This is a genomic window from Falsiroseomonas sp. HC035 (assembly GCF_050563525.1).
GTDB lineage: Bacteria > Pseudomonadota > Alphaproteobacteria > Acetobacterales > Acetobacteraceae > Falsiroseomonas.
Window position 1 is genome coordinate 389773 of record NZ_JBNXUN010000001.1, and the last position, 54294, is coordinate 444066.

Genomic DNA, 54294 nt, shown 5'->3' on the forward strand with positions numbered 1-54294 from the left:
GGTCACCGGCTCGACCTCCGGCATCGGTCTCGCCATCGCCCTCGGTTTCGCGGAGGCCGGCGCCCAGGTGATGCTGAACGGCTTCGGCAAGCCTGAGGAGATTGCCGCCGCGCGCCGGAAGGTCGGCGCCGCCATGGGCGTGGCGGAGGCGCCCTATTCGCCGGCCGACATGTCGAAGCCCGAGGACGTCCGCGGCATGGTGAAGGCCTGCGAGACCGAGCTCGGCGCCTGCGACATCCTGGTCAACAACGCCGGCATCCAGTTCGTCTCGCCGGTTGAGGACTTCCCCGAGGACAAGTTCGACCGGATCATCGCCATCAACTTCACCTCCAACTTCCACGCCATCAAGGCGGCGCTCCCGGGGATGAAGGCGCGGGGCTTCGGGCGCATCGTCAACGTCGCCTCGGCGCACGGCCTGGTCGCGAGCCCCTACAAGACCGCCTACGTCGCCGCGAAGCACGCCGTCGTCGGTCTGACCAAATCGGTGGCGCTGGAAGTCGCGCAGGGTCCCGTCACCTGCAACGCCATCTGCCCCGGCTTCGTCCGCACCCCTCTGGCCGAGGCCCAGGTGAAGCCCTTGGCCGAGAAGCACGGCGTCTCCGAAGACAAGGCGCTGACCGATTTCCTGCTGGAACGCCAGCCGACGAAGCGCTGGGTCGAGGTCGAGGAAGTGGCCGAGATGGCGCTGTTCCTCTGCGGCCCGAACAGCGGCAGCATCAACGGAACCGCCATGTCCATCGACGGCGGTTGGACGGCGCAGTGATTTGGTGCCCTCAAGCGCCGGGCGACCGCGTCCTTGGCTTCACGCCCCGCACCGTTCCGCAAGACGAATCTGATAGTTTGGGCGCGGGCCGCGTTCGCGGCCTCGGACCGCGGAAGTGCGCGGTCCGCCCGTGCACGGCCAACCTAGGTGCATCTTTCGCCCAATGATCGAGAACGAGTTCCGCTCGGAAGCCGCCGACACCCTGGGGGCCGCCGGCGCCGCGCCCGGCCCTCTCCCCCGCCCCGCCCGCACCACGCCGACCACGCGCCGCATCAACCTGGCACTTCAAGGCGGCGGCACGCATGGCGCCTTCACCTGGGGAGTCCTGGAACGACTGCTCGAAGACGAACGCCTGGAATTCGAAGCCGTCTCCGGCACCTCCGCCGGCGCCATGAACGCGGCCATCTTCGTCCAGGGCCTGTGCGAGGGCGGCCGCGAGGGCGCCCGGCGGGCGCTCGACCGCTTCTGGCGCAACGCCGCCGGCCGCATGGCGAACAGCCCGTTGCAGAACACGCCGCTGGAGAAGGCGATCTGGGGCCATGACCTGACCTGGTCCTTCGCCTACCAGGCGTTCGAGACGCTGACCCGGGTCATGTCCCCCTACCAGCTCAATCCCACGCCCTACGAGTTCAACCCGCTGCGCCAGGTGCTGGAGGAAGAGATCAAGCCTGACATCCTCCGCCACGGCCGCGGCCCGAAGCTGTTCATCTCCGCCACCTCCGTCCGCACCGGCAAGCCGCGGGTCTTCGCGCGGGAGGAAGTGACGGTGGACACGCTGCTCGCCTCCGCCTGCCTGCCGCAATTCTTCAAGGCCGTGGAGATCGACGGTGAGCCGTTCTGGGACGGCGGCTACCTCGGCAACCCGGCGCTGTGGCCGCTGTACGAGCAGGGCGGGCCACCCGACATCGTCCTGGTCCAGCTCAACCCGATCGTCCGCGACGAACTGCCGACGCGGCCGACCGAGATCGTCAACCGCCTGAACGAAATCAGCTTCAACGCCTCCCTGATGGCGGAAATGCGCGCCATCGACTTCGTGCAGCGGCTGCTCGAAGCCGGCCGCCTGGAACAGCCGCGTTACCGCCGCCTGTTCATCCACTGCATCGAGGATGAGGCGCGGATGCGCGACTTCAAGCTCAGCACCAAGCTGAACGGGGACTGGGACTTCCTGATGACGCTGAAGCGCTACGGGCGGGAGGCGGCGGATGGTTGGCTCGACGCGCATTTCGACAAGCTGGGCCGCGAAAGCAGCGTCGATATCCGGGAGCGCTTTCTCTAGGCTCAACACAACCTATTGGCGAGTTCCGCGCCGGTGTGGTAGTTGGCGTCCCGACCCGATACGCCTGAGGATCCGATGTCGACCTGGCCCGATGGCCCCGTTCTGGATGCGCGGGCGGGGTGGCTCATCGGCCTCCGCGCCGGCACGGCCCGGCCGGCCGGCAATGACAATGGCGGCGCGCCCTCCGGCACCTATCACTGGCGCCGTGGCGATGGCGACGACACCGTGGTCGGCGGCGGCGGCGGCGACCGGCTGCGGCTGTGGAACACCCTGCTGACGCTACCCGACCTGCTCGGCGCCATCCGCGTCGATCCCGGCCTGCCGCGCCCTGTGCTGACACCCTGCGGCGGCATCGACGTGCGCGGCGTGACCGGCCGCATCGTGCTGGGGCGGGAGACTGTCACCTTCCACGGCCTCGACGAACTCGTGCTCGGCAACGTCCTCCTGCCCGACTGAGGCGCGCCGCGCGCCCACATCGGCGGAGCCTATGGCCTCGACAGGGGCTTCGGATTGGAGGCGACACGCCCCGCCGCGCTTTCCTGGCGCCTGCAACGACAGGCGGGGCCGACGGCGATGAGCGACAAGGACAAGCGGTGCAACGGCTGGGACCTCGACATGGTTATGCCGGAACTGCCTGCGCAGGGCCGCTGGCGCGGCGGGCCGATGACACGGCGGCTGCGCGCCGGCCCGGAAACCCTGGTGTGGCACCCCGGCGACGGCGACCGCACCATTGTCCTGGGCGATGGCGTCGCGACACTGCGGCTGGAGGACACCGACCTGACCCTGGCGCAGATCCATGCCGCGATCGAGGGCGACCCCGCGGGCGCCAAGCCACGCCTCGGCATGGGCGAGATCGTCACCCAGGGTGTCATCGGCCGCCTGCGCCTCGGCGCCGAGACCCTCCGCTTCGAGGGTCTTGCCCGCATCGTCATCGGCGGCTTCAGCGCCTACCCCGGGCGCCGACCGGGCTGAGCCAGGCAGGCGACCAGGCAGGCGACCAGGCGGGCGGGACGGCCCGCCGCCACCACGACGATCGCCCATTGCCGGAAGCGTCGCCCCAGCACACGGAGCCGGCGCGGATCGCCGCGCAGCAGCAGATGGTGCTCCGCCCACCCGGCGCCGCGGCCGAAGCCCTCGGCCAGCACGCGCCCACGCGCGGCTTGCCGCAGCCGGTCCTGCATCCGCAGGTTCCAGCCCTCAGGCATCCGCCGGCTGCGCGGGTTCCAGGCGGTGACGAAGCCCGCCCTCCGCACGCCATGCCGCGCCAGCAGCGCATCCATGGCGGCACTGCGCCGGCCAATCCGTACCGCCACGCCCGGAACCTCGTAGCAGGTGACCAGGAAGGCGCGGATCGGCGGCGTCATGCCAGGTGCAGCAGCAGTCCCTTGAGATAGGCGCTCTCGGGCAGCGCCGGATGCACCGGATGGTCCGGCCCGGCGCCGACGCTGGCCAGGATGCGGCACTCGCGCCGGGCCTTGTGCACCCCCCAGGCCACCGCCGCCGCGAAGTCGCCTTGCGGCACGTGATGGGAGCAGGAGGCGATGAACAGGATGCCGTCCGGCGCCACCAGCCCCGCCGCCAGCCGCGCCAGCTTGGCATAGCCGCGCAGCGCCGCCGGCTGGTCCTTCCGCGACTTCGCGAAGGCCGGCGGGTCCGCCACCACCACCTCGAAGCGCCGCCCGCTGGCGGTCATGCGCTCCATCTGTTCGAGCGCCTCCGCCTTCAGCGGCACCACGCGCTCCGCGAAGCCGGCCAGCCGGGCGCCCTGCATGGCGAGATCGAGCGCGTGTTCGCTGCGGTCGAGCAGCGTCACCTCCCGTGCGCCGGCCGCCGCCGCGGCCAGGCCGAAGCCGCCGGTGTGGCAGAAGGCGTCCAGCATGGTGCGTCCCGGACACAGCCGCGCCACCATCGCCCGGTTGGCGCGCTGGTCGAAGAACCAGCCGGTCTTCTGCCCGCCGAGCAGGTCCACCGGAAAGCGCAGCCCGGCTTCCTCCACCGTCGCCGTGCCCTCGCCATGCAGGGCGGTGACCGATTCGGACAGCCCCTCCAGCTTGCGCACGGCGCTGTCGTTGCGGGCGATGACCAGGCGCGGCGCGAACAGCGCGTGCAGTGCTTCCAGAATCAGGGGCGTCGCGGCCTCCATCCCCGCGGTATTCGCCTGGATCGCCACCGCGTCGCCGTAGCGGTCGATGATCAGGCCCGGCAGGCCATCGGCCTCGGCATGCACCAGGCGGTAATGCGGCGAGTCGAACAGCCTCTCCCGCAGCGCCAGGCAGGCGCCCAGCCGGGCGCGGAACCAGCCGGCATCGATCGGCGCCTCCGGGTCAGCATCCAGACGCCGGGCCGCGATCAGGCTGTGCGGGTTGAAGTGCCAGGCGCCGTGCCGCACGCCATCATCGCCTTCCAGCCGCACCACCGTGCCGGGCGGCAGGGCGCGCAGCGCCGGGGTCATGGCGATCTCGTTGGAGAAGGCCCAGGGGTGGCCGGCCTTGATGCGACGGTCGGCCCCGGGGGCGAGGCGGATCTGGGTATGCATCGCGCGCCTATGCCCCGATCAGCCGCGCACCGCCAGCACGACACCCGAAACGGTCAACGACAGCGCCAGCACCTCCCGCACCCCCAGCGCCTCGCCAAGGAACACCGCCGCCGCCGCCACGCCCACCACCGGCGTCAGCAGCGTCCCGGCCGAGGCCGCCGCCGCCGGCAGCCGCCGTAGCGCCGCGAACCAGGCGAGGTAGCACAGCCCGAGCGGCCCGATGCCGGCATAGGCCATCAGCGCCCAGGCCTGCGGCGACAGCGCGGTGAAATCCGGCGCCTCGAACAGCAGCGCGCCCAGCAGCAGCGGCGCGCAGCCCAGGCCGAGCTGCCACGCGGCGCCGGCATTCGGCGGCAGCGCCAGCGGCCAGCGCTTGGTCACCACCGTCCCGAGCGAGAACAGCACCGCCGCGGCCAGTGCCACCGCGACGCCCGGCAGCTTCGCCACGCCGACCTCCACGCCCGAGCCCAGCACAAGCACCGACAGCCCGCCGAGCCCCAGAACCAGCGCCAGCACCCGCCGCAGCCCCGGCGGCTCGCCCAGGATGATCCAGGCGAAGATGGAGGCCCAGACCGGCATGGTATAGCAGACGATCGTCGCCTCCCCCGCCGCCAGCCACAGCAGCGAGAACGCCGCCAGCCCCATCCAGGCCGAGACGTTGAGGAAGGACACCACCACCAGCCGCGGCCACAGCGCGCGCGGCACCGCCAGCGATTCGCGCCGCGCCAGGGCGATGCCGAACAGCAGCGCGATACCGAGCGCGGCGCAGGCGGTGCGCATGCTGAGCACCGGGATCTCGGCCAGCAGCAGCTTCATCGCCGGCCAGTTCAAGCCCCAGCCGAATACCGTCACCAGCAGCAGCAGCAGGCCGCGCGGGTCCAGGCCTGCGGAGCTACTTCTACCTGACCCCATGCAGCACGCCCTGCGCCCGCCGCAGGCGGGTGAGCGCCCGGATGGGCGCCGCGACACCTGTCGCGAAGCCAAGGAAACCGGAGGTTTCCGCCTGGCGTCTGAAGGGCGGGCTATGGCTCACGTCAAGTAGTCCGGCTCCTCCTTCGCCAGGCGGCGTTTGATGCTCTCGAGGTGCAGCACGGCGCTTTCGCCGTCGCCCTCGCGCATCTGCTCGTAGGTCTTGCGGGCCAACTCCGGCGGCACCGGCTTCAGCGTGCGGCCGGTGGACAGCGCCAGGCGCTGCGCCTCCGCCGCGCGCTCCAGGTAGTAAAGGTCGTCCCAGGCGGCGGCGGCGCTCGGCCCCACCACCATCACGCCGTGGTTCTTCATGAAGACGATGTCGGCGTCACCGATGCTGGCGGCGATGCGGTCGCCCTCGCGTTCATCCAGCGCCAGCCCGTTGTACTCTTCGTCCACCACCGTGCGGCCGTAGAACTTCAGCGCGGACTGCCCAGCCCAGGCCAGCGGCGGGCCTTCCAGCATCGCCAGTGCCGTCGCATTCGGCATGTGGGTGTGGAAGGCGGCGCGGGCACGCGGGACGTTCTTGTGGACGCGGGCATGGATGTAGAAGGCCGTCGCCTCCGGCACCCCCTCCCCAGCCACGACATTGCCGGCGAAGTCGCAGACCAGCAGGCGGGAGGCCGTGATCTCGGCGAAGGCCCAGCCATAGGGATTCACCAGGAACAGGTCGTCCCGGCCCGGCACCACCAGGGAAAAATGGTTGCAGATGCCTTCATGCATCCCGAGCCGCGCCGCCATGCGGAAGCAGGCCGCGAGGTCCACCCGCGCCTGGCGCACCGCATCGGCGTCAAGCTCCGAGTTGCGCAGGATGGCGGGGGCGGCGTTCAGCGCATGGGCCATGGCGGGGCTCCTGGATGTTCCCGCGATGATTCGCAGGACACCCCGCCCGCCGCAAGCACCGCATCTGGCCAAACTGCCCGATCCGGCGCAGATCGAAGCGGCAAAAGAAGGGGTTCGGCGCATGAGCGGCACCAACCAGCGGATCGACGGCAAGCGCCTGTGGGACAGCCTGATGGCGATGGCCCGCCATGGCGCGACGCCCAAGGGTGGCGTCCGCCGGCTGACACTGACCGACATCGACCGCGCCGCCCGCGACGACTTTCGCGCCCAGTGCGAGGCGCTCGGCCTGACGGTGCGGGTCGATGCCATCGGCAACATGTTCGCCCGCCGCGCCGGCCGCGACCCCGCCCGCCTGCCCGTGCTGTTCGGCAGCCACCTGGACAGCCAGCCCTCGGGCGGCAAGTACGATGGCGCGCTCGGCGTCATGGCGGGGATGGAGGTGATGCGCACCCTGCACGACCTCAACATCACCACCGAGGCGCCGCTGGAGCTGGTGAACTGGACCGACGAGGAAGGCAGCCGCTTCGGCTATTCCCTGATGGGCAGCGGCACCTGGGCCGGCATCTACCCCCTGGCGCAATCCTACGCGCTGCGCGACATCGATGGCGTTTCGGTGGAACAGGCGCTGGATGCCATCGGTTATCGCGGCGCGGAAACCGCCGAGCCCTTTCCCGCGGATTCCTACTTCGAGCTGCATATCGAGCAGGGCCCGATCCTGGAGCGGGAGGGCCGGCAGATCGGCATCGTCACCGGCGCGCAGGCGCAGGTCTGGTGGGATGCCCGCATCACCGGCCAGGACAGCCACGCCGGCACCACCCCACCCTCCACCCGCCGCGACGCCCTGGTCGCCGCCGCCCGTGTGATCGATCTGGTGGACCGCCGCATGCGGGAAGCCGGCGAGGATGGCCGCGGCACCGTGGGCTTCCTGCACGTGCTGCCGAACAGCCGCAACGTGATCCCTGGCGAGGTCTCCTTCAGCATCGAGTTCCGCCACCCGGACAGCGCCCGCATCGCGTGGCTGGCCGACGATTTCCCGGCCGAGGCGACAGCCCTGGTCGCCGCCACCGGCTGCACCCTGGAGCTGGCCGAACTTCTTCGCTTCGCCGCCCAGCCCTTCGATGCGGAGTGCGTGGCCCTGGTCGAACAGGCCGCGACCCGCCTCGGCTACCCGGCCCGGAAAATGGTTTCAGGCGCCGGCCACGATGCTGTCTACGTCGCCCGCCGCATGCCGGCCGCGATGATCTTCACCCCCTGCAAGGACGGCCTCAGCCACAACGAGGCCGAGAGCATCGAGCCGGCGGAGGCCGAGGCCGGCTGCCAGGTGCTGTTCGAGGCCGTGGTCGCCCGCGCCAACCGCAGCACGTAGATCGCGTTGCAACTTTCGCGGCACCGGGGCGCTTCCGGGGGAGGTTCCTACCCGCCTCGCCATTGGAGCGCCCGCGCATCATGAATCCCTCCCTCTGGCCGCGCCCCGCGCAGGTCGCCTCCGCCCTGCTGCTGCTGCTGGCCCTCATCGGCTGGATCACCGTCATTACCCTGAACGGCGACGTGCGGGAGGCGCAGGAGCAGGCGACCCAGGTGGCAACCGAGCGTACGCAGTTGCAGAACACGCTGGATGCCGAGCGGGCCGCCAGCGGCGCCCTGCCCGCCATCGAGGCGCGCGCCCAGCAGGCCGAGCAGGCCCTGGCCCAGGCCGAGGCGCGCGCCCGCGACCTGACCACCCAGGCGAACGAGGCGGAACAGCGCCTGGCCGCCCTGCGCCAGCAGGCCGAGACCGGCGCGCAGGCGCAGCGGGAGGCCGAGCAGGCCGTACAGGCCGCGACGGAAGCGCGCGGCGCCGCCCAGGCCGAGACGGAGCGGCTGCAGGCGCGCAGCACCGAACTCACCGACCAAACTGCCCAGGCCGAGGCCCGCCTGGCCGAACTGACCCGGTCCGTGCAGGAAGCCGAGGCCGCGCAGGCCCGCGCCGCCGAAACCCGTGACTCCACCGCGGAGGCGGTGCGCAGCCTGCAGGCGCGCGCCTCCGAGCTGACTGCCGGGGTGCAGGCCGCCGAACAGCGCCTTGCCGCCTTATCGGCCGAGACCGGACAGGTCCAGGGCGCGTTGACCGCCCGCGCCGCCGAACTGGCCGGGACCGACCAGCGCCTGCGCGGTCTCCGGGACCAAGCCGCGCTGCTGGAGACCGATCTCTCCGCCCGCCGCGCCGCGCTGGCCGAGGTGCAGACGCAGCTCGAGCGTGCGACGCAGGGCGCCGAGCAGGCCGCCACCCGCCTGACCGGCACGCAGTCCGAGATCGCGGGCGCGACCCGCGAGGCCGGCGAGTTGCAGCAGCGCCTGGCCGCGCTGCGCAACGAGGCCGCCGCCGCCGAGACGCAGCGCGACGCGCGCCGGCAGGAAGCCGAACGCGCCCAGGCCGAGGCCGCCCGCCTGGCCCAGGCGCGCGATGCCGCCGCCCGTGACGCGCAGCAGGCCGAAACCCGCCTGGCCGACCTCACCGCCCGCGCCGAGGCGGCCGACCAGCGCCTGTCCGGCATGACCCGCAATCTGGAGAGCCAGGAGGCCCGCCTGACCGAGTTGCGCCAGTCCGTCGACCAGGCCGGCCAGCAGCTTCAGGAGCGTCAGCGCGCCGCCGCCGAGGCCGCCCGCCAGGTCCAGGCGCTCAGCGAGCAGTCGCGCCAGGCGGAGGCAACCCTGTCCCGCCTGCGGCAGAACGCGCAGGAGGCTGAGGCCCGCCTGCGCGCGGCGGAGCAGCCGCGGACAGGTGAAACCACGCCCGCGGCCCCGAATGCCGGGCAGCAGGGCGGCGGCAGCCCGGCGCCGAACTGAGGCCCGCGGGCGCCCTGGCCCGTCAGACCACCAGACGGGCCACCAGGGCGGCCACGACAGCAGCGGCGGCGCCGATGCCCAGCACGCGCAGCGCCTGCCCCGCCGGCGGCAGGCCATCGCCGCGGGCGCGGAGCCAGCCCAGCCCGACCAGTCCCAGTCCGGCCATCAGGCAGGACCAGCCGGTCGCGCCGCTGGGCGTGACCACATAGGGCAACAGCGGCAGGATCCCCGCGCCGGCCTGCGCCATGGCCCGAACCAGCGCCGCACGGCCGGTGCGGGCTGTGTCGGGTTCCGACAGGTCCAGCTCGAAGCGCATCATGAAGTCGACCCAGCGACGCCGGTCCGCCGCCACCGCCTCCACCGCCTGGCGCAGCACATCCCCGCGCACGCCGTAGCGGTGGAGGATCGCCGCCACCTCCCACTTCTCGCGCTCGGGGTAGAGGTGGCTTTCCTCCTCCTCCCGCAGCCGCTCCGCCGCATACAGCGCCGCCTCGGCCCGCACCGCGCGCACCCGTTCCAGCGCACCGGCTACGCTGATCGCCGCCAGGCTCGCCAGCCCGCCGGCCAGGACCGCCGGCGTCGCCATCCCGGCCAAGGAAAGGGCCGCGGCGACCGCGGTGCCCGGCACCAGCCCCTCCGCCGCGCCTCCGACCACATGCCGCATGGTCTCCCCGGCGGCGAAGTGGCGTTCCTCATGCGGCGGGCCGGGGGGCATGGGCGGCAGGCCGTCGCGGGTCGGCTCGGCGAGGGTGGCTGTTGGCATGGTCGGAGACTACCGCCGCGCGCGGCCCCGAGTCACGCCCCACGCGCGCCGCAAGGTGTTGTGATTGCTGCACAATCTGGAATGCGACGCATCCTCAACCGCAGTGGCCCCGGGCCCACGGCCGACGCCTGGGTTGTCGGGTGCCCGAGGCGCCTCTATAGGCTCGCGCTTGCGGAGAACTGCCTTGGCCACGACGGAACCCGATACCCAACCCCGCGCGGAGCCCACGCCCGCCCAGGCCGCGCAGGCCCTGCTGCTCGCGCGCCCGGCGAGCGAGGAACGGCGCATGGCGGACGCCATCCGGGCGCTGGCGATCGATGCGGTCGAACAGGCGAAATCCGGCCACCCCGGCATGCCGATGGGCATGGCCGATGTCGCCACGGTGCTGTTCACCCGCTTCCTGAAATACGACGCCGCCGACCCGCGCTGGCACGACCGCGACCGCTTCGTGCTGTCCGCCGGCCACGGCTCCATGCTGCTCTATGCCCTGCTGCACCTGACCGGCGCCGGCATGAGCATCGAGGACATCAGGAATTTCCGCCAGTTGCACTCCCCGGCCGCCGGCCATCCGGAATACGGCGAGCATCCCGGCATCGAGACCACCACCGGCCCGCTCGGCCAGGGCCTCGCCACCGCGGTCGGCATGGCGCTGGCGGAACGCATGCTGGCGGCGCGCTTCGGCAAGTCCCTGGTCGATCATCGCACCTGGGTGATCGCCTCCGACGGCGACCTGATGGAGGGCATCAGCCACGAGGCGGCCTCCTTCGCCGGCCATTTGCAGCTCGACCGGCTGTGTGTCCTGTACGACGACAACAACATCTCGATCGATGGCGACACCGCCATCTCGCTGTCGGACGATGCGCTGCGCCGCTTCCAGGCCTATGGCTGGGCGACGCGCCGCATCGATGGCCACGACCACGAGCAGGTCGCCGCCGCGCTCGCCTGGGCGACGCGCAACCGGAAGCCGACGCTGATCGCCTGCCGCACCATCATCGGCTTCGCCGCGCCGACCAAGGCCGGCACCGCCGCCAGCCACGGCGCTCCGCTAGGGGCCCAGGAAGCCGCCGCCGCCAAGGCCGCGATGGGCTGGAACCACGGGCCATTCGAGGTCCCGGACGGCTTGAAGGCGCGCTGGGAGGAAGCCGGACGCCGCGGTGCCGGCACCCGCCGCTCCTGGCTCAAGCGCCTGGCGAACCACGCCCAGAAGGACGAGTTCGACCGCGCCATGGCCGGCCGCCTGCCGGAAGCCTGGCACGAGCCGCTCGCCGCGCTGCGCGCCAGGCACGCCGAGGACCGCCCGAAGATCGCCACCCGCATCGCCAGCCAGCGCGCATTGGAAGCGCTGGTGCCGGCGGTGCCGGAGATGGTCGGCGGCTCCGCCGACCTGACCGGCTCCAACAACACCAACGTCAAGGGCATCCCGGCACTCTCGCCCGGCAACTACGCCGGCCGCTACATCCACTACGGCGTGCGCGAGCACGGCATGGCGGCGGCGATGAACGGCATGGCGCTGCATGGCGGCCTCATCCCCTATTCCGGCACCTTCCTGGTCTTTGCCGACTACCTGCGCCCGGCGCTGCGGCTGGCCGCCCTGATGCGCCAGCGCGTCATCCATGTGCTGACGCATGACAGCATCGGCCTGGGCGAGGACGGTCCGACACACCAGCCGGTGGAAACGCTCGCCTCGCTCCGCGTCATCCCGAACCTCGCGGTGTTCCGCCCGGCGGATGCGATGGAAACGGCGGAATGCTGGGAACTGGCGGTGAAGCGCGCCGATGGTCCCTCCGTGCTCGCCCTGTCGCGGCAAAACCTGCCCGCGCTGCGCGCCGACCATGGCGAGAACCGCTGCGCCCGCGGCGGCTACGTCCTCGCGGAACCCTCCGGCGCCCGCCGCGCTACGCTGATCGCCACTGGATCCGAGGTGCACCTGGCCATCGCGGCGCGCGCACTGCTGGAGGCCGAGGGCATCCCGACCGCGGTGGTGTCGCTGCCGAGTTGGGAACTGTTCGCGCTGCAGGACGAGAGCTACCGCGCCCAGGTGCTGGGCGACGTGCTGCGCGTCGGCATCGAGGCGGCGCTGCCCTTCGGCTGGGACCGCTGGCTCGGGCCGGAGGGCCTGTTCATCGGCATGCAGGGCTTCGGCGCCAGTGCGCCGGCGGATGAGCTGTACCGGCATTTCGGCATCACGGCGGAGGCGACGGTCGCCGCCGTGAAGAAGCGTTTGGGTTGAACATTCCAAAGGGGATTGGACGAAAATGGCTGTGAAGGTCGCCATCAACGGCTTCGGGCGCATCGGGCGCCTGGTGCTGCGGGCCATGATCGAAAGCAACCGCACCGACGTGGAATGCGTCGCGATCAACGACCTCGGCAGCGTCGAAGCGAACGCCCACCTGTTCCGCTACGACAGCGTCCATGGCCGCTTCCCCGGCGAAGTGGCGGTGGACGGCAACAAGCTGCTGATCACCGCCAATGGCCGCACCTACGCGCCGATCGTAGTCAGCAGCGAGCGTGACCCGACCAAGGTGCCGTTCCAGGGCGTCGACGTCGCCATGGAATGCACCGGTATCTTCACGGCGAAGGATAAGGCGAGCGCCTTGATCACCGCCGGCGCCCGCAAGGTGCTGATCTCGGCGCCCGGCGAGAATGCCGACGCCACCATCGTCTACGGCGTGAACCACCAGGTGCTGACGAAGGAGATGACGGTCGTCTCCAACGCCTCCTGCACCACCAACTGCCTGGCGCCGATCGCCAAGGTGCTGCACGACAATTTCGGCATCGTGCGCGGCTATATGGTGACCATCCACGCCTATACCGGCGACCAGAACACCGTCGACACGCTGCACAAGGACCTGCACCGCGCGCGCGCCGCGGCGGTCTCCGCCATCCCGACCAGCACCGGCGCGGCGAAGGCCGTGGGCCTGGTGATGCCGGAGTTGAAGGGCAAGCTGGACGGCACCGCGATCCGCATCCCGACGCCCAACGTCTCCCTCGTCTCGCTCGACTTCGTGCCGAAGAAGGAAGGCATCACGAAGGAGGAGATCAACGCGGTGATGAAGGCGGCCGCCGAATCCGGGCCGCTGAAGGGCATCCTCGGCTACAACACCGCGCCGCTGGTCAGCATCGACTTCAACCACGACCCGCACAGCTCCACCTTCGACGCGACGCAGACGCAGGTGGTGGACGGCGCGCTGGTGCGCGTGATGTCCTGGTACGACAACGAGTGGGGCTTCTCCAACCGCATGAGCGACACCGCCGCCCTGTTCGGCAGCCTCTGAGCCGTCGAGCCCTCTCCCCCTTGCTTCAGGGGGAGAGGGCTCGTCGCGCCGGTTCAGAACAACTGCAGCCGCGTCCGCGCGAACTCGAACCCCTGTCCCGCCGCATTGGCACATCGCAGCATCGCCTGCGTCGCCGTGCAGGTCAGCCCCGGCCCCTGCCACGCGGTGCCATAGCGCAGCCGGCGCGCGCCACGGTTCACCACAGTATCCCCGCCGCACAGCAGCCGCGCCGCGCCCACGGGCCCGACCGCCACCGAATGGCCCCAGTCAAATTCACAGTCCTGCGGCTTCGGCGGCGGCGTGTAGCTGTAGTTCACGATGTCGCAGCGGATGGCGCCTTCCTCCATCTCGCAGAAGATGTTCCCGGACGGCAACTGGAAGCCCTCCTGCGCCGATGCTACGATCGGCAGGCAGACCAGGGCCGCGACAAGCCACCGCATCGCTTCGTTCCTCCCGGCCGCCATCCCGAATCAGGAGTGCCTCTTCGATGCCGTTCCGCACCATCGACACGCTGGACGCCCATGGCAAGCGCGTGCTCCTGCGCGCCGACCTGAATGTCCCGGTCCGCGATGGCCGCATCACCGACCGCACGCGGATCGAACGCCTGGCGCCGACCATCCGCGAACTGGCGGAGAAGGGCGCGCGCGTCATCGTCTGCAGCCATTTCGACCGGCCGAAGGGCAAGGTGGTGCCGGAGATGTCGCTGGCGCCGATGGCGGAGGCGCTGTCCGCCGCCCTCGGCCGCCCCGTCGCCTTCGCCGCCGACTGTGTCGGCCCCGTCGCAGAACAGGCCGCCGCCGCGCTGGCGGATGGCGAGGTGCTGCTGCTGGAGAACACCCGCTTCCACGCCGGCGAGGAAAAGAACGATCCTGCCATGGCCGCAGCCCTCGCCAGGCTGGCGGATGTGTTCGTGAACGATGCGTTCTCCGCAGCCCACCGCGCCCATGCCAGCACGGAAGGCGTCGCCCACCTGCTGCCGGCCTACGCCGGCCGCCTGATGCAGGCGGAGCTCGAGGCGCTGGACGCGGCGCTGGGCAACCCCGCCCGCCCGGTCGTCGCCATCGTCGGCGGCGCCAAGATCTCCACCAAGCTGGAACTGCTCGGCAACCTGACCCGCAAGGTCAACGTGCTGGTCATCGGCGGTGCCATGGCCAACACCTTCCTCGCCGCCCAGGGCCACGCCATGGGCAAGTCGCTGCAGGAGGCCGAGATGCACGAGACGGCGCGGACCATCATGGCCGAGGCGCGCGCCGCCAATTGCGGGATCCTGCTGCCGGTGGACCTGGTGGTGGCTGGCGCCTTCGCCGCCAACGCGCCCCACCGTACCGTGGCGATCGACCGGGTGCCGGAGGACATGATGGCCCTCGATGTGGGGCCGGAGACGGTGGACATGGTGGAAAGCCGCCTGCGCCAGGCCTCGACCCTGGTCTGGAACGGACCCTTCGGCGCCTTCGAGATTCCGCCCTTCGACACCGCCACCGTCGCCGTCGCGCAATCCGTGGCGGCACTCACCGCCTCCTCCGGCCTGAAGTCCATCGCCGGTGGCGGCGACACCGTCTCCGCCCTGCGCCATGCCGGGGTGATGGACCGCCTCACCTATGTATCCTCCGCCGGCGGGGCCTTCCTGGAGTGGCTGGAGGGCAAGACGCTGCCGGGGGTCGCGGTCCTGACCGACTGATTCAGATTTTGGCAACCTTCGTCTCGATTCCACTAGAGGTTGCTGGAGTGTTAACGGCGCGGCGTCGCATCCTCCGGGCATGCGCACGCTCCGCCCGCTTCCGCCGAAATCCACCCAGCGGTTTACGCATCCTTCAGACCTGCGGTTCATGGTCGTGCGCATGATCGCCATGAACTCCCTGGCCGCCTTCACGGCGGAAGTCTCCCGGACGCAAGGGGCCGCGAAAACGCGCGGATCCAGCGCCTCCCCCCAGCCGTTGCAGCCGCTGCCGGCGCCGCAGCAACGCACGCTGGATACGATGCCGGCGATGCCCGGCGGGCCGGTGCCACGCGGGTCGCTGCTCGACCTGCGTGTCTGATCGGGCACATCGGGAAAGCCTCCTGACGGCGTGATAAGCTTTGCCTTGCGGTCCGCGCCCTCCGGTTGCACCTTCGGCCCATGGCCTCCGACACCACCGACAGCACCCGCTTCGTCCGGCGCATCCCCGAGGGCGAAGACCGGGAAAGGCTGACCTGCTCGGATTGCGGGTTCATCGCCTACGAGAACCCGAAGATCGTCGTCGGCTCCGTCGTCGACGTGGCGGGCCAGGTCCTGCTGTGCCGGCGCGCCATTGAACCCCGTCGCGGCTTCTGGACCATCCCCGCCGGCTACATGGAACTCGGCGAGACGGTGGAGGAAGGCGCGGTTCGGGAGGCGCGGGAGGAAGCCTGCGCCGACCTCGCGCTGGACGGCGTGTTGGCGATCTATTCCATCGCCCGCATCGGCCAGGTGCAGATCCTGTTCCGCGCCCGCCTCGCCAGCCCCGGCTTCGCCGCGGGGCCTGAGAGCCTGGAGGTCCGGCTGTTCGACTGGGCCGACATCCCCTGGGACGACCTCGCCTTCCCCTCCGTCCACTGGGTCCTGCGGGCCTGGCGAGAGGCTGGGCCAGGTCCGCTCGGCGCCCCGCGCGGCAACCCGCCGGTGGATCGGCGTGGAACCACTCGGCTGGAGGCTGCGCTGTGAGACGCGCGATCACGCTCGCCGCATCGCTGATGCTCATCGCCGGCGGCGCCCTCGCCGAACCGGCGCGGGCGGCGACCGCGGATGCGCCGGCCGCCGTGGTGCCGGAGCAACCGGTGGTGGAGCGCCCCGTCTCCGCCCGAAGGCGCGCCCGCGCCCAGCAACCACTCCCCGAGCCGCCTCCTCCCGCCCCGCCCCTGCCCAGTACGCGGGCCGCGGCGCCCAGCCTCTGGGGCGAACCCGCGCCGATCCCGAACCGTAGCATCGAGGCGCCGCGCGACATCTTCGCCGGCCCGCCGCGCGCGACGCTGGAGCCGGTCATCATCGATGAGCGCGAGCAGGACCGCGGCTTCACCTTCGGTCGCGAACACCTCTCCAGCCGTCAGGAGATCCTGGGCAAGGACCTCGCGCCCGGCGCCCGCATCCGGATTCCGCTGGAGTAGCCGCAGGTTCAAGGCACCGGTTCAGCGTATCGGCATCGGGTACATCAGTCCGCTGCGCTCCCACAGCGCGTTCAGCCCGCGCGGCACGCCGAGCGCGGACCCCTGCCCCAGGTCGCGTTCATACACCTCGGCATGGTTTCCGACCTGGCTGAGCACCCGGAACCCCGAATCAGCAGACAGGCCCAGCGGCGCGCCGAGCCCCGGCTCCGCGCCGTGGCCGTGGCCGCGCCAGTTCGGATTACCGTCCCGCACCAATGGGCCAAGCGGCCACCAGGCTCGAACGGTCGGCACTTACCGCGTCGCGGACGCTCAAACCAAGGCGTCCGAAACGCTGGGCCGGCAGCGCCACCCGGTACGTTGAACCCTCGCGGCAGCGCGTATCCCAGTAGGCGGTGCGGCGTTCGTCGAAGCCGGCGAAGTAGGTGACGAGGATCGTCTGGCAGGCTGCTCCGCTGCCGGTGATGCTGCGCCCCAGCTCGGCGCGCCGCGGTGCCTCCTGCAGGGCGGAAAGCTGGTCATGCAGCGGATTTCGGCTCTGTTAGCTCTGCGGCAGCCCGACCAGGCCACGGGCGAAGTCCCGCGCCGTGAAGGGCCGCAGGTCCGCAGCCTTTTCGCCGACGCCAACAAAGTGGACCGGAATCCCGACCTCCGCCGCCAGCGCCACCACCACGCCGCCCTTGGCGCTGCCATCCAGCTTGGTCACCGCCAGGCCGGAGACATCCACCATCTCCTTGAAGATCTTCACCTGCTGGATGGCATTCTGCCCCGTCGTCGCATCCAGCGTCAGCAGCACCGAATGCGGCGCCGTCGGGTCCAGCTTGCGGATCACGCGGATAATCTTCCGCAGTTCCTCCATCAGGGCCGACTTGTTATGCAGCCGCCCCGCCGTGTCGATCAGCAGCAGGTCCATCCCCTCGGACCGCGCCCGCGCCAGCGCGTCATGCGCGAGGCCGGCGGCATCGGCGCCCATCTTCGGCGAGGCAACGACGGCGCAGCCGGTCCGCTCGCCCCAGATCTGCAACTGCTCCACCGCCGCGGCGCGGAAGGTGTCGCCCGCCGCGAACATCACCTTGAGGCCCTGGCCGCGATACTGCTGGCCGAGCTTGGCGATGGTCGTGGTCTTGCCGGTGCCGTTCACGCCGACCACCAGCACGACATGCGGCGCATTCTCCCGCCGGATCTCGAGCGGCCGGGCGACCGGCGCCAGGATCTCCGCGATCGCCTCCGCCAGCGCGCCCTTCACCTCCTCGTCCGAGACCTCCTTGCCGAAGCGGGTCTTCCGGAATCCCTCGACGATGCGCCGCGCCGCGGCGACACCGAGGTCGGCGGCGATCAGCGTATCCTCCAGCTCCTCAAGTGCCGCGTCGTCCAGGCGGCGCTTGCGGAACACGGTCGTCAGCGCATCGGTCAGCCGCGCGGTGGAACGCGACAAGCCGGTCTTGAGGCGGGAGAACCAGCCGCCGGTGCCACCGGGCTCTGCCTCCGGCTCGCTGGTCGCCAGCGCTTCGGCCAGCGCGGCGGCGTCCCTGCTGGGCGGTGCTGGCTCCGGCTGCACCTCCTCTGGCACCGGCACCACCATGTCCGGCGGGCCGTTGAACGGCGGCGCCACCGGCGCGGTCGGTGGCAGGGGTGCCAGGGGCGCCGCCGGCGGCGCGGCCGGCGCCTCGCGCGGTGGAACGGACGGTGTCGCGGGCTGGGCCGGCGGCGCCGTTACCGGGGTCTGCGGTGGGGTCTCGGTCGCCGGCGTTTCCCGCCCACGCATCCGGTCCCAGAGTGCCTTGAGCGCCATGGCTATGCTGCCTCCCCGAGCAGGCCTTCGGTGTCGGCCGCCACGATGCGCAGCGCCCGCAGGCTGCCGGGCCGGATCGCCTCGGCATCCGGCCGCGCATTCGCCAGCCGGACCGGGGCAAATTGTTCTGTATGGCCGCGCCCACCGCGTTCCAGCAGCACCGATTCCACCCGCCCGACCCGGCTGGCGAACAGCCGCGCCGCCGCCGCCTGGCCGGCCTGGCGCAGACGTGCCGCGCGCTCACGCCGCAGCGGCACCGGCACCTGCGGCATCCGCGCCGCCGGCGTGGCCGGACGCGCGGAGTATGGAAACACGTGCAGGAAGCTCAGCCCCGCCTCCTCGACCAGCTCGAGCATTTCCGTGAACTGCGCCTCGGTTTCGGTCGGGAAGCCGGCGATCAGGTCGGCTCCAAGGGCGATGTCAGGCCGCAGCGCGCGTGCCCGGCGGGCCAGGCCCAATGCCTCGGCACGGCCGTGGCGGCGCTTCATGCGCTTCAGGATCAGGTCGCTGCCATGTTGCAGTGACAGGTGCAGATGCGGCATCAGGCGCGGCTCCTCCGCGATCAGGCGCCACAGATCGGCATCGCCCGCCTCGCCGCCAAGATGCGCCGGGTCGAGCGAGGACAGCCGCAGCCGCGGCAGTTCCGGCACCAGCGCCAGCAGCCGGCGCACCGTCTGGCCCAGGCTCGGCCGGCCGGGCAGGTCGGGGCCGTAGCTCGCGATATCGACCCCGGTGAGCACCACCTCCCGGAACCCCTCCGCCACCAGCGCCCGCACCTGGTCCACCAGCAGCCCGAGCGGGACGGAACGGGAGGGACCGCGACCGTAGGGGATGACGCAGAAGGTGCAGCGGTGGTCGCAGCCCTGCTGCACCTGCACCAGCGCCCGTGCCCGGTTCGCATTCTGCGTCACCGGCACCGCCGGTGCCGGCGCGGCCTGCATGATGTCGGCAACCGGCGCCGGCAGGGCATCCGGCGCCCAAGCCTCCGGCCGCAGCTTGTCGGCATTGCCGATCACCCGCACCACGCCGGGCAGCCCCGCCCAGGCTTCGGGCGCGATCTGCGCCGCGCAGCCGGTGACGAAGATGCGCGCGCCCGGGTCTTCCCGCGCCGCCCTGCGGATCGCCTGGCGCGCCTGCGCCTCGGCCTCCCCGGTCACGGCGCAGGTGTTGACGATGATGGTGTGCGCATCCTGGCCCGCCGCCTCTGCCAGCCCGCGCATCGCGTCGGATTCATGGGCGTTCAGCCGGCAGCCGAAGGTCAAGGTCCGCACGCTCATGCGTGGCGGCCCGAGGCGTCTCCGCGAAACTCCAGCATGCCGGTGAAGGCGGTTGCGACCGGCCCGGTCATCAGCACATGGCCGTCCTCGCGCCATTCCATCAGCAGGTCGCCGCCCGGCATGGTGACGGTGGCGCGTCGCCCCGTCAGGCCGCGACGATGCGCGTTGACGATGGCCGCGCAGGCGCCGGAGCCGCAGGCCAGCGTCAGCCCCGCGCCACGTTCCCAGATCACCAGCCGCATATGCTCCGGCGACAGGATCTGCGCGAAGCCGATATTCGCCCGGTCCGGGAAGATGGGGTCGTGCTCCAGCGAAGGCCCGATATCCGCCACCGGCACCAGGTCCAGGTCACGGACGAAGAAGGTGGCGTGCGGGTTGCCCATGGAACAGGCCGCCGGATCACCCACGGCGCCGTGCTGCAACGGCAGGTGCAGCGTATCCATCGCCCGCGCCAACGGCACATCCTGCCAGCCCAGCCGCGCCAGCCCCATATCCGCCCGCCACAGCCCACCCGGCAGGCGTTCCACCGGCAGGTCGCCCGCGATGGTCCGCACCACCACGCGGTCCCGCCCGGCTTCGTCCGCCACCAGGGAGGCAATGCAGCGCGTCGCATTGCCGCAGGCCCCGGCCTCGGAGCCATCCGGGTTGCGGATGCGCATGAAGACGTCGGCGCCGTCGACGCCCGGCTCCATGACGATGAACTGGTCGCAGCCGACGCCGAAATGCCGGTCCGCGATCGCTGCGGCCTCGGCGGGGGCGATGGCGAGTGGCGTGGGACGGCCATCCAGCACGACGAAGTCGTTGCCCAGGCCATGCATCTTGCGGAAGGGGATGATCACCCGAGGGATATAGAGTGCCGCCCGAGCCGGCGGAACCCGCCCCGCTCCGTGTAGATGGCCGTCGTGCGCCTCCGCTTGCGGGCAACATGGATTTTCCCACCGCGTGGACCGCATGGAAAGAAAATCTTTCTGCTACGCGTCTCCTTGCGGCCCCGTGGAAAAATCCTCTTTTCTGATGTGAGAGCCAGCGCCATACGGGAGCCGCCCATGACCAAGGTCCATGTCATCCACGAGAACGACGCCTGGGTGGAGCCGCTGCGCAGCGCCTTCGCTGCCCTCGGCACCCCGGTCGAGGAATGGTTCCTGGACCGCGGCGTGCTCGACCTGACCCGCCCACCGCCCGAAGGCGTCTTCTACAACCGCATGAGCGCCTCCTCCCACACCCGCGGCCACATCTACGCCCCGGAATACGCCGGCGCGGTGATCGAGGTGCTGGAACGCCACAACCGCCCCCTGGTGAATGGCCGCCGCGCCCTACAACTCGAACTGTCCAAGGTCGCGCAGTACCAGGCGCTGTCCACCCACGGCATCCCGGTGCCCGCGACCCTCGCCGTGGTCGGCCGCGAGAACATCCCCGAAGCCGCCGCGAAGCTTGGCTACCCCATCATCCTGAAGCACAACCGCGCCGGCAAAGGCCTCGGCGTGCGCCTGCTGCGCAGCGAAGCAGGGCTGCGCGAAGCCCTCGCCGCGCTCGACGTCACCACCGATTCCGAAGCCCACCCGCGCGACGGCATCTGGCTGGTCCAGCGCTACATCGAAGCCGCGGAACCCTGCATCACCCGCGCCGAATTCGTCGGCGGCCGGTTCCTGTATGCGGTGCGAGTCGACACATCCGAAGGCTTCGAACTCTGCCCGGCCGATGCTTGCGACATCGGCGCAGGCGCCGCCTGCCCCGCCGTTGCACCCAGCCCGAAATTCGTCATCCAGGAAGGCTTCACCCACCCCCTGATCCACCGCATGGAAGCCTTCCTGCTGGCGAATGCCATCGGCGTCGGCGCCATCGAATTCATCACCGACCACACCGGCCAGGCCTTCGCCTACGACGTCAACACCAACACCAACTACAACGCCGAAGCCGAAGCCCGGGCCGGACGCACCGGCAACCAGACCGGGATGGGCGCCATCGCCGCCCACCTGACAGCCCTGCTGCGGCGCGAGGCCCTGGCGGCGGCGGCGTAGTCGGCTGGCGCTGGGTGATTTGCAGGGAGTGCGGAGCCATCCCTGCAAATCACCCGCGCAACCCGCCCGCTTGCGTCGCCGGCGCCTCGCCGCTACAAGCCCGCCTCCGCGCGTCATGGCCTCTGGTGGGCATGCCTGGCCGCGGATACCGATCCCTGCCGCATGGTGCGGTCCGGCTGCTCGCGAGGGTGGTTGGTGCGAGGTGGGAGAGGCCTGACCGTCTGGAGGTCCAAATGCCCAAGATGAAGACGAAGTCGAGCGTGAAGAAGCGCTTCACGCTGACGGCAACCGGCAGGGTCAAGGCTGGCGCCGGCAACAAGCGCCACATGCTGACCGCCAAGACGAACAAGATGAAGCGGCAGAACCGCGGCGCCTTCGTGCTGGACAAGCAGGATGGCGACACGATCAAGCAGTGGATGCCTTACGGTTCGAGCCGGTAAGGAAGGATCTGAACCATGGCACATGTGAAGCGCGGCGTAACCAAGCACGCCCGGCACAAGAAGATCCTCAAGCTCGCCAAGGGCTATGTCGGTCGTTCCTCCACCGCCTATCGTCCGGCGCTCGAGCGCGTCGAGAAGGCGCTGCAGTACGCCTATCGTGACCGTCGCAACAAGAAGCGCGATTTCCGCGGTCTGTGGATCCAGCGCATCAACGCGGCGGTGCGTGAGCACGGCATCACCTATTCGCGGTTCATGGCCGGCATCAAGGCGGCGAACATCGAGATCGACCGCAAGATGCTCGCGGCGCTGGCCTTCGACGACGCGGCCGGTTTTGCGGCCATCGTCGAGAAGGCGAAGGGCGCCCTCCCCGCGCAGGCCTGAACCGTTCGCGGTTTGGCTGAAGACTGACACAGGAGGGCCGTCCCGCAGGGGGCGGCCTTTTCCGTATCCGGATGCTGGCCAGTATGAGCGATGATCTCGCGGCGCTGCGCGCCGATGCCGAAGCCGCCTTGTCGGGTGCCGCGGACCTGCGGGCGCTGGATGCCGTGCGCGTCGCGGTGCTGGGCAAGTCCGGCAGCCTGTCCGGCCTGCTCAAGGGCCTGGGCGCGGTGCCGGCCGACCAGCGGAAGGATCGTGGGGCCGCGCTGAACCGCCTGAAGAACGAGGTCGAGGCGCTGCTCGAGACCCGCAAGGCGGCGCTCGAGGGCCTGGCGCTGGACGCGCGGCTGAAGGCGGAACGCCTCGACGTCTCCCTGCCGCCTCGCCCCTTCGCGCCCGGCACCGCGGCCGATGGCGGCATCCACCCGATCAGCCGGACCATCGAGGAACTGACCGCCATCTTCGGCGCCATGGGCTTCCGCGTGGTGGAGGGCCCGGATATCGAATCCGACTGGCACAATTTCGGTGCCCTCAACATCCCGGACCACCACCCGGCGCGCCAGGACCACGACACCTTCTACCTGCCTGGCACCGACGAGGCCGGGCAGCGCCGCGTGCTGCGCACCCAGACTTCGCCCCTGCAGATCCGGACGATGCTGGCCGAGCCGCCGCCGATCCGCATCATCGCCCCGGGCCGCACCTACCGCGCCGACCACGACGCCACCCACTCCCCGATGTTCCACCAGGTGGAGGGGCTGGTGATCGACCGCGACATCACCCTCGGCCACCTGAAGGGCTGCCTGACCGACTTTCTACGAGCCTTCTTCGGCATCTCGGACCTGCCGGTGCGGTTCCGCTCCTCCTACTTCCCGTTCACCGAGCCTTCGATGGAAGTGGATATCGGCTGGAACCGGAAGACCGGAGAGTTGGGTGGCGGCGGTGATTGGCTGGAAATCTTGGGCTCCGGCATGGTCCATCCCAAGGTACTGGCGAATTGCGGCCTCGATCCGCGCGAATGGCAGGGCTTCGCCTTCGGCATGGGGATCGAGCGTATCACCATGCTGAAGCACGGCATGCCGGACCTGCGGCCCTTCTACGAAAGCGACCTGCGCTGGCTGCGCCACTGGGCGGCCGATCCGCTTGCCCCCGCCAGCCTGCACGAGGGGATCTGATCCGATGAAGTTCCCCCTGTCCTGGCTGCGCGAGCATCTGGAAACCGACGCCACCCTGGATGCCATCGCCACCACCCTCTCCGCTATCGGCATCGAGGTCGAGGGCATCGAGGACAAGGCGGCGTCCCTCGCGAGCTTCCGCATCGCCCGCGTCATCGAGGCTGTGCAGCACCCCAACGCCGACCGCCTGCGCGCACTGCGCGTCGATGCCGGCGATGGCCGCGAACTTTCGGTCGTCTGTGGCGCGCCGAATGCCCGTACCGGCATGAAGGGCGTCCTCGCCGTGCCGGGCGACTTCATCCCCGGCACCGGCATCACCCTGAAGCTGGGCGAAATCCGCGGCGTGAAGTCGGAGGCGATGATGCTCTCCTCCCGGGAGATGGGCCTCGGCGACGACCACTCCGGCATTGTCGACCTGCCGGAGGATGCGCCGGTCGGCGCCAGCTACGTCGCCTGGGCCGGCCTCGACGACCCGGTGATCGAGATCAAGGTCACGCCGAACCGCGGCGACGCGCTGTCGGTCCGCGGCATCGCCCGCGACCTGGCCGCCGCCGGCCTCGGCACGCTGAAGCCGTGGGATGTGGCACCCGTCGCCGCCGCCTACCCATCGCCGCTGCAATGGCGCATCGCGGACTCGCGCGCCTGCACCTGGGTGCTCGGCCGCGCGGTGCGCGGCGTCAGGAACGGCCCTTCGCCGCAATGGCTGAAGGACCGGCTGGTGGCCATCGGCCTGCGCCCGATCAGCGCGCTGGTCGACATCACCAACTACTTCACCTTCGCCTTCGGCCGCCCGCTTCACGTCTTCGACGTCTCCAAGGTCGCCGGCACCGACCTCACCATGCGCATGGCGCGGCCAGGCGAGGAATTGCGAGCGCTGAACGGCAAGACCTACGCGCTTACGGAGGAGGACGGCATCATCGCCGACGCCAACGGCGCCGAGGCGCTCGGCGGCGTCATCGGTGGCGAGCACAGCGGCTGCGATGACACCACCACCGAATGCTTCATCGAATGCGCGCTGTTCGACCCGGTGCGCATCGCGCTCTCCGGCCGCCGGCATGACGTCCGCACCGACGCCCGCTCCCGCTTCGAGCGGGGCATCGACCCGGCGCTGCTGCCGAAGGCGCTGGAAGCGGCGACGCGGATGATCCTCGACCTCTGCGGCGGCGAGGCGTCCGAAGTGTCGGAGGCCGGCGCGCCGCCCGCCTGGCAGCGGGAGGCAACCTTGCGCTTCGCCCGGATCCGCGACCTTGGCGGGCTCGATCTGCCGGAGGACGAAGCCGTCGGGCGGCTGGAACGGCTCGGCTTCGAGGTGACCCGGCGTGACGCCGCCAGCGTGACCGTCGCCGTGCCGTCCTGGCGCAACGACATCGCCGCGGTCGGTGCCCTGGCCCAGGATCCCTCCCTGCCCGCCGAGCGCGCCCGCATCGCCGCCGAAGGCTGCGCCGCGATCGAGCCGGAATGCGACCTGGTCGAGGAAGTGCTGCGCCTCGGTGGGCTCGATGCGGTTCCGGCCGTCTCGCTGCCGGTCGCAAGCCCGGTGCCGCGCCCGGCGCTGGCCCCGAAGCAGGTGCGCGCGGCGCTGGCCCGGCGGGTGCTGGCCGCGCGTGGCATGCAGGATTGCGTCACCTACGGCTTCCTGGACCGCGCCACCGCCGGCCTGTTCGGCGAAACGCCCGATGGCCTGCACCTGGAAAACCCCATTGCCAGCGACCTGGACCAGATGCGGCCGACCCCGGTCGCCTCCCTCGCCATGGCTGCCGCCCGCAACGCCGCCCGCGGCTTCGCCGATGTCGCGCTGGCGGAGATCGGCGGCGCCTATCGCGACCCGTCTGCCGGCCCGAGCCAGCTTGCCGTCGCCGCCGGCCTTCGTGCCGGCCAGACTCCGGCCAACTGGGCCGCGCCGGCCCGCCCGGTGGATGCGCTGGATGCCAAGGGCGATGCGCTGGCGGCGCTGTCGGCGCTCGGCGTGCCGATGGCGGCGGTGATGCTGACCACGGATGCGCCCGGCTTCTACCACCCCGGCCGGTCCGGCGTGCTGCGCCAGGGGCCGAAGACCGTCCTGGCAAATTTCGGCGAACTCCACCCGCAGGTGGTCCGCACCCTCGGCCTCGCCGGCCCCGTCGTGGCGTTCGAGGTCTTCCTGGACGCGATCGCGGAGCCGAAGCGCCGCAAGAAGGGCCTGCCCGACCTGCCCGCCTTCCAGCCCCTGCGCCGCGATTTCGCCTTCGTGGTGGATGCCGGCGTGCCCGCCGACCAACTCCTCCGCGCCGCCCGCAATGCGGAGAAAACGCTGGTCGCCGATGTCACGCTGTTCGACCGCTACGCCGGCGACAAGCTGCCGGAGGGCAAGATCAGCCTGGCCCTCCAGGTCACCCTGCAACCGCGCGAGCGCACCCTGACCGATGCCGAGATCGAGGCCGCCGCCGCCAAGATCGTCGCCGCGGTGGCGAAGGCGACCGGCGCGGTGCTACGAGGATAGCCGGCCGGAGGCTGCCAATGGGCCGGGTCGTGACGGTGCAGGGCGATGCGGAGGGCCGGCTGGTCCTGCTGTAAGATGGGCCCGTCTCGCTCGGCGTGCCGGGCGGTGGCCAGGTGATGGTCGAGGCGCGGGAGGGGCGGCTGCACCTGCGCCCGAGTGACGCGGCCATCCGGCGCGCGCAGGCGCTGGTGGCAGCCATGGTTCCCCCCGGACCCAGCCTGGCCGACGAACTCATCGCGGAACGCCGCGCGGAGGCAACCCGCGACTTGGCCGAGGAAGTCGCGCCGCACCGGAATGGCTGAGTCCGCGCTTCTCGACGCCTTGGCCGTCCTGGCCCTGCCGCAGGCCAAAACGAGTGCGGATGCCGTGGCGGTGGCGCTGGAAAGCGGATCGATTTCGCAATCACCAGAACCGGGATCCTCGGGTGCCCGGCACGCTACGGCGGCGACGGAACCCCCGCCCTGGACCAGTTGGCCCTGCCGCTAATCCCTTATACCGGCGCCGAGGGCCGACCGAGCAGCCGCACGCCTCGCTCGCCACCGCCGAACGCATCTGGGCCACCCTCGGCCTCGCGATCGAGGTCCGCCTGATCCGGTAGTCTCGCCAAAATATTTGGACTTCCGCGGCTTCTGTCCTATCTCCCCGAGAACGCCGGCACCCGGAATCAGATGACCGACACCCCCCTCTCCCGCATCCGCAACTTCTCCATCATCGCCCACATCGACCACGGCAAGTCGACGCTGGCGGATCGCTTGATTCAGACCACCGGCACCGTGGCCCTCCGCGAGATGAAGGAACAGCTCCTCGACAACATGGAGCTGGAGCGGGAGCGTGGCATCACCATCAAGGCGCAGACCGTCCGCCTGCAATACAAGGCAAATGACGGCGAGACCTACATCCTCAACCTGATGGACACGCCCGGCCACGTCGACTTCGCCTATGAGGTCAGCCGCAGCCTGGCCGCCTGCGAAGGCAGCCTGCTGGTGGTCGACGCCTCTCAGGGGGTCGAGGCGCAGACGCTGGCCAATGTCTACCAGGCGCTCGATGCCGGGCATGAGATCGTGCCGATCCTTAACAAGATCGACCTGCCCGCCGCCGAGCCCGACCGGGTGAAGCAGCAGATCGAGGACGTGATCGGCCTCGATGCCTCCGACGCCGTGATGATCAGCGCCAAGACCAGCCTGAACATTGAGGGCGTGCTGGAAGCCATCGTCACCCGCCTGCCGCCCCCCACGGGCGATGCCGACAAGACGCTGACGGCGTTGCTGGTGGATAGCTGGTACGACGCCTATCTCGGCGTGGTGGTCCTGGTGCGGGTGCGGGACGGCCACCTGCGCAAGGGCATGAAGATCCGCATGATGTCGAACGGCACCGCCCATACGGTGGAGCAGGTCGGCGTCTTCACGCCCAAGATGGTGGCGGTGGACAGCCTCGGCCCGGGCGAGATGGGCTATGTCACCGCGGCCATCAAGACGGTGGCGGACACCAACGTGGGCGACACGCTGACCGATGACCGCAACCCGGCCACTGAAGCCCTGCCCGGCTTCAAGCCCTCCATCCCCGTGGTCTGGTGCGGCCTGTATCCGGTGGATGCCGACGACTTCGAGAAGCTGCGCGAATCCGTCGGCAAGCTGCGGCTGAACGACAGCAGCTTCCACTACGAGATGGAGAACAGCGCGGCGCTGGGCCTCGGCTACCGCTGCGGCTTCCTCGGCCTGCTCCACCTCGAGATCGTGCAGGAACGCCTCTCGCGCGAGTTCGACCTGGACCTGATCGCGACGGCGCCCTCCGTCGTCTACAAGATCCGCAAGACGAACGGCGAGGAGACCGAGCTCCACAACCCCGCCGACATGCCCGACCCCAGCGTGATCGAGGAAATCAGCGAGCCCTGGATCAAAGCCACCATCATGGTGCCGGAGGAATACCTGGGCTCCGTCCTGACGCTGTGCAACGAACGCCGCGGCGAACAGGTGGAACTCACCTATGTCGGCACCCGCCCCATGGCGGTCTATCGCCTGCCGCTGAACGAGGTGGTGTTCGACTTCTACGACCGCCTGAAGTCGGTCTCCCGCGGCTATGCCAGCTTCGACTACACGGTGGATGGCTACCAGCCCGGCGACCTGGTGAAGATCTCCATCCTGGTGAATGCCGAGCCGGTGGATGCGCTGTCCTTCATGGCGCACCGCACCCAGGCGGACCGCCGCGGCCGGCAGATCTGCGAGAAGCTGAAGGAGCTGATCCCCCGCCAGCTCTTCAAGATCCCGATCCAGGCCGCCATCGGCGGCCGCGTCATCGCGCGTGAGACGATCAGCGCCATGTCGAAGGACGTGACCGCGAAATGCTATGGCGGCGACATCAGCCGCAAGCGCAAGCTGCTGGACAAGCAGAAGGAAGGCAAGAAGCGGATGCGGCAGTTCGGCAAGGTCGAAATCCCGCAAAGCGCCTTCATCGCCGCCCTGAAGATGGACGCCTGAGCCGCCTACAGCCCGAGGGAACGAGACAAAGATGACCGAGATCGGAAAGCGCGGCCTGCTCGGCCTCGCCGCCGCCGCCATGGCCGCCCCGGCCCTTGCGCAGCCGGCCTTCCCAAGCCGCACCATCACCATGGTGGTGCCCTTCGCCGCCGGCGGCCCGACGGACACCGTGGCCCGCCTCATCGCCCAGGCCATGACCGGCGCGCTCGGCCAGACCGTGGTGGTGGAGAATGTCGGCGGCGCCGGCGGCACCCTCGGCGCCCAACGCACCGCCCAGGCGCGGCCGGATGGCTACAACATCCTGATGCACCACATCGGCATGGCGACGATCCCGACGCTGTACCGCCGCGTGCCCTACGACGCGATCAACGGCTTCGAGACCATCGGCCTGGTGACCGAGGTGCCGATGACCCTGATCGGCCGCACCGGCCTGCCCGCACAGAACATGGCGGAGCTCGTGGCGCTGGTGAAGCGGGAGGGTGAGAAGCTCAACTACGCCAATGCAGGCATCGGCGCCGCCAGCCACCTGTGCGGCCTGCTGCTGATGCAGGCGCTCGGCACCCGCATGACCACCGTGCCCTATCGCGGCACGGGTCCCGCGATGAACGACCTGCTGGCCGGCACCGTGGACCTGATGTGCGACCAGACCACCAACACGACGGAGCAGATCAAGTCCGGCAGCGTGCGCGGCTTTGCCGTGACGACGGCCGACCGGCTGGAGGCGCTGCCGGACCTGCCGACCGCGGCCCAGGGCGGCCTGCCCGGTTTCGAGGTCAGCGTCTGGCACGGCCTCTACGCACCCAAGGGCACGCCGGCGCCGATCATCCAGCGGCTGAACCAGGCCCTCGTCACCGCCCTGCAGGACCCCAACGTGGCAACCCGCTTCGCCGCCCTCGGCACCGCGCCGGTCCCGGTGGCCCGCGCCACCCCGCAGGCGCATCGCGAATTCTGGCAGGCTGACATCGCCAAGTGGCGCCCCCTGATCCAGGCCGCCGGCCAATACGCCGACTGATCGAAGCCCTCTCCCCCACTCAGGGGGAGAGGGTGGGGTGAGGGGGAAACACGCAGCCCATGCAAGCCATCGTCATCCACGCCGCCCGCGACCTGCGCGTGGAGGACCAGCCGGAAGCGGCCCCCGGCCCCGGCCAGGTCGCCATCCGCATCCGCGCCGGCGGCATCTGCGGCTCCGACCTGCACTACTACCAGCATGGCGGCTTCGGCGTGGTGCGCGTCCGCGAACCCATGGTGCTCGGCCATGAGATCGCCGGCGAGGTCGCTGGCCTCGGCCAGGGCGTCGCCGGACTTGCGGTCGGCGACCGCGTCGCGGTCAACCCTTCCCTGCCCTGCGGCACCTGCAGGTACTGCCTTTCGGGCGAGGCGCAGCACTGCCTCGACATGCGATTCTACGGCAGCGCGATGCGGATGCCGCATGTCGGCGGCGGCTTTCGACAGGTCCTGGTCTGCGAGGCGGCGCGTGCGGTGAAGCTTCCGGCCGACATGCCGTTGCAGCGCGCCGCCTTCGCCGAACCCCTAGCCGTCTGCCTGCACGCCGCCCGCCAGGCCGGCAAGCTGCTCGGCGCCCGCGTGCTGGTCACCGGTGCCGGCCCGATCGGGATGCTGTGCCTGCTGGTCGCGCGTCACGCCGGCGCCCGTCAGGTGGTGATGACGGACTTGGCGCCGAAGCCGCTGGCGCTGGCCCTGCAACTCGGCGCCGATGCCGCGCATGACCTGCGGGCGGACCCGCAGGCGCTCGGTCCCTACGGCGCCGACAAGGGCCATTTCGACGTGGTGTTCGAATGCGCCGGCAGCGGCGCCGCGCTGGCCGGCGCCATCGCCGCGGCCCGGCCGGGTGCCACGATCGTGCAGGTCGGCCTCGGCGGCGATGCAACGGTGCCGCTGAACGCGCTGGTGGCGAAGGAGATCACCCTGCGCGGCACCTTTCGCTTCCACGAGGAATTTGCTCTCGCCGTGGACATCCTGGCGCGCGGCGCCATCGACCCGATGCCGCTTCTGACGGAAGTGCTGCCGATGGATCAGGCCATCGCCGCCTTCGAACTCGCCGCGGATCGGACGCGGGCCATGAAGGTCCAGATCGCCTTCTGATCACCTGTGCATGAAGGCTGCGCCTTCATGCACAGGTAAGTTTAGCTCATCGGCGCCGGCGCTGCGCCTGGCTCGCCGCACCTGCGGCGGGCCGCATTCGCGGCCTCGGCCGGCCGCATCGGCCGCAGGTCTTAACTTGGGGCATCGGGCAGGAGCCCCCCTTCCGCCGCGCGCGGGCCCGCCGCACACTGCTGCGATGCACACCGACGTCGGCCGTACCCGCTTCCCCCTGACCTGCGAAAAGACGCCCGCTCACGGCACCCGTGGCATCGTCGCCAGCAACCACCCCCGCGCCTCGGCCGCCGGGGCGGAGGTGCTGCTGGAAGGCGGCAACGCCGTCGATGCCGCCATCGCCACGCTGTTCGCGCTGACGGTGGTGGAGCCGATGATGGTCGGCGTGCTCGGCGGCGGCGTCGGTCATGTCCGCATGGCCGATGGCCGCCACGCCGTCATCGATGGCCTGTCCACCGCCCCCGCCGCCGCGACCCCCGACATGTACCGCCCCCGCCCCGGCATCCCGCCGGAAGAACGGGAGGTGGAGGGCCGCACCAACGCCATCGGCCCCTTGGCGGTCGCCGTGCCGGCCGCGCTGCGCGCCTGGTCCCACACGCTGTCGCAGTTCGGCACCTGGTCGCTCGCCGATGTGATGGCCCCCGCCATCCGCCTGGCCGCCGAGGGTTTTCGGGCCACCCCCTACCTCTCCGACTGCATCGGCGACGCCGCGGCCGATTTGGCCCGCGACCCGGACCTCGCCGCGCGCTTCCTGCCGGGCGGCGCAAAACTGCCCGCTGGCACCCGCTTCATCCAGGGCGCCTACGCCGAGACGCTACGCACCATCGCGCGCGAGGGCGCCGACGCGCTGCATGACGGCGCGCTCGGCGGCCTGGTGGCGGATGCGCTGGCCCTGGGCGGCGGCATCGTGACTCGGGAAGACCTTCGCGCCAGCCGCCCGATCGAGCGCGCGCCGATCCGCGGTGACTATCGCGGGTACGCGGTGTACGCGCCGCCACCGCCCGCCTCGGCCGGCGTGCACATGGCGCAGATGCTGCAGGTGATGGAAGGCTTCGACGTCGCCGGCATGGGATTCGGCACGGTGGAGGGCTGGCACCTGGTGGCGGAGGTGCTGAAACTCGCCTTCGCCGACCGCTCCGCCGCCACCGCCGACCCGGATTTTGTGCGCGTGCCGATCGACCGCCTGCTGTCGTCCGACTATGCCGAGCTCCGCCGCGAACAGATCGACATGGCCCGCGCGCGGTCCTGGCAGGCGCATCCCTCGCTGGCCGAGTCGAACTACACCACCCACGTCACCGTCGCCGATGCCGCGGGCAACATCGTCGCCACGACGCAGACCATCAACGCGCTGTTCGGCGCCCGCATCGCCATCCCCGGCACCGGCCTGATCGCCAACAACTACATGCACAATTTCGACCCGCGCCCAGGCCTCGCGCTGTCGGTCCAGCCGGGCAAGCGCGTCTTCACCAGCATGGCGCCGACCATCGTGCTGAAGGACGGCAGGCCGGCCTTCGCGCTCGGCCTGCCCGGCGGGTTGAAGATCTTTCCCTCCGCCTTCCAGGCCGTGCTGAACATCATCGACCACGGCATGACCTTGCAGCAGGCCGTCGAGGCGCCGCGAATCTGGACGCAGGGCCTGGCGCTGGAGTTGGAACCCGCCGTGCCGCAGCATGTCGCCGCGGCACTGGCCGCACGCGGCCACGACATCCGGCGCGCCGCCACCATCGGCGGCGGCATGAACGGCATCGCCTTCGGGCCTGACGGCACCATGACCGGCGCCGCCTGCTGGCGCGCCGACGGCACCATCGTCGCACTCGGCGGCGGCCTGGCCCGCGCCGGCGTCCGCTTCACCCTCGAGACCGCTCCCGTCTAGGATACCCCATGACCCAGAAGATCGCCCTGCTGCAGCCCATCGCCGGCGAGATGGCCGACATCATCCAATCCCTGCTGCCCGAGGGCTTTCGCGCGACGGCCGTGAAAGGCCGCACCGTCGAGGACCTCAAGGCCGAGATCGCCGATGCCGACTATGCCTTGTGGTGGGATATCGGCGTTCCGGCGGAGGTGCTGGCGGCCGCCCCGAAGCTGAAGCTGATGCACAAATGGGGCGTCGGCATCGACAACATCGACCTCGACTACTGCCGCGCCCACGGCATCCAGGTCGCCCGCACCACCGGCAGCAATGCGGCCCCGGTCGCCGAGTTCACCATTGGCCTGATGCTCGCCATCGCGCGGCGGATCGTGCCTGCGCACAACACCACCGCCGCCGGCGGCTGGGCCAAGAACGAGATCTGGAAACAGTCGGTGATGCTGACCGGCAAGACCGTCGGCATCATCGGCCTCGGCGCGATCGGCAAGGGCGTAGCGAAGCGGCTGCAGGGCTTCGACTGCCGCGTGCTGTACTACAGCCGCACGAAGCTGCCGGACGCCGAGGCGAAGGCGATCGGCGTCGAGTACCGCGCGCTGGACGACCTGCTGGCCGAGGTCGACTTCCTGTCCCTGAACTGCCCCCTCACCCCCGAAACCAAGGGCATGATCGACGCCCGCGCGCTCGCGAAGATGAAGCCGACCGCGAGCCTGGTGAATGTCGCCCGGGGTGGCGTGGTGGTCGAGGCGGACCTGGTCGAAGCGCTGAAGACAGGGAAGCTGCGCGCCGCGGCCGTCGACGTGTTCGATCAGGAACCGCCGCCGGCCGACCATCCGCTGCTGCACATGGACAACGTGATCGTCTCACCGCACTGCGCCAGCACGGCCTACGAGAACAGCCGCCGCAGCATTGAGCATTGGCTGGGCAACATGGTCCGCGTCTCGAAGGGCGAGCCGATCCCCGACCAGGACCGCGTCCCGTAATAGCCCTCTCCCCCCCCCCCTCGCTTGAGGGGGGAGCGGGCTTCCCTTCACTGCTTCGCGTAGTGGTGGCAGAACCCCGCGCCGATCTCGACCAGCCGGTCCGCGATCAGTTTTCCGGACTCCGCGCTGCAAAGCCGCGGATCGCCGGTGCCCAACCCGTTCGGGCTGACCGCGTCATACTCGATCGGCACGGTCACCTCGGCGCCCTGAAAGCTCAGCGAGCCCCAGCCCATGAACGGCAGCCCGAGCGCCTCCGGCTTGCCGCTGCGCGGCTCCGGGATCAGGTCGGTACGGATGCGCTCCGGGAACAGGTGCATCCCGAGACTGGTCAGAGGATCCGCCCCGTGGCTGGAGACCGCCTTCGCCTTCTCCGCCCCCAGCAGCTTCGGCATCTCCGCATAGGCGATGCGCCACAGATACAGCGCGGGGATCACCGGCCCGCCCTTGTGCATCACCGCCCGGGTCGCCTCGTTCAGCACGGTGACGTTGCCGCCATGGCCGTTGATGACAACCAGCTTGGTCAGCTTGTGCCGCAGCAGTTCGGCGAACACCTCGTCCAGCACGGCGCGGAACGTCGCCGCGGACAGCGCAATGCCGCCCGGCATCGGGCCGAAGAAGTCGCCCTTGCCGAAGGGCAGCACGGGCGCCACCACCGTCCGCGTGCCCTCCGCCGTGGCGCGCAGTGCGATGAGCTCCGCCATCTTCTCGGCGAGGAAGTAGTCACCCATCGGGGCGTGCGGGCCCTGGTCCTCGTGGCTGCCCATCGGCAGCAGGATCACCGGGTTCTGCGGATACAGCGTGCGGGCCTCGTCGCCCGTGATCTCGCCCATGCGGACTTTCGTTGGCGCTATCTCGACCATGCTGGCGGGCTCCTCAATTGATCTCTTCGGCACGAATGCAGGCGACACGGTGCGCCACCCCGCCGAATTCGCGAAGGGGGGGCACCGCCTCAGCACAGGCCGGCCGGGCATGGCGGCAGCGCGTGCGGAAAACGCAGCCGGAGGGCGGGTCGGATGGGCTGGGTGGCTCCCCCGGCAGGATCTCCCGCGTCAGGCGCCGCGCCGGGTCCAGCATCGGCGTCGCCGACAGCAGCGCGCGGGTATAGGGATGCAAGGGCCGGGCGAAGACCGCGTCCACCGGCCCTTCCTCCATCACCCGTCCCAGATACATCACGATCACCCGGTCACACAGGTGCCGTACCACCGGCAGATCATGGCTGATGAACAGCATCGCCAGGCCCAGATCGCGCCGCAGATCCGCCAGCAGCCGCACCACCTGCGCCTGGATGGAAACGTCCAGCGCCGAGACCGGCTCATCCGCCACCAGGAAATCCGGCCCCGTCGCCAGCGCCCGCGCGATGCCAAGCCGCTGCCGCTGGCCGCCGGAGAATTCATGCGGGTAGGCGCCGATGCGGTCCGGGTCCAGCCCAACGCGCCGGAACATATCCGCCAATTTCTCGCGCCGCTCGGCTGGCGAGAGCGCGCCATGGATGATCAGCCCGTCCTCGACCTGGGCGCCGACTGATCGCCGCGCATCCAGGCTGCCGAACGGGTCCTGGAAGACGATGCCCATCCGCGCACGCAACCCGCGCCAGGCCGCGCTGCCCGGCTTCGGCAGCGCCTGTCCATCGAAGCGCACCGCGCCACCGGTTGCCGCCAGCAACCCCAGCAGCACCCGCCCGAGCGTCGACTTCCCGCTGCCACTCTCACCGACCACGCCGAGCGCCTCGCCCCGTGCGACCGTCGCATCCACCCCGGCCACCGCCCGCACAGGCCGCCCGCGCGCGAAGATGCCGCGACCCGCAAAAGTCATCTCCACCGCCTCGGCGACCACAAGCGGATCGCTCATGCCGGGAGCTCCCGCCAGCGGATGCAGCGCACGGCGTGGTCCGGCATCTCCTCCAGCACCGGCGGCGCGGCGGAACACGCCTCGGTCGCATGGGTGCAGCGCGGCGCGAAGCGGCAGCCAGGCGGCCAGGCATCAGGGCGCGGCACCACACCGGGGATGCCTTCCGGCTCGATATCGCCATCCGGCACCGCCGCCAGCAGCGCCCGCGTGTAGGGGTGCAGCGGGTTGGCGAAGACGGTCGCCACCGGCCCTCGCTCCACCACCTGCGCCGCGTACATCACCACCACATCCTCCGCGACCTCCGCCACGACGCCGAGCGAGTGGGTGATGAGCACGACGCCCATGCCCTCCTCGCGCCGCAGCACCGCGAGCAGTTCCAGGATCGCCGCCTGCACCGTCACATCCAGCGCCGTCGTCGGCTCATCCGCAATCAGCAGGCGCGGCTTGTTGGCGATGGCCATCGCGATCATCACGCGCTGCCGCATGCCGCCGGACAATTCATGCGGATAGGCCCGCGCGCGACGGCCGGGGTCGGCGATGCCGACGCGCTTCAGCAACTCCACAGCCTCCGCGGTCGCCTGCGCCGCCGGCACGTCGCGATGCGCGCGGATCGCCTCCGCCACCTGGTCGCCGACGCGATGCACCGGGTTCAGGCTGCTCATCGGGTCCTGAAACACCATCGCCATCGCGCCGCCGCGCAGCTTTCGCCGCTCGGCCTCCGGCATTCGCAGCAGATCCTCGCCCTCGAAGCGCGCCACGCCGTTCGCCACACGCGCCACCGGCGGCAAAAGGCCCATGATGGCGGTCGCCGCCATGGACTTGCCCGACCCGCTCTCGCCGACGATCGCCAGCGTCCGCCCGGCCTCCAGCCGAAAGGTCATGTCCTCCACCGGCCGGATGATCCCAGCCGGCGTCGCGATCTCCACCGTCAGCCCCTGCACATCCAGCAGCGGCGCGGGCGAGGCCGGCGCCGGGAACAACCCCGGCAGCAGCCGGTCCATCAGCCGCAGTTTCCGCGCGCCACCACCGCCGCGCTTGTCCGCCACGTCGCGCACCGCGTCGCACAACAGGTTCATCGCCAGGATGGTGATGGTCAGCGCCAGGCACGGCCACAGCAGCAGGGTCGGCGCCTGTTCCATCGTCGCGCGCGCACCGCGGATCATCAGCCCCCAGCTCGGCGTCGGCGGCACCACGCCGAGGCCCAGGAACGAAAGCCCGCTTTCCAGCACCACCGCGGAGGCTACCGCCAGTGAGATCTGCACCAGCACCGGCCCGGCGATATTCGGCAAGACCGTGCGCAGCAGGATGCGGGGCGTCCGCGCCCCCAGCGCCCGCACCGCCTCCACATAGTCCTGGCTGCGTGCCGACAGCACCTCCGCAAAGCTCACGCGGATGAAGCCCGGCAGGTACAGCACGGACAGCACCAGGATCAGCGTGCCCGTCCCCGGCCCCAGCAGCGTCACCACCAGCAGCGCCAGCAGCACCGGCGGGAAGCACAGCACCACGTCGGCGCCACGAATCGCCAACACCTCCGCCAGCCCGCGGAACCAGCCGCCGAGCAGGCCCAGCATGGTGCCGATCACCGCCGCGATGGCGGTGGAGGCGAAGGCGACGGCCAGCGAGGATTGCGCGCCCCAGATCAGCCGCGACAGCACGTCCCGCCCGAACTCGTCCCGCCCCAGCGGACTGCCGGGCACGTAGGCGGCCAGCCGGTTCGCCACGTCCTGCCGGATCGGGTCCATCAGCGGCAGGATCGGTGCGGCGAAGGCGATCAGGACGATCAGCAGCACCGCGCCGCCAGGCAGCCACAGCTTCCTCATCCGCGCGTGATCCGCGGGTCGAGCGCCGCGTAGACCAGGTCCATGACCAGGTTGATCAGCAGGAACAGGCCGGACACCGTGATGACGATGCCCACCACCATCGGATAATCCCTCGCCTCCACCGCCCGCAGCAGCGGCGTGGACAGGCCCGGCCAGTTGAAGACGTATTCCACCAGCACCGTGCCCCCGAGCAGCGTGCCCATCTGCAACCCCAGCACCGTCGTCACCGGGATCAGCGCGTTGCGCACGACATGCCGGCGCAGCACCCGCTGCGGCGTCAGGCCCTTTGCCCGCGCCGTCCGCACATGATCCCGGGACAGCGCATCCAGCACGGAAGCCCGTGTCATCCGGAAGATCGTCGCCGCCAGCCCCTTGGCGATCGCCACCGCGGGCAGCAGCAGCAGCAGCAGGTGCCGTCCGGGATTTTCCGCGAACGGCGTATAGCCGCCCGCCGGCATCCAGCGCAGCCACTGCGCCAGTACCAGGATAAGCAGCGTGCCCAGCACGAACACCGGGACCGCCTGCAACACCGCCGCCACCGCCGAGGCCGCGCGATCGAATGCCCCGCCCTGCCGCACCGCCGCGAAGGTTCCCGCCGGCAGCGCGATCGCCACCGCGATGATCGTGCCCGCGAAAATCAGCTCCAGCGTGCGCGGCAGCCGCAGCGCGATCTCGGCGGCCACCGGATAGTCATCGACCAGCGACGTGCCGAGGTCGCCCTGCACAAGGCCGGTGATGAAGACCGTGTACTGCTCCAGGATCGGCCGGTTCAGCCCCAGCCGCTCGCGCAGTTCCGCGATGGCGTAGGCATCCGGCATCGCACCGCCGGTGGACAGCAGCATCTCCGCCGGATCGCCCGGCACCATGTGCAGCGCCAGGAAGACGATGGTCGCCACCACCCACATGAGCACCAGCGACAACCCGATGCGCTTCGCGAGCCAGTACATCAGCCGAGCGCCGCGAACTCCAGCAACGCGCCGGATGAGGTGGAGACCGCGCCCGGCAGATTGGCAAAGCCTGTCAGGCGCCGGTCGAAGCCGTAGCCCTGCTCTCGCCAGGCGAGCGCGACCACCGGCACTTCCTCCAGCGCCGCCCGCTGCATGTCCTTGTAGATCTCCACGCGCTTTGCCGTGTCGAACTCCGCGCGCCCCTTGCCGAGCAACTCCACCGTGCGCGGCGTGGACAGGCCGAAGGACCGGCCATGCGCGGCCGACAACGAAGTGTCCAGCACCACCGTCAGCCCATCCGGATCGTTGAAGTCGGCGGAGACGCCGTGGATGGCGATGTCGTACTGCCCGCGGATACCCGCACTCACGCGCGTGGACCAATCCGTCAGCCGCAACTCCGCCTGGATGCCGATGGCCGCCAGGTATTGCTGGCTGATTTCCGCCGTATCCTTGTGCATCCCGAACTGGGAGGTCGCCAGCAGCGTCGTCGAGAAGCCGTTCGGAAATCCCGCCTGCGCCAGCAGCGCCTTGGCGCGCTCCGGGTTGTAGGCGTGGCCCTTCGAAAGCTCCGCATCCCACCACGGTGTGCCCTCGACGATCGGGATGCCCTCGATCGGCGCGCCGCGGCCGGAGAAGGCGACGCGCACGATATCCTCCCGCTTCACGGCATGCGCCACGGCACGGCGCACCAGCGGGTTGTTGAAGGGCGGGCGCGTGCCGTTGAACAGGATGTCCATGAACGGACCCATCTGCGCATCCAGCTTGAGGCGCGGATCGGCATCGACCGCCGCCATGCCGGACCACGGCACGTATTCGATGATGTCGACATCGCCGGATTGCAGCGCCGCCAGCCGCAGATTTTCGTCGGCGTAGATCGTCATGCGGATGGTGCGGCTGCGCGGCAGGCCCGGCACCCAGTAGTTTGGCGCCGCCTGCAACTCCATCCAGGACCCGCGTTCCTGCGACGCCACGCGATACGGCCCGCAGCCCACGGCCGCGTTCATGTCGCGGGATCCGCGCCAGACGATCGCCATGTTGTAGTTCGCGAACCACAGCGGCACCGTCGCTACCGGCTGCTTCATCACCAGCCGCACCGTGTGCGGGTCCGGCGTCTCGACACGCTCGATCAGCTGCATCTGCGTGCGGTAGTAGGCGGTGGAGCGTTCGGCCGCGACCTGCTCGATGGTCCACTTCACGTCCTCCGACGTGACCTTCTCGCCATTGTGGAACACCGCCTCCGGCCGCAGCTTGAAGACCCAGGCGCGCTCCGCGTCCAGTTCGATGCTGTGGGCCAGTTCACCCTGCACCTCACCCTTCTCGTCGAACCGTGTCAGGCGGCGATGGATCAGCATCTTCACCGTGCCGGCCGAGGCGCCCGTCGACGGCCAGGGCTGCAGGTTCGGCGGCCAGGCCGAAAGCCCCATGCGCAGCACCCCGGGCCGCGCCTGCGCCGCCGCGCGGTTGGTCAGCAGGGCTGCGCCGCCCAGGCTCGCAGCCGCGCCGAGGATGGTGCGTCGGGTCAGGTTGGTCATCGACTTGGCCTTTCGCACCGGCGTGCGGTGCAGCAGAAAATTCCATGCAGATGCCACGCGGCGCAGCGTCGCGAGTCAAGCAGAATCCGTCGCGAAGACCCGAACCGCGTCGGCCGATATCGCGAAAGGATGTGCTGTACCCAGCACCGCCCCATTCCGTCGCGGAACCCGCACCATGAAGTCCTCACGCCCGCCGAAGGCGAGCCGCAGCCGGCAGTGGTCGCCGAGATACACCACCTCCAGCACCCGCCCCGCCAGGATGCCGCCCGCCACCGCCCGCTCCGGCCGGATCGAGGCGACCACGGGCGCTCCCGGCCGCAGACCATGCGGCGCGCAGCCCAGCACCGTGCCATCCGCCAGGCGCAGATGCCCGGCATCCAGCACCACCGCGTCCAGGCGGTTATTCTCCCCGATGAAGCCAGCGACAAAGAGGTTCGCCGGCCGCTCATACACCTCCTCCGCCGTGCCGATCTGCTGGATGCGGCCCTGGTCGAAGACGGCGATGCGGTCGGACAGCGTCAGCGCCTCGGACTGGTCATGCGTCACATGCACCATGGTCACGCCGGTTTCGGCATGGATGCGGCGGATCTCGCCCTGCAACTCCTCCCGCAACTGCTTGTCGAGCGCCCCCATCGGCTCGTCCAGCAGCACCAGGCTCGGCGTGAAGATCAGCGCCCTCGCCAGCGCCACGCGCTGCTGCTGCCCGCCGGACAATTGCTGCGGCCGCCTGTCGCCGAAGCCGCGCAGTCGCACCATCTCCAGCGCCCGCGCCACGCGCCCCGCAATCTCCGCGCGGCCCATGCGGCGTATGGACAGCGGAAACGCCAGGTTCTGCGCCACGCTCAGATGCGGGAACAGCGCGTAGTTCTGGAACACCACACCGATCCCACGCCGGTGCGGCGGCAGCGTGTCGATCCGCACGCCCTCAAGCTCGATCCGCCCGGCCGTCGGATCCTCGAAGCCCGCCAGCATCATCAGCGTCGTGGTCTTGCCCGACCCGGATGGCCCGAGCAGCGTCAGCACCTCCCCGCGCATCACCTCCAGGTCTAGCCCGGCCACCGCCTGCACGCGCCCGTCATAGCTCTTCGACACATCGGCGAAGCGCACCAGCACCTCGCTCACCGCGCGCGTTTCCGCAGCAACTCGCTGGCCAGCAGGAACACCAGCGAGCACAGGAACAGCAACGTCGCCGCCGCCAGGATGGTCGGGCTGAGAAACTCCCGCACCGAGGCATACATCTGCCGGGGCAGCGTGAACTGGCCGGGACCTGCCATGAACAGCGTGATGACGAACTCATCCAGCGACGTTGCGAAGGCGAACACGGCACCTGCCGCGATCCCCGGCCAGATATTCGGCACCATCACCCGCAGGATCGCCGGAACCGGCGCCGCGCCAAGCGAGGCCGCCGCGCGCAGCAGCGTCGCATCGAAGGTCCGCAAGGTCGCCAGCACCGCCACCACCACGAAGGGCACGGCGACAACGGTATGCGCCAGCACCAGCCCCGCCAGCGACCCCGTCAGCCCGATGATGGAATAGGCGAAGAACATCGCCGCCGCCGTGACGATGTAGGGCGTCACCATCGGCAGCGTCAGGAGCACTACCAGCACCCCCCGCCCGCGAAACCGCCCGAGCGTCAGCCCGATGGCCGCCATCGTCCCCAGCAGCGTCGCGACCACGGTGGTGGCGATGGCGACGACGAAGCTGTTGCGCGTCGCCAGCACCCAGCGCCCGGCGGTCAGGAACTCCTCGTACCAGCGCAGCGAGAACCCGCGCGGCGGCAGCACCATCGCCTCGGTGGGGGAAAAGGACAGCACCACCACCGCCGCCATCGGCGCCAGCAGAAACAACAGCACCAATGCCGTGGTGCCACGCAGCAGGATGCGCGCCGCCGGGTGTTCGCGCATCAGCCGCGCGCGCCCATCGCGACGCCGCCGGTCACCGCCCGCACCAGCGCCACCACCGCCCCGGTCATCGCCAGCAGATACGCGGACAGCGCCGCGGCCATGCCCCAGTTCACGTCGCGGCTCATGAAGTTCGCGATGAACCAGGCCACCATCTGGTCACGGTCACCGCCGACCAGCGCCGGCGCCGTGTACATCCCGACCGACAGCAGGAACACCATCGCGCCACCCGCCAGCACGCCCGGCAGGCTCAGCGGCAGCCACACGCGGACAAACCGCTGCACACCATTCGCGCCGAGCGAGGCCGCGGCCCGCAGATAGGTCGCATCCAGCCGCACCATCACGCTGTGCATCGGCAGGATGGCAAATGGCAACAGCACATGCACCAGCGCCAGCACCACGGCGAAGCGCGTGCCGAGCATCTGCACCGGCGCCTCCGCCAGCCCCAGCGCCAGCAGCGCCGCATTCACCGGCCCCTCCCGCTGCAACAGCACGAACCAGGCCGTGGTGCGCACCAGCACGGAGGACCAGAACGGAATCAGCACCAGCGTCATGGCAATGGAGGACCACGGCGCCCGCAGCCGCGCGATGGTGTAGGCCACCGGGTAGGCCAGCAGCACGCAGATCCCCGTCACCAGCAGGCTGATGCCGAAGGTCCGCAGGAACAGCGTCCGGTACAGTCTTTCGTCAAGCGGCACCGCGCTGATGTCGCCGGCGGGGCTGCGCGTGAAGTCCATCGCCCGCAGCAGGTACAGCGAAGTCAGTGGCCCGGTCGCGCGCGCCAGCATCGCCCAGGTTTCCGTCTCACCCCACCGTGCATCCAGCGCCGGCAAGGACCCCCGGTAGGGCGCTTGCAGCCGGTCCGCCGCCCGCGCCGTGCGCAGCAGCAGCGTGCGGCTGCCCGTCCGCTCGAAGTTCAACCGCTGCGCCACATCGCCGATGCGCCGGGCCTCCAGCGCCGCGCCCAACTCCCGCACGATTGCGGCGAAAGCGGCCTCCTCCGGCAGCCCCTGCCCGTCCCAGCCGCGCAGCGCCGCCACCGTCTCCGGCAGCGCCGCCGCCACCTCCCGGTCCTGCACCGCGCGGAACAGCGTGACGCCCACCGGCAGCAGGAAACTGCCGAGGATCAGCAGCAGCAGCGGCGCGATCAGCAGCGCCGCCAGCCGGTTCGTTCGATTCAACGCGTCAGCCAGGAAGCGAAGCGCTGCTCCAGGTCCGGCCCATGCTCCAGCCAGAACTCGGTATCGATCTCGAGCCCGCCCGCCTGGTGGTTCGTCATCATCAGCGGGTTGCGCGCCCGCACATCCGGGTCCTCCGCCACCGCGCGCGTCACGGGGTTGATCGGCCAGAGGCGCGTCAGCTCCAGCAGCGGCGCCGGGTTGGTGATGTGCTCGATCAGCCGCATCCCCTGTGCCGCGTTTTCGGACCCCCGCACCACCGCCCAGCTGTCATAGGCATAAAGCAGCGTCGGCCAGCGCAGATTGTACCGCGCGCCGGCGCGGATGCCGTTCGCCACCCGCCCGACGAAGCCCACCGCGAACGCCACCTCGCCGCTGTTCACCAGCTCGATCGGCTGCTGCCCGCCGGTCCAGAAGCTCAGGTTCGGCCGCAGCCGGTCGAGCGCCGCGAAGGCCCGCTGCTGCCCCGAAGGCGTCGCCAGCACGCGGTACACCTCGCCTGGCGGCACGCCATCGCCCATCAGCGCGATCTCCAGCGTCATCCGCGCGCCGCGCCGCAGGCTGCGCCGGCCAGGGAAGCGCTGCGTATCCCAGAACTCCACGAAATTCGCCGGCCCCACCGGATGCCGCGCCTCGTCGTAGAACACGGAGACGCCCCAACCGATCGCCCCTGCCCCACAGGTGGTGGCCGCCCCCGGCACGAACTTGTCGCGGTTCACCACGGACCAGTCGATGCGCTCGAAGATGCCGTCCTCGCAGCCGCGCACCAGATCCGGTGCCTCCACCATCACCACGTCCCAGGTGACGTTGCGGGCCTGCACCATCGCCCGGATCGGCCCGACATTGTAGTCGTAGGCGGTATCCACCACCGGCCCGCCGGCGAAGGTCGAGAACAGCGTCCGCCGCATGTGGTCCTGCAAGGCGCCGCCACCCGCGACCACCGTCAGGTCCCGGGCCACGGCCGGCGCCGCAGCCAGCAGAAGCGCGGCAAGAGGGGCAAGCAGGCGCCGCATGGTCATGGCCTCCGGTCGGTGGTGGCGAGAATCGTCTCGACAGGCGTGATGTGCCAGCCCGCATTCTTCCGGGCGTAGTAGGTATTCAGCAAGCGCGTTGTCACCGGCCCCGGCACACCAGACCCGAGCGGCGCGCCGTCCAGCCGCGTCACCGGGAACAGGCCGCAGGAGGTCGCGGTCAGGAACGCCTCCTCCGCCGCCGCCAACTGCTCCGGCATCAGCCGCCCATACTGCGCCGGAATGCCAAGCTCGCCCGCGATCTCGAACATGGTGCGGCAGGAAATTCCCTCCAGCACCCCGGCCTCTGGCGAGACCAGGCGGCCGCCGATCACCGCCACCACGTTGAAGCCCGGCGCCTCCGCCACCGCACCGTCCGTGGCACACAGGATGGGCACGTCGTGCCCGGCATCCTTGGCCAGGAATGCCGCGCGCAGGAAGTCGCCCCAGTGGCTGTTCTTCCACACCGGGTTCACGGCCGAGGCCGGAATCCGCGTGACCTCCCGCACCAGCATCGCATGCTGCCCGCGCTGCATCTCCGCCGGCTGCCCGCGCAGCACCAGCGGCGTGACGGTGGCAAAGAAGCGGTTCGCGGAGGCCGTGGGGTCGCGCGTCCCCGGCACCGCCATCCCGCGCGTGCAGGCGAAATACACCAGCGCATCCGGCAGCCCGCTCTGCCGCACCAGGTCCGCCAGCAGCGCGCGCATCGCGTCCCGGCTCATGCCGGGGTCCAGCCGCAGCCCGGCCATTGATGCGAAGAAGCGGTCCAGGTGATCCTCAAGCCGGAAGAACCCGCCGCGCCAGACATGCACCACGTCATAGGTCATGTCGGCATACATCAGGCCGAGGTCGCGCACGGAAATCTTCGCATCCGCCAGCGGCACCACCGCGCTGTCGATCCAGCCGAGGGCGCGGCTGAAATCGGCGTTCTCCACGGTCAGGTGGGTCGGAACCTGCAAGGCTTCGGCCATCGGCGACTCCAGGGCGGGGCCAGGGTGCGTCATGGCGGGGGTGGGGTGAAGGCACCCTGCCCCGCTACCTCGGCCCAGGCCTGGAAGGGCGGGGACGGTGCCACCTCCCCCGCCCGGATCATCTCCAGCCACGCGGCCGTCGCCCTGACAAAACGGTTCACCCCTCGCGGCCAGATCGGCAGGCTCATCGCCTCCGCCATCCGCGGCTCCTCGACGCCGAGTGCATAGGCGGAACGCAACGCAACCCGCAGTCCCCAGTCCTCCTCGCAGGCGGTGTGGATGCCGACCAGCGCCAGCCGCGCCAGCCCCGGCGCCAGCGCGCCATCGCCCAGCAGCGCATCCAGCCCGTCGAGATATCCCTGTGCGGCCGGCAGCGCCGGAAACTGCGCCTGCCAGTGGTCCGCCATGCAGGCCCAGCGACGCGCCCCCGCCGCCCAGCCGACCAGCCGGAATACTGCCTGCGCCAGCGCATCGTCGCCGCCAGCCAAACGGAACTTGTGCAGGTGGTGGGTGCCAACTGGCTCCTCGCAGGCCGCCAGGATCGCAAGCCACACCACCTCCCGCTCCAGCGGCGCCAGGTGGCGTGGCTCCAGCGTCAGGGCGCGGTACATCGCCTCGTAGGCGATATGCAACTCGGGCAGCGCCGCGGCCATGGCGCCGTGATGCGGCAGCACGAAGCCGCGCGCCTCACGGATATGCGTCAGGGCCGCGCGGACATCCTCGGGGGTGGGGGGCATGGACCGATCCTGCGAAGCGCACGGGGCCGGGTCAACCGCGCAGGGGTGGCGCGCGAGTGGCGGCGTGCTTCACTGCCACCGGTCAAACAGGAACCGGAGCCCAAAGATGCGCCGCCGCCACGCCCTCGCGCTGCTGTCAGCGCCCCTCCTCCTGCCGCGCCCCGGCCAGGCCCAGACCGGCCCCCAGCCCGCCTGGGCGCCGACCCGCCCGGTGACGCTGGTGGTGCCCTTCCCGCCCGGCGGCCCGACGGATCTCGCCGCCCGCGTGGTCCAGCAGGGCATGCAGGCGGCGCTCGGCCAGACCGTGATTGTGGACAACCGCCCGGGTGCCACTGGCGCCATCGGCTCCCGCTTCGTGGCGCAGCAGCCAGGCGACGGCCACACGCTGCTGGTCGCGGCCAGCGGCACGCTGACCATCAACCCGGTCGTCATGCGGACCCCCGGCTACGACGTGGAGAAGGACTTCACCCCCGTCACCCTGGTGATGACGGCGCCGAACATGCTGGTGGTGCATCCCTCCGTACCAGCGACGACGGTGGCGGAGGTGGTGGCCTGGATGAAGACGCAGCCGGGCGGCCCGGCCTACGCCTCCTCCGGCGTCGGCTCCTCCGAACAACTCGGGATGGAACTGTTCAAGCTGCTGACCAGGACGGAGGCGGTCGCGGTGCCCTTCGCCGGTGGCCCCGCCGCCGCCACCGCGGTCATCCAGAACACCGCCCCCTTCGCCGTGCTCAATGCCGCGACCGTCGGCCCGCATGTGCAGGCCGGGCGCTTGCGCGGCATCGCCATCTGCGGCCCGCGCCGCTTCCCGCAACTGCCGGACGTGCCGACCATGACCGAGCAGGGCCTGCCCGAGCACGTCTCCGGCTCCTGGACCGCCATCGTCGCCCCGGCCGCGACTCCGGAGCCGGTGCTGGAGCGGCTGAACCAGGTGATCGTCGCCGCGCTGCGCACGCCGGAGGTCACGGCGCGGCTGGCCCAGGTCGGCTTCGCCGTCGATGCCACGTCGCGCGAGGCACTCGGAACGCTGCTGGCGGAGGACCTCGCCCGCTGGCGGCGCGTGGTGCGCGAGGCCAGGATCCAGGTGAACTGAAGCGCCCCCGCGGGTCAGATCAGCGCAAAAGCGCGTCGATCGTCTCGGCGGCGCGGGCCACGGTGAAGGGCTTGGCGAGGAACGGCGCGCCAGGCAGCCCGCGCCCCGGCTCCGCCGCCCGCAACCGGCCGGAGGCATAGACCACCGGCAGGAACGGCCGCAGCTGGCGCGCCGCATGCGACAGGTCGAAGCCATCCGCACCTGGCAGGTTGATATCGGTCAGCAGCACATCGATTTCCGGCCGCCGCGCCAGCAATCCCAGCGCAACCTCGGCGTCCTCCGCCTCAAGCACGGTGAACCCGGCATCCGTCAGCCCCTCCACCAGGGTCATCCGGACCAGGGGATCATCCTCGACCAATAGCAGAGTCTGCGGCCCCGCCTGCATGCCAATCTCCTCGACACCTGCAAGGTAGACCCGCCGCGCGCCCAATGCGTTTATGCAGCCCGTGACGAGTGCGTGATCGCGCGCCTTGTGACCGCGCTCGCCTCGACATGCCGTGGTGTGCCGCGAACGGCGCAGGCTCGTCACCGCAAAAGAATGATTAAGCCGGCGACGGCGCCCCATGCCTCTTGTCTCCGCCGCGCCGCAGGCCATACAGGCAATCATGCCACCGACAGACATCGCCATCGTCGGCGCGGGCCTCGCCGGCCTCGCCTGCGCCAAAACCCTCGCCGCCTACGACGTGCGGCTGCGCCTCTATGACAAGGGCCGCGGCCCCGGCGGCCGCATGGCGACGCGCCGCGTCGAAGCCGCGGGGCATGTGCTGAACTTCGACCACGGCGCACAATACCTGACTGCTCATGGCGATGCCTTCGCCGCCGTGCTGGACGCGGCCCATGCCAAGGAATGGCCCGATGCCGGGCGCCGCGTCGGCGTGCCACGCATGGCCTCCGTCCCACGCGCGCTGGCGGAGGGTCTCGACATCGACCTCTCCCGCCACGTCACCGAAATCTCCGGCGCGCCCGGCGCCTGGTACCTGCACCACCTGGATGCCCGCCAGGTCCGCCCCGGCCGCCCGATGCCGACCACGACGCCGGAGCGCGACGGTCCCTTCCAGGCCGTGATCCTGGCGCTGCCCGCACCCCAGGCCCAGGCCCTGCTGGCCGGCCCGGCGCCGCATCTGGCCACGGTGCTCGACGTGGTGCGGTTCGAGCCCTGCTGGACCCTTATGCTGGCCTTCCCCGAGCGGCTCGACCTGCCGGACACGCTGCGCCCCGCCGCCGGCCCGATCGGCTGGGCGGCCCGCGACAGCTCCAAGCCCGGCCGTGATGCCAGCCTGGAGCTTTGGGTGGTGCAGGGTGGCCCGGCCTGGTCGCGCGAACATGTCGAGCTTCCGGCCGAGGACGCCGCCGCGCGGCTGCTGGAAGCCTTCGCGGTGCAGGCCGGCACGGCCCTGCCGGAGCCGTTCTACAAATCCGCGCATCGCTGGCGCTATGCGCTGGTCGAGGTGCCGCTCGGCGCGCCCTGCCTGTGGGATGCCGCCAGCGGGCTCGGCGCCGCCGGCGACTGGTGCATCGGCGCCCGCGCCGAGGCCGCGGTGGACAGCGCCGCCGCCCTCGTCGCCGCCATCCGGAGCACATGACCGGTCTCGACGAGACGCTGGTGGAGACCTTCCGCCTGCTGTCGCGCGGCGTCTCGGACCGCCGCCACCCGTTCCACACACCGACGCTGGCGACGCTGGCCGCCGATGGCGCCCCCACCGCCCGCACCCTGGTGCTGCGCGGTTTCGAGGCGCCGTCCCGCACGCTTCGCCTGCACAGCGATGCACGCGCCGGGAAGGTCGCGGAACTTGCCGTCGAGCCGCGCGCCGCGCTGCACCTTTACGATGCCGGCGCCGCCATCCAGCTGCGCCTGTCCGGCCATGTCACCCTGCACAGGGACGACGGAATCGCGGACGCCGCCTGGGCCGCGACGCGGGATTTCAGCCGCCTGTGCTACGCCATCCAGCCCGCCCCCGGCACGCCGTGCCCCGAGCCACCCTCCGCACCCACCGATCCGGTTGCCGGCCGCGCGCAGTTCTGCGTGCTGCTGTTTCGCATCGCGCGACTCGAATTCCTGCACCTAGCCGCCGCCGGCCACAGGCGCGCGCGCTTCACCTGGCCCGCCGGCGGCACGCCCGAGGCGACCTGGCTGGTGCCATGACCTGCGCGCCACGATTCCAGCGCGGCCCGATCCGGTCTAGTCTCGCCGCATGACCTCCCCCGACGCCATCACCGCCGAGATCCTGCGCCAGACCGCCGAGCGCGGCCCCGCCAAAAGCATCTGTCCCAGCGAGGTCGCCCGCGCGCTGGAGCCCGATGCGGATCGCTGGCGCCGCCTGATGGGCCCGATCCGCGCCGCCGCCATTCGCCTGGCACGTGCCGGCCAAGTCGACATCCTGCGCAAGGGCAAGCCCGCCAGCCCGGATTCCGAGATCCGCGGCGTCATCCGCCTGCGTGCCCCCTCGGGGTCTTCCGAAGCATGAGCACCGCCGAACTGCTGCGCGGCCGCGGCCCGGCCGGGCTGCCGCCCGCCATGCCGCTGAACTTTGCCGCCCTGCAACTGCCCGCCTCACCCAACGCGGTACTGCTGGCCCCGCCGGGCCTGACGACGCAGCGCCACATCACCCTTCCCCTGCTGCCGGTTTCGCCGGAGGCCGCCTGGGCCGCGCTGCGCATGCTGGGCGAAGGCGAGCCGCGCTGCTGGAAACTGGCGGAGTGGCCGGAACTGCGGCAGGTGCAGTGGGTGGTGCGCTCCCGCCTCGCCAACTTCCCGGACATCGTGGTGGGCCAGGCGGTCCCGCTGGTCGGCGGCGCCGGCATCTTCCTCTATTCACGCAGCCTGATCGGCTATTCCGATTTCGGCACCAATCGGCGCCGCATGCTGGCCTGGCGGGCCCGGCTGGAAGATGCCCTCCGCACCCGCTAGAGCGTGATCGCCAAAGGCTGGAACGGCCGGAGGCGTGAATCACGCGAAGAAAAACATATCGCGCTCCGGACACCCCCGCCCATGCGCCGCCTCGGCACCTTCCTGCGTGACGCCTGGGCGCTCGCCCGCCCCTACTGGTCCAGCGAGGAACGCGGCCGCGCGCGGCTGTTGCTGGCCGCAGTCGTCATCCTGAACCTGTCGCTCGTCGGCATGACGGTGGTGCTGACCTACTGGCAGCGCGCCTTCTACAACGCGCTGGAGGCGAAGGATCCCGCAACCTTCTGGTCGCTGATCTTCCTGGGCGGGGAGGCCGACGGCACCTGGTTCCCCGGCTTCAGCGTCATCGCCGCCGCCTATATCCTGGTCGCCGTCTACCAGCTTTACCTGCGCCAAGCGCTGCAGATCCGCTGGCGCAGCTGGCTGACGCGCAACTATCTCGACGCCTGGCTGGCCGACCGCGCCTACTACCGCATCGCACTCACCGATGCGCAGACCGATAATCCCGACCAGCGCATCGCCGACGACCTGCGGCTGTTCGTGGACGACATGCTGAGCCTCGGCCTCGGCCTGATGAACAGCGTCGTCACCCTGGTATCCTTCATCTTCGTGCTCTGGTCGCTGTCCGGGCCGCTGGAGATCCTTGGCGTCTCGATCCCTGGCTACATGGTGTGGGTGGCGCTGCTGTATTCCGCCATCGGCACCTGGCTCGCCCACCTGATCGGCCGGCCGCTGATCCGCCTGAACTTCCTGCAACAGCGGGTCGAGGCGGATTTCCGCTACGCCCTGGTGCGCTTCCGCGACAACGTCGAGGGCATCGCCCTGCATGGCGGGGAGGCCGATGAAAAGCGCGGCCTGCTCGCCCGCTTCCAGGCGCTGACCGAGAACTGGTGGGGCATCATGACCGCCACCAAGCGCCTCACCTTCTTCACTGCCGGCTACACCCAGGTCGCCAGCATCTTTCCCCTGGTCGTCGCCGCACCGGGCTACTTCGCCGGCCGCATCCCGCTCGGCGGGCTGATCCAGACCAGCACCGCCTTCGGCCAGGTGCAGGGCGCGCTGTCCTGGTTCGTCGACGAATACGCCCGGCTGACGGAGCTTCTGGCCACGGTGCAGCGCCTCACCGGCTTCCAGCAGGCCATCGCCATCGCCCGCGCCACCACCACCGGCCCGCAGCCGGTCCCCGACGCCGGCGAGGCCGTGACACTGGATGGCGCGACGCTCGCCCTGCCCGATGGCCGCATCCTGCTGCGGGACGTCTCGCTGCGCGTCGAGAAGGGCGAGGCGGTGCTGATCTCCGGCGCCTCCGGCAGCGGCAAATCGACCCTGTTCCGGGCGCTCGCCGGCATCTGGCCCTTCGGCCAGGGCCGCTTGCACATCCCCGACGGCGCCCGCGCGCTGTTCCTGCCGCAGCGGCCCTACCTGCCGCTCGGCACGCTGCGCCGCGCCGTCTGCTACCCGCTGGACGCCGCGCTGGTGCCGGACGAACAGGTGCAAGCGGCGCTCGCCGATGTCGGTCTCGCCCATCTGCAGGACCGGCTCGATGTCGAGGACATCTGGGACCGGCGACTTTCGGGCGGCGAGCAGCAGCGGCTTGCCTTCGCCCGGGCGCTGCTGTCGAAGCCTGACTTCCTGTTCCTGGACGAGGCCACCGCCAGCCTCGACCCTGCCGCCGAGGCCATGCTGTACCGCCTGGTCACGGAAAGGCTGCCGGATGCCGGCCTTCTGTCCATCGCCCACCGGCCCGCAGTCGCCGCCTTCCATGGCCGGCAGCTTCGTGTCGACGAGGCCGGTTTGCAGCCCAACCCGGCCTGACGCTCAGGCCGCCCCCTCGCGCATCAACGCCACAAGCTGGTCCAGCGCCTTTCCCCAGCCCACCTGGAACCCCATCGCCGCATGCCGGTCGCGGTCCGCGGCATCCTTGTGCAGCACCCGCGCCGTATAAAGCGTGCCCTCCGCCACCGCCTCCAGCGTCAGGATGGCCGTGACGAAGGGCTTGGCAGAGGGCCGCCAGCCCGGCGCCAGCGCATCGGTCCAGACCAGCCGCTGATGCGGCACCACCTCCAGCCAGCAGCCAACATTGTCGAAGCGCTCGCCGGCCGGCCCCTGCATCACGGTGCGGAAGATGCCACCGGGCCGCAGGTCCACCTCCGCCTCCAGCGTCCGCCAGGGCGCCGGGGTGAACCAGCGCACCAGATGCTCCGGCCTGGTCCAGGCCTCCCACACCAGCCCGGGCGAAATCGGCACCTCGCGCGTGAACACCAGGTCCAGCGCGCCTTCCTCATCCTGCGTCATCGGCATCCTCCTGCGTCGAGGCAGGTCAGCCTGCCAGAACCCGCAGCACCGCGTCACCGTAGCGGTCCAGCTTGGTGCGCCCGACACCGGCGATCTGGCCAAGCTGGTCCAGGCTGCGCGGCTTCTGGGCCGCGATCTCGGCGAGCGTCCGGTCCTGGAAGATGACATAGGCCGGCACCGACTGCGCCTGCGCCTCCCCCCGCCGCCAATCGCGCAGCGCTTCGAACACCGCATCCCCCACCGGTGCCGCCGCCCCTGCCCCCCGCGCGCCACGCGAGGCCGGCGCGGCGCGGCCGCCCGGCTGCACCAGATCCTCCCGCAGCATCACCTGCTGCTCGCCCTTGAGGATCGGCTTCGCCGCATCCGTCGGCACCAGCTCCCCATGGTTCTGCACCGCCACGTCCAGCGCGCCGCGCGCCACCAGCTGCCGCGCCACCCCGCGCCAGGCGACGTCGGAGAGGTCCTTTCCAACCCCGAAGGTGGGCAACTTGTCATGCGCGAATTGCGCGACCTTGTCGGTCAGCTTGCCGCGCAGCACGTCCACCACATGGGCGACCCCGAAGCGCCGCCCGGTGCGCAGCACGGCCGAAAGCATCTTCTGCGCCGCCACCGTCCCGTCGAACAGCTTCGGCGGGCTGAGGCAGACGTCGCAATTCCCGCAGGGTGGCGGCTCCGGCTCGCCGAAGCAGCGCAGCAGGATCTGCCGGCGGCAGGACGCCGCCTCGGCGATCGCCACCATCGCCTCCAGCCGCTGCCGCTCGATCCGCTTCTGCTCCGGCGCCGCCGGGCTCTCCTCGATCCGGTGCCGGCCGAGCGCGATGTCCCCGGCGCCGTACAGCAGCAGCGCCCGCGCCGGCAGGCCATCACGACCGGCGCGGCCGATTTCCTGGTACCAGCTCTCCGGCGATTTTGGCAGGTCGAGATGCACCACCCACCGCACATCCGGCCGGTCGATGCCCATGCCGAAGGCGATGGTGGCGCACATCACCACGCTGTCGCCGCGGGCGAAGCGCCGATGCGCCTCCCGCTTCGCCTGGCTTTCCATGCCGGCGTGGAAGGCCAGCGCGTCCTGCCCCTCCCCGCGCAGCCATTCCGCCGTCTGGTCGGTCTTGTTGCGGGTCCCGCAATAGACGATGCCGGCCCCGCCCTTCGAGGCTTCCTCCCGCAGCAGCGCCCGCAACTGCGCCCGTTCCTGCTCCCGCGGCGCCGCCTCGATGCGGATGTTCGGCCGGTCGAAGCCGCCGCGAAACACCGGGTCCTCGGCCAGGCCGAGCTGAAGTCGGATATCCTCCACCGTGCGCGGATCCGCGGTCGCGGTCAGCGCCAGGCGCGGCACCCGCGCGAAGCGCTGCGCCAGCACGCCGAGCGTGCGGTATTCCGGCCGGAAGTGGTGCCCCCACTGGGACACGCAATGTGCCTCGTCCACCGCGAACAGCGCCACCGGCAGGCTTTCCAGCCGGCTCAGCATGCCCTCCAGCGCCAGCCGCTCCGGCGAGACATACAGCAGCTTGATGCCGCCCTCATGCAGGTCGCGCAGCACAGTCCGCGACTCGCCCTCGGGCAGGTCCGAATGCAGCGCCGCCGCCGCCACACCCTGCTGGCGCAGCGCCGCGACCTGGTCTTCCATCAGCGCGATGAGGGGGGAGACGACGATGCCGACCCCCGGCCGGCACAGCGCCGGCACCTGGAAGCACAGCGACTTGCCGCCACCGGTCGGCATCAGCACCAGGCCGGACCCGCCACCCGCGACATGCCGCACCACCTCCTCCTGCCGCCCCCGGAAGCCGGGGTGGCCGAAGACGCGGCTCAGCACATCGAGCGGATCGGTGCTCTCGTCGGGGTAGTCAGGCGTAGCGACAGGGAATCGGCCGTCATCGGGCATGGCGGCTGTTTGCCATGCCGCGGCCGGTTTGTCAGGGATAGCCGACCAGGACCTCGACTCGCCGGCTCTCGATCGAGGACATCTCGAACGGCACCGGACCGCGGCCGGATACATTGATGCGGCCGCGCGGCACGCCGCGCGCCACCAGCGCCGCCGCCACCGCTTCCGCCCGCTGCGCCGACAGCACCTGGTTGTGCGCCACGCCGCCGGCCGGGCCGGCATAGCCGCGCACCTGTACCGGCACCTCCGGATGCCGCCGCGCCAGCCGCGCCGCATTGGCCAGCACCGCCGTCGCCGCCTCGCCCAACTCGGCGCTCTCGCCCTCAAAGAACACGACGCGCGGCGGCTGCCCGACCAACTCGGCCGGATCGGCGGCACAGGCGGCGAGGAAGGCGACCGGCAGGGTCAAGGCAAGGGCGCGGCGACGCATGGTGCGGGACTCCGGGGCGAAACAGGTCGCATAGGTCGCGCGCCTGATCCTGCCCCGTCAATCGGCTTCGCGCCGCTTCCTGGTCAAGCCTCAGAGCCCGTTAAGCTTTGTCGCCCATCCTGCGCCCGTGTCCTCCCTCACCCCGACCCTCCCGGACCCGCGTGGCTTCGACCCCGTCCGGTTTCCCGGCACACCTGAAGGGGTGGCCTGGCCCCCCTCCCACTTCATCTTCGAATCCTCCTGGCTGCGCGAGCCGGGCCTGGCCTTTGAGCGGGATCCGAATGGCGGCATCGGCCTGGTCCGGTCCTTCGCCCATTTGCGCATGCTGGTGGATGTCGAGACCGCCCACCTGCTGCTGGACATCCCGCCCGGCACGCATGATTTC

General features: G+C 70.8%; 55 protein-coding genes (2 of these 55 cut by a window edge). 30 read left to right on the top strand and 25 right to left on the bottom strand.

What is annotated here, in order from left to right; translation table 11 throughout:
• The 4 genes from ACLF3G_RS01915 to ACLF3G_RS01930 form a co-directional block, all read left to right on the top strand.
• Positions 1–763 carry the 3' portion of a 3-hydroxybutyrate dehydrogenase gene (locus ACLF3G_RS01915; protein WP_430667620.1) on the top strand. Its footprint begins 38 nt before the window's first position, so 763 of the gene's 801 nt are visible here — the last part of the coding sequence; its start codon lies off the left edge, out of view; it ends in the stop codon at positions 761–763.
• A 163-nt stretch (positions 764–926) separates the two neighbouring features.
• Positions 927–2039, top strand: a complete 1113-nt coding sequence (locus ACLF3G_RS01920; protein WP_430667621.1) for a patatin-like phospholipase family protein — start codon at positions 927–929, stop codon at positions 2037–2039.
• A gap of 75 nt (positions 2040–2114) precedes the next feature.
• Positions 2115–2495, top strand: coding sequence for a hypothetical protein (locus ACLF3G_RS01925; RefSeq protein ID WP_430667622.1), 381 nt, complete (start codon positions 2115–2117; stop codon positions 2493–2495).
• Between the two features lie 117 nt (positions 2496–2612).
• A complete protein-coding gene (locus ACLF3G_RS01930; protein WP_430667623.1) occupies positions 2613–3011 on the top strand; it encodes a hypothetical protein in 399 nt (132 codons plus the stop codon).
• Here the strand turns inward: ACLF3G_RS01930 and ACLF3G_RS01935 are convergent.
• The 4 genes from ACLF3G_RS01935 to ACLF3G_RS01950 form a co-directional block, all read right to left on the bottom strand.
• The gene (locus ACLF3G_RS01935; protein WP_430667624.1) at positions 2987–3403 is read right to left on the bottom strand and encodes a DUF3293 domain-containing protein; all 417 of its coding nucleotides are present in this window, start codon (positions 3401–3403) and stop codon (positions 2987–2989) included. The two genes, ACLF3G_RS01930 and ACLF3G_RS01935, sit on opposite strands and share 25 nt — an antisense overlap.
• Complete coding sequence (locus tag ACLF3G_RS01940) at positions 3400–4575, bottom strand: class I SAM-dependent rRNA methyltransferase (protein ID WP_430667625.1); 1176 nt, start codon at positions 4573–4575, stop codon at positions 3400–3402. The genes ACLF3G_RS01935 and ACLF3G_RS01940 overlap by 4 nt, the downstream gene beginning before the upstream one ends.
• Positions 4576–4593: 18 nt before the next feature.
• Entirely contained in the window at positions 4594–5487 is an 894-nt protein-coding gene (locus tag ACLF3G_RS01945) for a DMT family transporter (protein ID WP_430667626.1), read from the bottom strand.
• 117 nt (positions 5488–5604) lie between these two features.
• Positions 5605–6387 (bottom strand): aldolase, encoded by a 783-nt coding sequence (locus ACLF3G_RS01950; protein WP_430667627.1) that lies wholly within the window; start codon positions 6385–6387, stop codon positions 5605–5607.
• A gap of 121 nt (positions 6388–6508) precedes the next feature.
• On the opposite strand from ACLF3G_RS01950, the gene ACLF3G_RS01955 reads away from it, so the two are divergent.
• Both ACLF3G_RS01955 and ACLF3G_RS01960 read left to right on the top strand, forming a co-directional pair.
• Positions 6509–7753 carry a Zn-dependent hydrolase gene (locus tag ACLF3G_RS01955; protein ID WP_430667628.1) on the top strand — a complete coding sequence of 415 codons (1245 nt, stop codon included), beginning with the start codon at positions 6509–6511 and terminating at the stop codon, positions 7751–7753.
• An 80-nt stretch (positions 7754–7833) separates the two neighbouring features.
• Complete coding sequence (locus ACLF3G_RS01960) at positions 7834–9213, top strand: hypothetical protein (RefSeq protein WP_430667629.1); 1380 nt, start codon at positions 7834–7836, stop codon at positions 9211–9213.
• A 22-nt stretch (positions 9214–9235) separates the two neighbouring features.
• Here ACLF3G_RS01960 and ACLF3G_RS01965 read toward each other — a convergent pair whose 3' ends face one another.
• Entirely contained in the window at positions 9236–9976 is a 741-nt protein-coding gene (locus ACLF3G_RS01965) for a VIT1/CCC1 transporter family protein (RefSeq protein WP_430667630.1), read from the bottom strand.
• Between the two features lie 184 nt (positions 9977–10160).
• Here ACLF3G_RS01965 and tkt point away from each other — a divergent pair, with 184 nt between their 5' ends.
• Positions 10161–12206, top strand: a complete 2046-nt coding sequence (gene tkt / locus ACLF3G_RS01970) for a transketolase (RefSeq protein WP_430667631.1) — start codon at positions 10161–10163, stop codon at positions 12204–12206.
• Between the two features lie 25 nt (positions 12207–12231).
• On the top strand, positions 12232–13251 hold the full coding sequence (gap, locus tag ACLF3G_RS01975) for a type I glyceraldehyde-3-phosphate dehydrogenase (protein ID WP_430667632.1): 1020 nt from the start codon (positions 12232–12234) through the stop codon (positions 13249–13251).
• A 53-nt stretch (positions 13252–13304) separates the two neighbouring features.
• Here the strand turns inward: gap and ACLF3G_RS01980 are convergent, their stop codons facing one another.
• Positions 13305–13691 (bottom strand): DUF6636 domain-containing protein, encoded by a 387-nt coding sequence (locus ACLF3G_RS01980; protein WP_430667633.1) that lies wholly within the window; start codon positions 13689–13691, stop codon positions 13305–13307.
• Between the two features lie 47 nt (positions 13692–13738).
• Here ACLF3G_RS01980 and ACLF3G_RS01985 point away from each other — a divergent pair, with 47 nt between their 5' ends.
• The 4 genes from ACLF3G_RS01985 (at position 13739) to ACLF3G_RS02000 (ending at position 16371) form a co-directional block, all read left to right on the top strand.
• On the top strand, positions 13739–14929 hold the full coding sequence (locus ACLF3G_RS01985) for a phosphoglycerate kinase (protein WP_430667634.1): 1191 nt from the start codon (positions 13739–13741) through the stop codon (positions 14927–14929).
• A 79-nt stretch (positions 14930–15008) separates the two neighbouring features.
• Positions 15009–15287: a hypothetical protein gene (locus ACLF3G_RS01990; RefSeq protein WP_430667635.1), complete on the top strand. Its 279-nt coding sequence runs from the start codon at positions 15009–15011 to the stop codon at positions 15285–15287.
• An 80-nt stretch (positions 15288–15367) separates the two neighbouring features.
• Positions 15368–15931 carry an NUDIX domain-containing protein gene (locus ACLF3G_RS01995; protein WP_430667636.1) on the top strand — a complete coding sequence of 188 codons (564 nt, stop codon included), beginning with the start codon at positions 15368–15370 and terminating at the stop codon, positions 15929–15931.
• A complete protein-coding gene (locus tag ACLF3G_RS02000) occupies positions 15928–16371 on the top strand; it encodes a hypothetical protein (protein ID WP_430667637.1) in 444 nt (147 codons plus the stop codon). Before ACLF3G_RS01995 ends, ACLF3G_RS02000 begins: the two co-directional genes overlap by 4 nt.
• Positions 16372–16392: 21 nt before the next feature.
• Here the strand turns inward: ACLF3G_RS02000 and ACLF3G_RS02005 are convergent, their stop codons facing one another.
• From ACLF3G_RS02005 to dapF, 4 genes are all read right to left on the bottom strand, one after another.
• Positions 16393–16623 carry a hypothetical protein gene (locus ACLF3G_RS02005; protein WP_430667638.1) on the bottom strand — a complete coding sequence of 77 codons (231 nt, stop codon included), beginning with the start codon at positions 16621–16623 and terminating at the stop codon, positions 16393–16395.
• A 286-nt stretch (positions 16624–16909) separates the two neighbouring features.
• A complete protein-coding gene (gene ftsY, locus ACLF3G_RS02010) occupies positions 16910–18007 on the bottom strand; it encodes a signal recognition particle-docking protein FtsY (protein WP_430668128.1) in 1098 nt (365 codons plus the stop codon).
• 155 nt (positions 18008–18162) lie between these two features.
• Positions 18163–19437 carry a tRNA (N(6)-L-threonylcarbamoyladenosine(37)-C(2))-methylthiotransferase MtaB gene (gene mtaB / locus ACLF3G_RS02015; RefSeq protein ID WP_430667639.1) on the bottom strand — a complete coding sequence of 425 codons (1275 nt, stop codon included), beginning with the start codon at positions 19435–19437 and terminating at the stop codon, positions 18163–18165.
• Positions 19434–20276 (bottom strand): diaminopimelate epimerase, encoded by an 843-nt coding sequence (dapF, locus tag ACLF3G_RS02020; protein ID WP_430667640.1) that lies wholly within the window; start codon positions 20274–20276, stop codon positions 19434–19436. Before dapF ends, mtaB begins: the two co-directional genes overlap by 4 nt.
• 207 nt (positions 20277–20483) lie before the next feature.
• Between dapF and ACLF3G_RS02025 the strand changes: the two genes are divergently transcribed.
• From ACLF3G_RS02025 to ACLF3G_RS02075, 11 genes are all read left to right on the top strand, one after another.
• Positions 20484–21455, top strand: a complete 972-nt coding sequence (locus tag ACLF3G_RS02025) for an ATP-grasp domain-containing protein (protein ID WP_430667641.1) — start codon at positions 20484–20486, stop codon at positions 21453–21455.
• A 233-nt stretch (positions 21456–21688) separates the two neighbouring features.
• Complete coding sequence (rpmI, locus tag ACLF3G_RS02030) at positions 21689–21895, top strand: 50S ribosomal protein L35 (protein ID WP_430667642.1); 207 nt, start codon at positions 21689–21691, stop codon at positions 21893–21895.
• A 15-nt stretch (positions 21896–21910) separates the two neighbouring features.
• Entirely contained in the window at positions 21911–22276 is a 366-nt protein-coding gene (gene rplT / locus ACLF3G_RS02035) for a 50S ribosomal protein L20 (RefSeq protein ID WP_430667643.1), read from the top strand.
• 83 nt (positions 22277–22359) lie between these two features.
• Positions 22360–23445 carry a phenylalanine--tRNA ligase subunit alpha gene (gene pheS, locus ACLF3G_RS02040; protein ID WP_430667644.1) on the top strand — a complete coding sequence of 362 codons (1086 nt, stop codon included), beginning with the start codon at positions 22360–22362 and terminating at the stop codon, positions 23443–23445.
• 4 nt (positions 23446–23449) lie between these two features.
• A complete protein-coding gene (gene pheT / locus ACLF3G_RS02045; protein ID WP_430667645.1) occupies positions 23450–25924 on the top strand; it encodes a phenylalanine--tRNA ligase subunit beta in 2475 nt (824 codons plus the stop codon).
• 95 nt (positions 25925–26019) lie between these two features.
• Positions 26020–26226, top strand: coding sequence for a hypothetical protein (locus tag ACLF3G_RS02050; protein ID WP_430667646.1), 207 nt, complete (start codon positions 26020–26022; stop codon positions 26224–26226).
• A 366-nt stretch (positions 26227–26592) separates the two neighbouring features.
• Positions 26593–28398, top strand: a complete 1806-nt coding sequence (gene lepA / locus ACLF3G_RS02055; protein ID WP_304815137.1) for a translation elongation factor 4 — start codon at positions 26593–26595, stop codon at positions 28396–28398.
• Between the two features lie 31 nt (positions 28399–28429).
• On the top strand, positions 28430–29410 hold the full coding sequence (locus ACLF3G_RS02060) for a tripartite tricarboxylate transporter substrate-binding protein (RefSeq protein WP_430667647.1): 981 nt from the start codon (positions 28430–28432) through the stop codon (positions 29408–29410).
• Positions 29411–29469: 59 nt separating this feature from the next.
• Positions 29470–30501 carry an L-idonate 5-dehydrogenase gene (locus tag ACLF3G_RS02065; RefSeq protein ID WP_430667648.1) on the top strand — a complete coding sequence of 344 codons (1032 nt, stop codon included), beginning with the start codon at positions 29470–29472 and terminating at the stop codon, positions 30499–30501.
• A 196-nt stretch (positions 30502–30697) separates the two neighbouring features.
• Positions 30698–32386, top strand: a complete 1689-nt coding sequence (gene ggt / locus ACLF3G_RS02070) for a gamma-glutamyltransferase (RefSeq protein WP_430667649.1) — start codon at positions 30698–30700, stop codon at positions 32384–32386.
• Positions 32387–32394: 8 nt separating this feature from the next.
• Positions 32395–33360, top strand: a complete 966-nt coding sequence (locus tag ACLF3G_RS02075; RefSeq protein WP_430667650.1) for a 2-hydroxyacid dehydrogenase — start codon at positions 32395–32397, stop codon at positions 33358–33360.
• A gap of 47 nt (positions 33361–33407) precedes the next feature.
• Here ACLF3G_RS02075 and ACLF3G_RS02080 read toward each other — a convergent pair whose 3' ends face one another.
• From ACLF3G_RS02080 to ACLF3G_RS02130, 11 genes are all read right to left on the bottom strand, one after another.
• Positions 33408–34220 carry a creatininase family protein gene (locus ACLF3G_RS02080; protein ID WP_430667651.1) on the bottom strand — a complete coding sequence of 271 codons (813 nt, stop codon included), beginning with the start codon at positions 34218–34220 and terminating at the stop codon, positions 33408–33410.
• Positions 34221–34233: 13 nt separating this feature from the next.
• Entirely contained in the window at positions 34234–35208 is a 975-nt protein-coding gene (locus ACLF3G_RS02085) for an ABC transporter ATP-binding protein (protein ID WP_430667652.1), read from the bottom strand.
• Positions 35205–37028 (bottom strand): dipeptide/oligopeptide/nickel ABC transporter permease/ATP-binding protein, encoded by a 1824-nt coding sequence (locus ACLF3G_RS02090; protein ID WP_430667653.1) that lies wholly within the window; start codon positions 37026–37028, stop codon positions 35205–35207. Before ACLF3G_RS02090 ends, ACLF3G_RS02085 begins: the two co-directional genes overlap by 4 nt.
• Positions 37025–37975 (bottom strand): ABC transporter permease, encoded by a 951-nt coding sequence (locus ACLF3G_RS02095; protein ID WP_430667654.1) that lies wholly within the window; start codon positions 37973–37975, stop codon positions 37025–37027. Before ACLF3G_RS02095 ends, ACLF3G_RS02090 begins: the two co-directional genes overlap by 4 nt.
• Positions 37975–39507, bottom strand: coding sequence for an ABC transporter substrate-binding protein (locus ACLF3G_RS02100; RefSeq protein WP_430667655.1), 1533 nt, complete (start codon positions 39505–39507; stop codon positions 37975–37977). Before ACLF3G_RS02100 ends, ACLF3G_RS02095 begins: the two co-directional genes overlap by 1 nt.
• 75 nt (positions 39508–39582) lie before the next feature.
• Positions 39583–40629, bottom strand: a complete 1047-nt coding sequence (locus tag ACLF3G_RS02105; protein WP_430667656.1) for an ABC transporter ATP-binding protein — start codon at positions 40627–40629, stop codon at positions 39583–39585.
• Positions 40626–41411: an ABC transporter permease gene (locus ACLF3G_RS02110; protein ID WP_430667657.1), complete on the bottom strand. Its 786-nt coding sequence runs from the start codon at positions 41409–41411 to the stop codon at positions 40626–40628. The genes ACLF3G_RS02105 and ACLF3G_RS02110 overlap by 4 nt, the downstream gene beginning before the upstream one ends.
• The gene (locus tag ACLF3G_RS02115) at positions 41411–42589 is read right to left on the bottom strand and encodes an ABC transporter permease (protein WP_430667658.1); all 1179 of its coding nucleotides are present in this window, start codon (positions 42587–42589) and stop codon (positions 41411–41413) included. The genes ACLF3G_RS02110 and ACLF3G_RS02115 overlap by 1 nt, the downstream gene beginning before the upstream one ends.
• Positions 42586–43599: an extracellular solute-binding protein gene (locus ACLF3G_RS02120; RefSeq protein WP_430667659.1), complete on the bottom strand. Its 1014-nt coding sequence runs from the start codon at positions 43597–43599 to the stop codon at positions 42586–42588. Before ACLF3G_RS02120 ends, ACLF3G_RS02115 begins: the two co-directional genes overlap by 4 nt.
• A gap of 2 nt (positions 43600–43601) precedes the next feature.
• Complete coding sequence (locus tag ACLF3G_RS02125; RefSeq protein WP_430667660.1) at positions 43602–44567, bottom strand: aminotransferase class IV; 966 nt, start codon at positions 44565–44567, stop codon at positions 43602–43604.
• 29 nt (positions 44568–44596) lie between these two features.
• A complete protein-coding gene (locus tag ACLF3G_RS02130; protein WP_430667661.1) occupies positions 44597–45304 on the bottom strand; it encodes a hypothetical protein in 708 nt (235 codons plus the stop codon).
• 106 nt (positions 45305–45410) lie between these two features.
• Between ACLF3G_RS02130 and ACLF3G_RS02135 the strand changes: the two genes are divergently transcribed.
• On the top strand, positions 45411–46397 hold the full coding sequence (locus ACLF3G_RS02135) for a Bug family tripartite tricarboxylate transporter substrate binding protein (protein ID WP_430667662.1): 987 nt from the start codon (positions 45411–45413) through the stop codon (positions 46395–46397).
• A gap of 19 nt (positions 46398–46416) precedes the next feature.
• Here ACLF3G_RS02135 and ACLF3G_RS02140 read toward each other — a convergent pair whose 3' ends face one another.
• Positions 46417–46782 carry a response regulator gene (locus ACLF3G_RS02140; protein ID WP_430667663.1) on the bottom strand — a complete coding sequence of 122 codons (366 nt, stop codon included), beginning with the start codon at positions 46780–46782 and terminating at the stop codon, positions 46417–46419.
• A gap of 220 nt (positions 46783–47002) precedes the next feature.
• Between ACLF3G_RS02140 and ACLF3G_RS02145 the strand changes: the two genes are divergently transcribed.
• The 5 genes from ACLF3G_RS02145 (at position 47003) to ACLF3G_RS02165 (ending at position 51117) form a co-directional block, all read left to right on the top strand.
• Complete coding sequence (locus ACLF3G_RS02145) at positions 47003–47980, top strand: NAD(P)/FAD-dependent oxidoreductase (RefSeq protein WP_430667664.1); 978 nt, start codon at positions 47003–47005, stop codon at positions 47978–47980.
• Positions 47977–48540, top strand: coding sequence for a pyridoxamine 5'-phosphate oxidase family protein (locus ACLF3G_RS02150; RefSeq protein ID WP_430667665.1), 564 nt, complete (start codon positions 47977–47979; stop codon positions 48538–48540). The genes ACLF3G_RS02145 and ACLF3G_RS02150 overlap by 4 nt, the downstream gene beginning before the upstream one ends.
• A 49-nt stretch (positions 48541–48589) precedes the next feature.
• Positions 48590–48862, top strand: coding sequence for a DUF3253 domain-containing protein (locus ACLF3G_RS02155; protein ID WP_430667666.1), 273 nt, complete (start codon positions 48590–48592; stop codon positions 48860–48862).
• Positions 48859–49305 (top strand): DUF1499 domain-containing protein, encoded by a 447-nt coding sequence (locus tag ACLF3G_RS02160; protein WP_430667667.1) that lies wholly within the window; start codon positions 48859–48861, stop codon positions 49303–49305. The genes ACLF3G_RS02155 and ACLF3G_RS02160 overlap by 4 nt, the downstream gene beginning before the upstream one ends.
• Positions 49306–49386: 81 nt before the next feature.
• Positions 49387–51117 carry an ABC transporter ATP-binding protein/permease gene (locus tag ACLF3G_RS02165; RefSeq protein WP_430667668.1) on the top strand — a complete coding sequence of 577 codons (1731 nt, stop codon included), beginning with the start codon at positions 49387–49389 and terminating at the stop codon, positions 51115–51117.
• Between the two features lie 3 nt (positions 51118–51120).
• On the opposite strand, the gene ACLF3G_RS02170 is transcribed toward ACLF3G_RS02165, so the two are convergent.
• From ACLF3G_RS02170 to ACLF3G_RS02180, 3 genes are read right to left on the bottom strand one after another with little or no spacing between them, the layout of a single operon-like run.
• A complete protein-coding gene (locus tag ACLF3G_RS02170) occupies positions 51121–51597 on the bottom strand; it encodes an SRPBCC family protein (RefSeq protein ID WP_430667669.1) in 477 nt (158 codons plus the stop codon).
• Positions 51598–51622: 25 nt separating this feature from the next.
• A complete protein-coding gene (recQ, locus tag ACLF3G_RS02175; RefSeq protein ID WP_430667670.1) occupies positions 51623–53479 on the bottom strand; it encodes a DNA helicase RecQ in 1857 nt (618 codons plus the stop codon).
• A gap of 31 nt (positions 53480–53510) precedes the next feature.
• Positions 53511–53909, bottom strand: a complete 399-nt coding sequence (locus ACLF3G_RS02180; RefSeq protein WP_430667671.1) for an OmpA family protein — start codon at positions 53907–53909, stop codon at positions 53511–53513.
• 127 nt (positions 53910–54036) lie between these two features.
• On the opposite strand from ACLF3G_RS02180, the gene ACLF3G_RS02185 reads away from it, so the two are divergent.
• A protein-coding gene (locus ACLF3G_RS02185) for a hypothetical protein (protein ID WP_430667672.1) crosses the window boundary here: on the top strand, positions 54037–54294 show its 5' portion. It continues 741 nt past the right edge of the window; the window shows 258 of its 999 coding nt (coding positions 1–258); it begins with the start codon at positions 54037–54039; its stop codon lies off the right edge, out of view.

What these genes read in the sequence shown, in the direction of transcription:
- ACLF3G_RS02090 (WP_430667653.1), bottom strand. Translation starts at nt 37,028, where the DNA reads ATGAGGAAGCTGTGGCTGCCTGGCGGCGCGGTGCTGCTGATCGTCCTG.
- ACLF3G_RS02145 (WP_430667664.1), top strand. Translation starts at nt 47,003, where the DNA reads ATGCCACCGACAGACATCGCCATCGTCGGCGCGGGCCTCGCCGGCCTC.
- ggt (WP_430667649.1), top strand. Translation starts at nt 30,698, where the DNA reads ATGCACACCGACGTCGGCCGTACCCGCTTCCCCCTGACCTGCGAAAAG.
- ACLF3G_RS01995 (WP_430667636.1), top strand. Translation starts at nt 15,368, where the DNA reads ATGGCCTCCGACACCACCGACAGCACCCGCTTCGTCCGGCGCATCCCC.
- gap (WP_430667632.1), top strand. Translation starts at nt 12,232, where the DNA reads ATGGCTGTGAAGGTCGCCATCAACGGCTTCGGGCGCATCGGGCGCCTG.
- ACLF3G_RS02075 (WP_430667650.1), top strand. Translation starts at nt 32,395, where the DNA reads ATGACCCAGAAGATCGCCCTGCTGCAGCCCATCGCCGGCGAGATGGCC.
- pheS (WP_430667644.1), top strand. Translation starts at nt 22,360, where the DNA reads ATGAGCGATGATCTCGCGGCGCTGCGCGCCGATGCCGAAGCCGCCTTG.
- ACLF3G_RS02065 (WP_430667648.1), top strand. Translation starts at nt 29,470, where the DNA reads ATGCAAGCCATCGTCATCCACGCCGCCCGCGACCTGCGCGTGGAGGAC.
- rpmI (WP_430667642.1), top strand. Translation starts at nt 21,689, where the DNA reads ATGCCCAAGATGAAGACGAAGTCGAGCGTGAAGAAGCGCTTCACGCTG.
- ACLF3G_RS02095 (WP_430667654.1), bottom strand. Translation starts at nt 37,975, where the DNA reads ATGTACTGGCTCGCGAAGCGCATCGGGTTGTCGCTGGTGCTCATGTGG.
- mtaB (WP_430667639.1), bottom strand. Translation starts at nt 19,437, where the DNA reads ATGAGCGTGCGGACCTTGACCTTCGGCTGCCGGCTGAACGCCCATGAA.
- ACLF3G_RS02025 (WP_430667641.1), top strand. Translation starts at nt 20,484, where the DNA reads ATGACCAAGGTCCATGTCATCCACGAGAACGACGCCTGGGTGGAGCCG.
- ACLF3G_RS02120 (WP_430667659.1), bottom strand. Translation starts at nt 43,599, where the DNA reads ATGCGGCGCCTGCTTGCCCCTCTTGCCGCGCTTCTGCTGGCTGCGGCG.
- pheT (WP_430667645.1), top strand. Translation starts at nt 23,450, where the DNA reads ATGAAGTTCCCCCTGTCCTGGCTGCGCGAGCATCTGGAAACCGACGCC.
- ACLF3G_RS01920 (WP_430667621.1), top strand. Translation starts at nt 927, where the DNA reads ATGATCGAGAACGAGTTCCGCTCGGAAGCCGCCGACACCCTGGGGGCC.
- ACLF3G_RS02060 (WP_430667647.1), top strand. Translation starts at nt 28,430, where the DNA reads ATGACCGAGATCGGAAAGCGCGGCCTGCTCGGCCTCGCCGCCGCCGCC.
- ACLF3G_RS01925 (WP_430667622.1), top strand. Translation starts at nt 2,115, where the DNA reads ATGTCGACCTGGCCCGATGGCCCCGTTCTGGATGCGCGGGCGGGGTGG.
- ACLF3G_RS01990 (WP_430667635.1), top strand. Translation starts at nt 15,009, where the DNA reads ATGCGCACGCTCCGCCCGCTTCCGCCGAAATCCACCCAGCGGTTTACG.
- ACLF3G_RS01930 (WP_430667623.1), top strand. Translation starts at nt 2,613, where the DNA reads ATGAGCGACAAGGACAAGCGGTGCAACGGCTGGGACCTCGACATGGTT.
- ACLF3G_RS02160 (WP_430667667.1), top strand. Translation starts at nt 48,859, where the DNA reads ATGAGCACCGCCGAACTGCTGCGCGGCCGCGGCCCGGCCGGGCTGCCG.
- ACLF3G_RS01985 (WP_430667634.1), top strand. Translation starts at nt 13,739, where the DNA reads ATGCCGTTCCGCACCATCGACACGCTGGACGCCCATGGCAAGCGCGTG.
- ACLF3G_RS02170 (WP_430667669.1), bottom strand. Translation starts at nt 51,597, where the DNA reads ATGACGCAGGATGAGGAAGGCGCGCTGGACCTGGTGTTCACGCGCGAG.
- ACLF3G_RS01965 (WP_430667630.1), bottom strand. Translation starts at nt 9,976, where the DNA reads ATGCCAACAGCCACCCTCGCCGAGCCGACCCGCGACGGCCTGCCGCCC.
- ACLF3G_RS02140 (WP_430667663.1), bottom strand. Translation starts at nt 46,782, where the DNA reads ATGCAGGCGGGGCCGCAGACTCTGCTATTGGTCGAGGATGATCCCCTG.
- rplT (WP_430667643.1), top strand. Translation starts at nt 21,911, where the DNA reads ATGGCACATGTGAAGCGCGGCGTAACCAAGCACGCCCGGCACAAGAAG.
- lepA (WP_304815137.1), top strand. Translation starts at nt 26,593, where the DNA reads ATGACCGACACCCCCCTCTCCCGCATCCGCAACTTCTCCATCATCGCC.
- ACLF3G_RS02125 (WP_430667660.1), bottom strand. Translation starts at nt 44,567, where the DNA reads ATGGCCGAAGCCTTGCAGGTTCCGACCCACCTGACCGTGGAGAACGCC.
- ACLF3G_RS01980 (WP_430667633.1), bottom strand. Translation starts at nt 13,691, where the DNA reads ATGCGGTGGCTTGTCGCGGCCCTGGTCTGCCTGCCGATCGTAGCATCG.
- recQ (WP_430667670.1), bottom strand. Translation starts at nt 53,479, where the DNA reads ATGCCCGATGACGGCCGATTCCCTGTCGCTACGCCTGACTACCCCGAC.
- ACLF3G_RS01935 (WP_430667624.1), bottom strand. Translation starts at nt 3,403, where the DNA reads ATGACGCCGCCGATCCGCGCCTTCCTGGTCACCTGCTACGAGGTTCCG.
- ACLF3G_RS02130 (WP_430667661.1), bottom strand. Translation starts at nt 45,304, where the DNA reads ATGCCCCCCACCCCCGAGGATGTCCGCGCGGCCCTGACGCATATCCGT.
- ACLF3G_RS02180 (WP_430667671.1), bottom strand. Translation starts at nt 53,909, where the DNA reads ATGCGTCGCCGCGCCCTTGCCTTGACCCTGCCGGTCGCCTTCCTCGCC.
- ACLF3G_RS01950 (WP_430667627.1), bottom strand. Translation starts at nt 6,387, where the DNA reads ATGGCCCATGCGCTGAACGCCGCCCCCGCCATCCTGCGCAACTCGGAG.
- ACLF3G_RS01940 (WP_430667625.1), bottom strand. Translation starts at nt 4,575, where the DNA reads ATGCATACCCAGATCCGCCTCGCCCCCGGGGCCGACCGTCGCATCAAG.
- ACLF3G_RS02150 (WP_430667665.1), top strand. Translation starts at nt 47,977, where the DNA reads ATGACCGGTCTCGACGAGACGCTGGTGGAGACCTTCCGCCTGCTGTCG.
- ACLF3G_RS02085 (WP_430667652.1), bottom strand. Translation starts at nt 35,208, where the DNA reads ATGAGCGATCCGCTTGTGGTCGCCGAGGCGGTGGAGATGACTTTTGCG.
- ACLF3G_RS02165 (WP_430667668.1), top strand. Translation starts at nt 49,387, where the DNA reads ATGCGCCGCCTCGGCACCTTCCTGCGTGACGCCTGGGCGCTCGCCCGC.
- ACLF3G_RS02100 (WP_430667655.1), bottom strand. Translation starts at nt 39,507, where the DNA reads ATGACCAACCTGACCCGACGCACCATCCTCGGCGCGGCTGCGAGCCTG.
- ACLF3G_RS01955 (WP_430667628.1), top strand. Translation starts at nt 6,509, where the DNA reads ATGAGCGGCACCAACCAGCGGATCGACGGCAAGCGCCTGTGGGACAGC.
- ACLF3G_RS01960 (WP_430667629.1), top strand. Translation starts at nt 7,834, where the DNA reads ATGAATCCCTCCCTCTGGCCGCGCCCCGCGCAGGTCGCCTCCGCCCTG.
- ACLF3G_RS02080 (WP_430667651.1), bottom strand. Translation starts at nt 34,220, where the DNA reads ATGGTCGAGATAGCGCCAACGAAAGTCCGCATGGGCGAGATCACGGGC.
- ACLF3G_RS02155 (WP_430667666.1), top strand. Translation starts at nt 48,590, where the DNA reads ATGACCTCCCCCGACGCCATCACCGCCGAGATCCTGCGCCAGACCGCC.
- ACLF3G_RS01945 (WP_430667626.1), bottom strand. Translation starts at nt 5,487, where the DNA reads ATGGGGTCAGGTAGAAGTAGCTCCGCAGGCCTGGACCCGCGCGGCCTG.
- ACLF3G_RS02110 (WP_430667657.1), bottom strand. Translation starts at nt 41,411, where the DNA reads ATGCGCGAACACCCGGCGGCGCGCATCCTGCTGCGTGGCACCACGGCA.
- ACLF3G_RS02135 (WP_430667662.1), top strand. Translation starts at nt 45,411, where the DNA reads ATGCGCCGCCGCCACGCCCTCGCGCTGCTGTCAGCGCCCCTCCTCCTG.